44 protein-coding genes (2 of these 44 cut by a window edge) are annotated in these 57,671 nt (G+C 43.2%); 16 read left to right on the plus strand and 28 right to left on the minus strand.

Features of this window, described 5'->3' with window-relative positions; all coding sequences use genetic code 11:
* The 6 genes from ahpF to C825_RS25610 form a co-directional block, all read right to left on the minus strand.
* Nucleotides 1–982, minus strand: partial view of an alkyl hydroperoxide reductase subunit F gene (ahpF, locus tag C825_RS25585; protein ID WP_010800652.1) — the 5' portion only. 569 nt of this gene lie to the left of the window's left edge; 982 of the gene's 1,551 nt are visible here — the first part of the coding sequence; its start codon is at nucleotides 980–982; the stop codon falls past the left edge of the window.
* Between the two features lie 93 nt (nucleotides 983–1,075).
* Nucleotides 1,076–1,642, minus strand: a complete 567-nt coding sequence (ahpC, locus tag C825_RS25590; protein WP_009859723.1) for an alkyl hydroperoxide reductase subunit C — start codon at nucleotides 1,640–1,642, stop codon at nucleotides 1,076–1,078.
* A gap of 160 nt (nucleotides 1,643–1,802) precedes the next feature.
* On the minus strand, nucleotides 1,803–2,705 hold the full coding sequence (locus tag C825_RS25595) for a cation diffusion facilitator family transporter (RefSeq protein WP_010800653.1): 903 nt from the start codon (nucleotides 2,703–2,705) through the stop codon (nucleotides 1,803–1,805).
* A gap of 85 nt (nucleotides 2,706–2,790) precedes the next feature.
* A complete protein-coding gene (gene pflA / locus C825_RS25600; RefSeq protein WP_044215150.1) occupies nucleotides 2,791–3,516 on the minus strand; it encodes a pyruvate formate-lyase-activating protein in 726 nt (241 codons plus the stop codon).
* Between the two features lie 13 nt (nucleotides 3,517–3,529).
* Entirely contained in the window at nucleotides 3,530–5,770 is a 2,241-nt protein-coding gene (gene pflB / locus C825_RS25605; RefSeq protein WP_009859726.1) for a formate C-acetyltransferase, read from the minus strand.
* A gap of 774 nt (nucleotides 5,771–6,544) precedes the next feature.
* On the minus strand, nucleotides 6,545–7,174 hold the full coding sequence (locus C825_RS25610; protein ID WP_010800655.1) for an HU family DNA-binding protein: 630 nt from the start codon (nucleotides 7,172–7,174) through the stop codon (nucleotides 6,545–6,547).
* Nucleotides 7,175–7,557: 383 nt separating this feature from the next.
* Between C825_RS25610 and C825_RS25615 the strand changes: the two genes are divergently transcribed.
* The 15 genes from C825_RS25615 (at nucleotide 7,558) to C825_RS25685 (ending at nucleotide 21,641) form a co-directional block, all read left to right on the plus strand.
* A complete protein-coding gene (locus C825_RS25615; protein ID WP_010800656.1) occupies nucleotides 7,558–8,886 on the plus strand; it encodes a porin in 1,329 nt (442 codons plus the stop codon).
* A 37-nt stretch (nucleotides 8,887–8,923) separates the two neighbouring features.
* Nucleotides 8,924–10,111: an imelysin family protein gene (locus tag C825_RS25620; RefSeq protein ID WP_010800657.1), complete on the plus strand. Its 1,188-nt coding sequence runs from the start codon at nucleotides 8,924–8,926 to the stop codon at nucleotides 10,109–10,111.
* A 144-nt stretch (nucleotides 10,112–10,255) separates the two neighbouring features.
* Entirely contained in the window at nucleotides 10,256–11,683 is a 1,428-nt protein-coding gene (locus C825_RS25625; RefSeq protein ID WP_010800658.1) for a di-heme oxidoredictase family protein, read from the plus strand.
* Nucleotides 11,684–11,700: 17 nt separating this feature from the next.
* Nucleotides 11,701–12,915, plus strand: a complete 1,215-nt coding sequence (locus C825_RS25630) for a porin (protein WP_010800659.1) — start codon at nucleotides 11,701–11,703, stop codon at nucleotides 12,913–12,915.
* An 11-nt stretch (nucleotides 12,916–12,926) separates the two neighbouring features.
* Nucleotides 12,927–13,640, plus strand: coding sequence for a hypothetical protein (locus C825_RS25635; protein WP_010800660.1), 714 nt, complete (start codon nucleotides 12,927–12,929; stop codon nucleotides 13,638–13,640).
* A gap of 10 nt (nucleotides 13,641–13,650) precedes the next feature.
* Nucleotides 13,651–14,802: a Rid family hydrolase gene (locus tag C825_RS25640; RefSeq protein WP_044215099.1), complete on the plus strand. Its 1,152-nt coding sequence runs from the start codon at nucleotides 13,651–13,653 to the stop codon at nucleotides 14,800–14,802.
* Nucleotides 14,803–14,827: 25 nt separating this feature from the next.
* Nucleotides 14,828–15,520: a hemerythrin domain-containing protein gene (locus tag C825_RS25645; RefSeq protein WP_010800662.1), complete on the plus strand. Its 693-nt coding sequence runs from the start codon at nucleotides 14,828–14,830 to the stop codon at nucleotides 15,518–15,520.
* Between the two features lie 10 nt (nucleotides 15,521–15,530).
* The gene (locus C825_RS25650) at nucleotides 15,531–16,139 is read left to right on the plus strand and encodes a response regulator transcription factor (RefSeq protein ID WP_010800663.1); all 609 of its coding nucleotides are present in this window, start codon (nucleotides 15,531–15,533) and stop codon (nucleotides 16,137–16,139) included.
* Nucleotides 16,140–16,242: 103 nt separating this feature from the next.
* Complete coding sequence (locus tag C825_RS25655) at nucleotides 16,243–17,388, plus strand: Rid family hydrolase (RefSeq protein ID WP_010800664.1); 1,146 nt, start codon at nucleotides 16,243–16,245, stop codon at nucleotides 17,386–17,388.
* A 49-nt stretch (nucleotides 17,389–17,437) separates the two neighbouring features.
* On the plus strand, nucleotides 17,438–17,704 hold the full coding sequence (locus C825_RS25660) for a hypothetical protein (protein ID WP_009859737.1): 267 nt from the start codon (nucleotides 17,438–17,440) through the stop codon (nucleotides 17,702–17,704).
* Nucleotides 17,683–18,069, plus strand: a complete 387-nt coding sequence (locus C825_RS25665) for a type II toxin-antitoxin system RelE/ParE family toxin (RefSeq protein WP_010800665.1) — start codon at nucleotides 17,683–17,685, stop codon at nucleotides 18,067–18,069. Before C825_RS25660 ends, C825_RS25665 begins: the two co-directional genes overlap by 22 nt.
* A gap of 76 nt (nucleotides 18,070–18,145) precedes the next feature.
* Nucleotides 18,146–18,838 carry a hemerythrin domain-containing protein gene (locus C825_RS25670; RefSeq protein WP_010800666.1) on the plus strand — a complete coding sequence of 231 codons (693 nt, stop codon included), beginning with the start codon at nucleotides 18,146–18,148 and terminating at the stop codon, nucleotides 18,836–18,838.
* 6 nt (nucleotides 18,839–18,844) lie between these two features.
* Nucleotides 18,845–19,459 (plus strand): response regulator transcription factor, encoded by a 615-nt coding sequence (locus C825_RS25675; RefSeq protein ID WP_010800667.1) that lies wholly within the window; start codon nucleotides 18,845–18,847, stop codon nucleotides 19,457–19,459.
* Nucleotides 19,460–19,610: 151 nt separating this feature from the next.
* Nucleotides 19,611–20,177: a DUF3575 domain-containing protein gene (locus C825_RS25680; protein ID WP_009859741.1), complete on the plus strand. Its 567-nt coding sequence runs from the start codon at nucleotides 19,611–19,613 to the stop codon at nucleotides 20,175–20,177.
* Between the two features lie 15 nt (nucleotides 20,178–20,192).
* Complete coding sequence (locus C825_RS25685) at nucleotides 20,193–21,641, plus strand: DUF3868 domain-containing protein (RefSeq protein WP_010800668.1); 1,449 nt, start codon at nucleotides 20,193–20,195, stop codon at nucleotides 21,639–21,641.
* 78 nt (nucleotides 21,642–21,719) lie between these two features.
* On the opposite strand, the gene C825_RS25690 is transcribed toward C825_RS25685, so the two are convergent.
* The 19 genes from C825_RS25690 to C825_RS25780 form a co-directional block, all read right to left on the minus strand.
* The gene (locus C825_RS25690; RefSeq protein ID WP_009859743.1) at nucleotides 21,720–22,787 is read right to left on the minus strand and encodes an NAD(P)H-dependent flavin oxidoreductase; all 1,068 of its coding nucleotides are present in this window, start codon (nucleotides 22,785–22,787) and stop codon (nucleotides 21,720–21,722) included.
* Between the two features lie 138 nt (nucleotides 22,788–22,925).
* Nucleotides 22,926–23,744 (minus strand): phosphate ABC transporter substrate-binding protein, encoded by an 819-nt coding sequence (locus C825_RS25695; protein WP_009859744.1) that lies wholly within the window; start codon nucleotides 23,742–23,744, stop codon nucleotides 22,926–22,928.
* A 92-nt stretch (nucleotides 23,745–23,836) separates the two neighbouring features.
* Complete coding sequence (locus tag C825_RS25700; RefSeq protein WP_044215098.1) at nucleotides 23,837–25,123, minus strand: putative porin; 1,287 nt, start codon at nucleotides 25,121–25,123, stop codon at nucleotides 23,837–23,839.
* An 81-nt stretch (nucleotides 25,124–25,204) separates the two neighbouring features.
* Nucleotides 25,205–27,121 carry a beta-N-acetylhexosaminidase gene (locus tag C825_RS25705; protein WP_010800670.1) on the minus strand — a complete coding sequence of 639 codons (1,917 nt, stop codon included), beginning with the start codon at nucleotides 27,119–27,121 and terminating at the stop codon, nucleotides 25,205–25,207.
* A 76-nt stretch (nucleotides 27,122–27,197) separates the two neighbouring features.
* A complete protein-coding gene (locus C825_RS25710) occupies nucleotides 27,198–28,649 on the minus strand; it encodes an alpha-L-fucosidase (RefSeq protein ID WP_010800671.1) in 1,452 nt (483 codons plus the stop codon).
* Between the two features lie 24 nt (nucleotides 28,650–28,673).
* Nucleotides 28,674–30,164, minus strand: a complete 1,491-nt coding sequence (locus C825_RS25715; RefSeq protein ID WP_010800672.1) for a hypothetical protein — start codon at nucleotides 30,162–30,164, stop codon at nucleotides 28,674–28,676.
* 30 nt (nucleotides 30,165–30,194) lie between these two features.
* Nucleotides 30,195–31,364 carry a DUF4934 domain-containing protein gene (locus C825_RS25720; protein WP_010800673.1) on the minus strand — a complete coding sequence of 390 codons (1,170 nt, stop codon included), beginning with the start codon at nucleotides 31,362–31,364 and terminating at the stop codon, nucleotides 30,195–30,197.
* A 73-nt stretch (nucleotides 31,365–31,437) separates the two neighbouring features.
* The gene (locus C825_RS25725; RefSeq protein ID WP_010800674.1) at nucleotides 31,438–32,619 is read right to left on the minus strand and encodes a DUF4934 domain-containing protein; all 1,182 of its coding nucleotides are present in this window, start codon (nucleotides 32,617–32,619) and stop codon (nucleotides 31,438–31,440) included.
* Nucleotides 32,620–32,748: 129 nt separating this feature from the next.
* Nucleotides 32,749–33,546 (minus strand): DNA-binding domain-containing protein, encoded by a 798-nt coding sequence (locus tag C825_RS25730; RefSeq protein ID WP_010800675.1) that lies wholly within the window; start codon nucleotides 33,544–33,546, stop codon nucleotides 32,749–32,751.
* 38 nt (nucleotides 33,547–33,584) lie between these two features.
* On the minus strand, nucleotides 33,585–35,009 hold the full coding sequence (locus C825_RS25735; RefSeq protein ID WP_010800676.1) for a transglutaminase-like domain-containing protein: 1,425 nt from the start codon (nucleotides 35,007–35,009) through the stop codon (nucleotides 33,585–33,587).
* Nucleotides 35,010–35,020: 11 nt separating this feature from the next.
* On the minus strand, nucleotides 35,021–35,752 hold the full coding sequence (gene lepB, locus C825_RS25740) for a signal peptidase I (protein ID WP_228100157.1): 732 nt from the start codon (nucleotides 35,750–35,752) through the stop codon (nucleotides 35,021–35,023).
* Nucleotides 35,752–37,497: an O-antigen ligase family protein gene (locus C825_RS25745; RefSeq protein ID WP_010800678.1), complete on the minus strand. Its 1,746-nt coding sequence runs from the start codon at nucleotides 37,495–37,497 to the stop codon at nucleotides 35,752–35,754. The genes lepB and C825_RS25745 overlap by 1 nt, the downstream gene beginning before the upstream one ends.
* Nucleotides 37,498–37,508: 11 nt before the next feature.
* A complete protein-coding gene (locus C825_RS25750) occupies nucleotides 37,509–38,369 on the minus strand; it encodes a hypothetical protein (protein WP_009859755.1) in 861 nt (286 codons plus the stop codon).
* Nucleotides 38,366–39,556 (minus strand): DUF4934 domain-containing protein, encoded by a 1,191-nt coding sequence (locus tag C825_RS25755; protein WP_010800679.1) that lies wholly within the window; start codon nucleotides 39,554–39,556, stop codon nucleotides 38,366–38,368. The genes C825_RS25750 and C825_RS25755 overlap by 4 nt, the downstream gene beginning before the upstream one ends.
* Before the next feature lie 346 nt (nucleotides 39,557–39,902).
* Nucleotides 39,903–40,253, minus strand: a complete 351-nt coding sequence (locus C825_RS25760) for a hypothetical protein (RefSeq protein ID WP_010800680.1) — start codon at nucleotides 40,251–40,253, stop codon at nucleotides 39,903–39,905.
* A gap of 298 nt (nucleotides 40,254–40,551) precedes the next feature.
* Nucleotides 40,552–40,860, minus strand: a complete 309-nt coding sequence (locus C825_RS25765; protein WP_007657317.1) for a hypothetical protein — start codon at nucleotides 40,858–40,860, stop codon at nucleotides 40,552–40,554.
* Nucleotides 40,857–41,810: an IS110 family RNA-guided transposase gene (locus C825_RS25770; RefSeq protein ID WP_010800681.1), complete on the minus strand. Its 954-nt coding sequence runs from the start codon at nucleotides 41,808–41,810 to the stop codon at nucleotides 40,857–40,859. Before C825_RS25770 ends, C825_RS25765 begins: the two co-directional genes overlap by 4 nt.
* Nucleotides 41,811–41,986: 176 nt before the next feature.
* The gene (locus tag C825_RS25775) at nucleotides 41,987–43,669 is read right to left on the minus strand and encodes a RagB/SusD family nutrient uptake outer membrane protein (RefSeq protein WP_009859758.1); all 1,683 of its coding nucleotides are present in this window, start codon (nucleotides 43,667–43,669) and stop codon (nucleotides 41,987–41,989) included.
* A gap of 16 nt (nucleotides 43,670–43,685) precedes the next feature.
* Nucleotides 43,686–46,778 carry a SusC/RagA family TonB-linked outer membrane protein gene (locus C825_RS25780; RefSeq protein WP_010800682.1) on the minus strand — a complete coding sequence of 1,031 codons (3,093 nt, stop codon included), beginning with the start codon at nucleotides 46,776–46,778 and terminating at the stop codon, nucleotides 43,686–43,688.
* Between the two features lie 617 nt (nucleotides 46,779–47,395).
* Between C825_RS25780 and C825_RS25785 the strand changes: the two genes are divergently transcribed.
* On the plus strand, nucleotides 47,396–51,424 hold the full coding sequence (locus tag C825_RS25785; RefSeq protein ID WP_010800683.1) for a hybrid sensor histidine kinase/response regulator transcription factor: 4,029 nt from the start codon (nucleotides 47,396–47,398) through the stop codon (nucleotides 51,422–51,424).
* Between the two features lie 39 nt (nucleotides 51,425–51,463).
* Here C825_RS25785 and C825_RS25790 read toward each other — a convergent pair whose 3' ends face one another.
* The 3 genes from C825_RS25790 to C825_RS25800 form a co-directional block, all read right to left on the minus strand.
* Nucleotides 51,464–52,837, minus strand: coding sequence for a Gfo/Idh/MocA family protein (locus C825_RS25790; RefSeq protein WP_010800684.1), 1,374 nt, complete (start codon nucleotides 52,835–52,837; stop codon nucleotides 51,464–51,466).
* An 82-nt stretch (nucleotides 52,838–52,919) separates the two neighbouring features.
* Nucleotides 52,920–54,680 (minus strand): RagB/SusD family nutrient uptake outer membrane protein, encoded by a 1,761-nt coding sequence (locus tag C825_RS25795; RefSeq protein WP_010800685.1) that lies wholly within the window; start codon nucleotides 54,678–54,680, stop codon nucleotides 52,920–52,922.
* Between the two features lie 32 nt (nucleotides 54,681–54,712).
* Nucleotides 54,713–57,671: the 3' portion of a TonB-dependent receptor gene (locus C825_RS25800; RefSeq protein WP_010800686.1), read on the minus strand. The gene runs 482 nt beyond the window's last position; 2,959 of the gene's 3,441 nt are visible here — the last part of the coding sequence; the start codon falls outside the window, past its right edge; the stop codon is at nucleotides 54,713–54,715.

A 57,671-nucleotide genomic window follows, 5' to 3' on the forward strand; every position in this document is an offset into this window, starting at 1 on the left:
GGACATTCAACCTACGCCAGCTGGCTCCGGTTGCTACGATAACGGCCGGGGCTATCAGTTTTTCGCCGGTAGAGGTTGTCAGCAGCTTTTCGCGTCCTTCGACTTCCACCTTCTCGATACGGCGGTGTTCAAGGATATCGATCGGATAATCTTTCATATGCGACATCAGGTCGAGAGCCAGCTGCTGCCCCGTCGTCTGCGAAACAGAAATCATATTCTCGATACCGACAGTTTCCTTCACCTGTCCGCCGATACGGTCGGCCACAACAGCCACCGCCAAACCTTTACGGGCAGTATAGATAGCTGCCGCACTTCCGGCAGGACCTCCGCCGACGATGATAACATCGTAGTTCTTTTCTACCACCGACAGGTTCTCCTCTTTCACGCCATACTGCGCTTCGAGTTTGCCAAGCAGTTCGCCAAAGTCTCCACGACCTACATGGATCAGTTTACCGTCGGCAAATACGGAAGGTACTCCCTGCACTTTCATGGCAGCAACCTCTTCCTGGTTGATCGCACCGTCCACCATTTCGTGAGAGATTTCCGGGTTCAGTGTAGCCATGGCATTCAAAGCCTGTACAACGTCAGGACAGTTGGTACAGGTCAAAGAAACATATGTAGTCAGTTTGACCGGGCCATTCAGGGCCTTCACACGGTTACAAATACTTTCGTCGGGAATATTTTTGCCTTTGCCGTCACTGTTCAGGATAGCCAGCAGCAACGAAGTAAATTCGTGTCCGTTGGGAACGCCCCGGAATTTAATACCGGTTTTTTCCCCGTTTTTCAGCAGGGAGAACTCCAGGCCTTCGCCGTCTGCCACCTGTACGGTGATCTTATCGGAACAGGAAGCCACATCGTTCAGCAATTCCAATAGTTCCTTCCTGCTTTCATGTTCAGGAGAAACTTGTATATCAAATATATATTCGTTCGTCAATCCGCTAAAGATACCGGACAACTGATTTCTCATTGATGAATCTAACATAGTTGAATCCTTTATTTTAATTATGAATAGAACAACTGATATTTGTTTAGATAAAAAAGGCCGACAATATGTTGCCGGCCTCCAGTTTTACTATTAGATCTTACCGACCAGATCGATGCTCGGTTTCAATGTTTCGCCACCTTTTTTCCATTTGGCGGGGCAAACTTCGCTCGGATGTTCGGCGATGAACTGGGCAGCTTCTACTTTACGAAGCAGTTCGTCGGCGTTACGGCCGATACCGTTATCGTTGATTTCTGCCAGTTTGATCTTTCCTTCCGGATTTACCAGGAATGTACCGCGGTAAGCCATACCGTCTTCTTCGATCATTACACCGAATGCACGGCTCAATACGCCTGTCGGGTCTGCCAACATCGGGTATTTGATCTTACGAATCGTTTCAGATGCATCGTGCCATGCTTTGTGTACGAAGTGTGAATCTGTACTTACAGAATAAACTTCTACACCCATTGCCTGGAACTGGTCATATTTGTCAGCCATATCTACCAACTCGGTCGGACAAACAAATGTAAAGTCAGCCGGGTAGAAAAAGAAAATCGCCCATTTGCCTTTGATGTCGTCGCTGCTTACAGTTTTGAAACTACCGTTGTGGTATGCCTGAACTTTAAACTCGGGTGCTTGTGAATTGATAATAGGTTCCATAGAATTTTTATTTTAATCGTTATTACTATTTTGTTTTTGTTACTGGTGCAAAGATAAGTTGCCGATTCGAGGTAAGAACAAAAAATCCAATCGAAAGGTTTTATGCAGTCATAGACAAAATCTTTGAGTATCAGTAAATCAGGTTTATAATATACCTGTTTCAGTCTGAGCAACAGTGCCCATCGCACTTGAATCCCGACGTTTCAAATTCGAGCGTAGCATGCTGGATTCCCACATGCTGAAGGTCGTGTTTTATCTCCTGTTTGATACGTTCCATTTCTGAAATATCCGCAACGGAAACATGGGCGGTAAGTGCCGTTTCGGTCGTACTGATCGCCCAGATATGAAGATGGTGGACACCTTCGACGCCTTCAACCGAATGTATCGTCTTTTCCACCTTATCGATGTCCGTTCCCGCCGGCACACCGTCCAGAGAGAGACGGATACTGTCGCGCAGCAGTCCCCAGGTAGAAACAATGATAACGATCGCAATCAACAGGCCGATAATCGGGTCGATGATATACCATCCGGTATGGGCAATAACAATTCCGGAGACAACCACGCCGACCGATACCAGTGCATCGGCAGCCATATGTAAGTAAGCACCTTTCACATTCAAGTCTTTATCCTTATCCTTCATAAAAAGCCATGCCGTAAGTGCATTTATAACGACTCCGATACCTGCCACCCAAGCGATCGCATCACCCTCGACCGGACGCGGATGCAGCAGTTTTCCTATACTTTCAGCAATAATAATCCCGACGGCCACCAAGAGGATGACCGCATTCAGAAGGGATACGAGTACAGTGCTTTTCTTATATCCATAGGTATAGCTGCAAGTCGGGTGCACCTTAGCCAGCCGGAAAGCCAGCATAGCCAGTACCAGGCTGGCTACATCTCCCAGGTTATGCCCTGCGTCCGACAAAAGTCCTAATGAATTATACCAGAAGCCAGCCGTAAATTCGGCTACGACAAAAGCCAGGTTCAGGGAAATACCTATAATGAAAGCCTTGTTCAAAGAGGTTATTTCGTGGTGGTGATGATCGTGATGATGTTGTTCCATATTCATTCCTACTTTTATTTGAGTAACAATATGGGACAAAACTATGTTTTTTAGAGCAATAAAAATATACCTGATTATAGGTAAATTACCAGATGGTTATACCGTGCTTCTTAAATATTTCTTTGGCATTTGCCAGACGTTCGGCCGATAAAGGTTCTACCTCTTTCAGTTTGTAGTCGAGACCTTGTGCCTCGTATTTATAAGCGCCCATCGTGTGATAAGGCAAGAGTTCCGCCTTCTGTACAACCGTATAGTGGCTGATGTATTCGGCCAGTTTATCCAAGGCTTCGTCATTATCCGTCAGTCCGGGCACAATGACATGGCGTATCCAAACCGGGACACCGCGTTTTTCCAGTTCGTCCAGGAAACGTAACGTATTATCCAGTTTCACGGCCGTTAGACGGGGATGCAGGTCGGGATCGATGGTTTTTATATCCAATAAGACCAGGTCGGCATATTCCAGAACCGCCAGGGCTTTCGGTGTGCAGATATAGCCGGATGTATCGAGCGCCGTATGAATACCGGCTTCCCGGCAAAGACGGAAAAACTCCCTGAGAAATTCAGCTTGCAATAAGGGTTCTCCCCCGGTGACAGTCACGCCACCCTTGGCGATAAAGTTCTTATATCGTAAAACCTCAGCCAATAATTCTTCAGGCGTCATCTGATATTTGGCAAGCCCTTTGCTATCCCAGGTATCCGGATTGTGGCAATACAGGCAACGGAGCGGACACCCCTGCATAAAGACAACAAAACGAATTCCGGGACCATCAACGGTCCCGAAACTCTCTAGTGAATGTATGTTTCCTTTAATTTCCAACTTTCAATTACAAAGAATGATTGATTGTTCTTGAAATCACATCCAGCTGCTGTTCGCGTGTCAGTTTCACAAAGTTTACTGCATAACCCGATACACGGATTGTCAACTGCGGATAGTTTTCCGGATGCTCCATAGCATCGAGCAACAGCTCCTTGTCGAATACGTTCACATTCAGATGCTGTCCGCCGTCAGGAGTAAAGTAACCGTCCAGCAGGCCGACCATATTGGCGATCTGAATATCACGTTCTTTTCCTAACGTTGCAGGAGAAACAGCGAATGTATAAGAGATACCGTCGTGTGCATGCTGGAACGGCAGTTTAGCAACAGAAGCCAGTGCAGCAACAGCGCCTTTGGTATCACGTCCGTTCATCGGGTTCGCACCCGGAGCAAACGGCGTACCACCTTCGCGACCGTCGGGAGTTGCACCTGTCTTCTTTCCGTATACGACATTAGACGTAATAGTCAGGATAGACTGTGTCGGAGTTGCATTACGGTATGTCTGGTGCTGACGCAGATATTCCATGAACTTTTCAGTGATGTCGACAGCAATACTATCTGTACGATCGTCATTGTTACCGAAAGGAACATAATCGCCTTCACGTTCGAAACCGACAGCCAGGCCACGTTCGTCGCGGATCACTTTTACTTTCGTATCGCGGATAGCAGCCAATGAGTCGGCAACGATAGAAAGGCCGGCAATACCTGTTGCGCGGATACGTTCTACCGAACCGTCATGCAAAGCCATCTCGAATGCTTCATACGCATATTTATCGTGCATGTAATGGATGATCTTCAGTGCGTTCACATAAACTTTAGCCAGCCAGCGCATCATCTGTTCGTATTTCTCCATCACTTCGTTGTAATCCAGGTATTCGCTGGTGATCGGTTCAAACCTCGGAGCCACCTGTACACCTGATCTTTCATCGCGCCCGCCGTTGATGGCATACAGCAAACATTTAGCCAGGTTGGCACGTGCGCCGAAATACTGCATCTGCTTACCGATCTTCATCGGAGACACGCAGCAGGCAATACCATAATCATCTCCATAATCCGGACGCATCAGATCGTCGTTCTCATACTGGATAGCGGAAGTATCGATAGAAACCTTCGCACAGAAACGTTTCCAGTTTTCAGGAGCGTTGTTGAACCACAGTACCGTTAAGTTGGGTTCCGGTGCCGGGCCGAGGTTATATAATGTATGCAGATAACGGTAAGATGTCTTCGTCACCAATGAACGGCCGTCGACACCCTGTCCGCCCAAAGACTCGGTTACCCAAACAGGGTCACCGGAGAACAGGTCGTTATATTCCGGAGTACGAAGGAAACGGACGATACGCAGTTTGATAATAAACTGGTCGATCAGCTCCTGAGCTTCTTCTTCCGTCAGCTTGCCTTCGCGGATATCTTTTTCAATATAAATATCGAGGAAAGTAGAAGTACGTCCCAACGACATGGCAGCCCCATCCTGGTCCTTCACCGCAGCCAGATAACCCAGATAGACAAACTGAACCGCTTCGCGTGCATCCTTTGCAGGCTTGGTCACGTCGAAACCATAACCGGCACACATCTTTTCGAAAGCCTTCAGCGCCTTGATCTGTTCGGATATTTCCTCACGGCTCTGGATGATCTCTTCGGTCAGTTCCTGAATATCGAGTCTTTTCAGATAATGTTTCTTTTCAGCGATCAGGATTTCCGTACCGTAAAGTGCTACACGGCGGTAGTCACCGATAATACGTCCGCGTCCGTAAGCATCCGGCAGGCCGGTGATGATAGCGGAACGGCGCGCTGCAAGCATTTCATCTGTATAAGCGGAGAATACGCCTTCGTTATGCGTCTTTCTGTATTTCGTGAAGATTTCTTTTGTCATCGGGTCCAGTTTGTAGCCATATGCTTCCAGACTGTTTTCCACCATGCGGGTACCACATTTCGGGTAAATACCGCGTTTCAGGGGGGCATCGGTTTGCAGGCCGACAATTACTTCGTTTTCTTTGTCAATATAACCTGGTCCGTAAGTATCTATACCTTGAGGATATTTTGTTTCAGCGTCGTAAACACCCTTCTCCCTTTCAACCTTAAACATTTCGGTCAATTTATCCCAAACTTTCTTCGTCTTATCTGAGGAGTCTTTCAAGAAAGAGTCGTCCCCTTCGTAAGGTTTGTAGTTGTTCTGGATAAAATCCCTTACGTTAATCTCTCTTTTCCAAATTTCGCCTTTGAACTGCGCCCAGTTCTCGTTTTCAAACTTCATACCTTATTTTGTTTTCTTCGGTTTTAATTTCGGTGCAAAGGTACGTTATTTATATGGCATGCGAAACAATCAACAAAAACATCATGTATTCCCAACGGCCAAAATCCCTACAAATAGTTACTAAAACGGTAGATATAGTGCAGCGTATCGCCTGATATAGGTATCAAACAGGAAGGATTATAAATAATATCAAAAAAATAAAAAAGGAACCATCCTTCGCAGGAGAGTCCCTTTTTTATGCCGGAAACAACCAATAAAAAATTTCCGACACACGTTTAATCATCTTATATGCTTACATAATTAGCAAAAGGTTTTGATATAGCGATTATACTAATAGTGTTACTTTTTTCTATGTTGCAAAGATAGAGCCGTCAAGGGGAGTACACAATACCTATTATATAGTAAAAAAAGAGCTTCCTACTACCTATTCTGTGTTATAATCGGGAAAATTGATCATTGGAATAAACAATATTTGCAAAAATTGCTTTCTTTGATAAATAAAAAAGAGCCATTCTTCACAGGATGGCTCCCTTTTATATATGAAAGGGACAACCAATAAAAAAACTCCCTTCCATGGGTATTTACCTTAAATAATAGGTGTACATAAAAATCAACAAATCGGATTTTGGTCAGGACGATTTATACTAATAGTAAAACTTAATTGATACGGCAAAGGTAAAACCACGGAAAGGCACAGGCAATACCTATATATATGTAAAACGAGCTCATTTCTAACCATAAATAGGGATTACAGGGAAAATATTACCTATATAATTATTCTACCTTCAGATTTTCCCCCGCAACATATACCACAGACCTGCCCGCCCCGCGACGGCGAAGAAGCCCCTGGCTGATAAAATCGTTCAGTTCATTCATCGCCTCGTAAGGTGTCAATCCGACCAGTCCTATATATTCCTTTCGGGTAATACAAATGTTTATTTTGAGGAAAGAGACCATTTTTTTCATCCGCTCTTTCACGGTAGAATTGACAATTTTTGGTCTCCGCGTAAGGGAATGCACGCGTTGAAACTTCATCTCATGTTTGATTCTTTTTCGGAATTCACTGCTGATTCTCAGATGTACATTTTGAAAAGCGATCGATTTCGGTTTGATTTCATCCTCATCGTCATCCGTATCCTTCAGGCACTTCAATGAAGTAGAAAAAAATCCAAGATCACCTAATTCCACAATGTTTCCATCGGCAAGCAGATAACAAAGATCGTCGACAATGGCAGCAAGTGCCCCGCCAATCTGATTCTTCGGCAGATGTTCAAAGGCTGCCACATGTTCTACAAACTCTTGACTGGTGTAAGTCTTTTTCGGACAAACACGGGCATGCAGCGATTTTTTACCGTCTTCCCCTTTGGGTGAAGGTGTTTCATACAGGTCGTATTGTGTGATCATAGGTTATATTGATATTAATTGTTCAAATATAACTTGTTTCTCCCTGATAAATCGAAATACTTCTAAAAATAAATTTCGCTTCTAGAAAAAAAATCATTCGACAATCATTCTTTATTCGTTCGACAATTGTCGAATGATTATTCGATAGCTGTTAAATGCATGAAGAATGATTGTCGAACGATTTTTTATTTTAAACGAAGGGAACTCCCTGACTGGTTTTATTTTATACATATTATTACCTACGAACAAGAATCAGATAACAAATATCCATTCAGACACCCACAAATACCTACAAATAGGTAAGATCACCCATTTTTTACCTACTATACGCGATTGCGCAGACTTTTTAACCGCCCTAATTTTGCCAAAAATTACAAAAGGCAATGAGAAAATTAACAAATTTGTTGGCTATCACTCTACTTGGATCCTGCGCAACAGCCTTCGCGCAGAGCAATGACGAGCCAACTGCGGCTGAGAAATCGGCAGAGACTTATGCCGGGGGTTATGATAAATTCAGATTTGGCGGGTATGGTGAAATCCTTGCGAATTTTATGGATTATGGTATCAACCGCTTTTACGGGGGGAATAATGGAAATGCAAAAACAAACAGAAACTCAATCTCCATCCCTCGTTTCGTTGTAGCTTTCGACTATAAATTTAATCCTAAATGGATATTAGGAGCAGAAATTGAATTCGAAGCGGGTGGTACAGGTACTGCCTATGAACTTGAAAATACAGAAAACGGAGAATACGAAACTGAAGTCGAAAAAGGTGGCGAAGTTGCACTGGAACAGTTTCATATCACACGGTTAATCCATCCCGCATTCAATGTTCGGGTGGGACACATTATCGTTCCGGTCGGTTTAACGAACGCGCATCATGAACCTATCAACTTCTTCGGTACATCCCGCCCTGAAGGAGAAGCAACTCTTATCCCCTCCACATGGCACGAAAACGGTATCGAAGTGTTCGGTACGTTTGGTAGGGATTATACTCGCTTCAGTTATGAAGCGTTGGTTGTTGCCGGATTAAATGCCTGTGGATTTTCCCGCGACGAATGGGTTGCAGGAGGCAAACAGGGCATTTTCGAGACGGACAATTTCACTTCTCCCGCCTACGTAGGCCGTTTAAACTATGAAGGTGTTCCCGGATTAAGACTAGGCGCTTCCTTCTATTATTGTAACAACGTGGGTGCGAACTCCGACAAACCGCACACATTTGTCAGTATTGGGAAAAGTCCGCTACGTATTTGTACGGCAGATCTTCAGTACAAAAACAAGTATGTAACAGCCCGGGGAAATATGATTTACGGAAGCTTAAGCAATGCCGAAGCACTCTCCGGTAAAATTGGATCACAAAGTAATACATCTCCTTACAGCCGTCTTACCCCGGTTGCTAAAAATGCAGTCAGCTATGCCGGCGAAGTAGGCGTTAACCTTCGCTCTATCTTCAAAGACAATAAGAAAGTTCCGGTTATTTATCCGTTCGCGCGTTACGAATATTACAATCCGCAAGAAAAGGGTGAAGGCAGACAGACCATGGACCCGCGCACCAAAGTCAGCATGTGGACGGCCGGTTTAAACTGGTATGCACTTCCTAACCTGGTTGTCAAAGCAGATTATTCAACACGCAAAATCGGCGGAGGAAAATACAACAGTGAAAACGAGTTCAGCCTGGCCGTTGCCTACGTAGGCTGGTTTCTGAGTAAATAAGAAGAAAGAATATAAACCTATTTAATAACAAAAGAAAATGAAAAAGAATTTTTTATCATTTGCAACACTTATGTTAGGGATAGCATTGACTTTCAGTGCTTGTTCTGACGACGACAACAACGGACCGGATACAGAAACTCCGGCAGACCTTGACTATTCTGCAGAGAATGCAGACGCATGGGGAAATTACATGTATAACGTTGCCAGCTTGCTGAAAAACGATGCTGCCAATCTATACAAATATTGGAATGAAGACTACAAAGGTGCAGGCCCTTATGCTGAAGCTTTCAAGAAACATAACATCGGAGGCGAAACAAGCATCAAGACGGCACTGAACGGTATCGAACAAATCTTCGACAAATGTGCCGAAATCGCCAACGAAGTAGGTAGTGCCAAAATCGGTGACCCGCTCGACAAATACAATTCAGGTGACAAAGAAGGTGCACTTTATGCCGTAGAATCGTGGTATAGCTGGCACTCACGCGACGACTATACCAACAACATCTGGTCAATCCGTAACTCTTACTACGGAACAGTTTCAAGCAACGACACCAACGACCAGAACGACATTCAGACAAGCTCCATCTACAAATTGGTTGAAGCAATGGATGCCGATATGAACAAGCAATTGGACGATGCTATCCATGCAGCCGCCGACGCTATCCAAAATATCCCACAGCCTTTCCGTAACAACATCAACAGCGATGAGGCATTAGCCGCTCAAGATGCTTGTCTTTCATTGGAAAACACGCTGAAAGAGGTAAAAGCAGCCGTACGTGCCGCCTATGAAAACACACCGAACGACAGCAAACTGGAAGCCATCCTGGTTCAATATACCGACTATGTTGTATTGCCTACCTACAAATCATTGATGGAAAAAAATGCCGCCCTGTTCGAAGCTGCTAAACAGTTCAAAAACAGTCCTAGCAACAGTAATTTCGATGCTGCCAGCGAAGCATGGCTTGTGGCCCGCGAACCGTGGGAAAAGAGCGAAGGATTCCTGTTTGGTCCGGTTGACACAGAAAATCTTGACCCGAATATGGACAGCTGGCCTTTGGACCAGAACATAATTGTAAGTATCCTGAAATCCGGAAACTTCGACAAAATCGAATGGGATGAAGACGATGACAGCGCTGATATAGAAGCCGCACAGAATGTACGTGGTTATCACACGCTGGAATACCTGTTGTTCAAAGACGGCAAACCGCGTAAAGTAAACAACTAAAAAATAACCAGGTGAATCTTTTTCACCATTACTATAATGCCTTGAAGTAGCCCGGTTATGCGACCTGGTTGCTCCAAGGCTTTGGAATGTTTGACGATGGATTTCAAAACAATAAGATCTGATCAAAAATAAAGAAAAATCAATATGAAATTTCGACATCTGTTTTTTCCTCTGTTGTTCCTCGTGCCACTCTGTTCCTGCGACAAAGAAGGAATAGATATGGATGATGTAGAAGTTCCTAATAATTATGCGCTCTCTGCCGGGACTTCGACTATCTTCCTCAATTCATCCGTAGCGTACGACACAGAAGCAGACTGGGTTTCCGGTAAATATTCGACCCGGTTTAACAATGGAGATAGATTGTATGACGACGTACGTACTAGTAGTAACGGCACAGGTGGCGGCCTCGGTCCGGTGTATGCGGGTTATTCCTGCGGAAGCTGCCATCGCAATGCCGGACGAACCAAACCGACATTATGGAGCGAAGGAGGCTCCGGAAGCTACGGATTTTCTTCCATGCTGGTTTATATCGCCAAAAGAAACGGGGCACAATTCAAAAACTACGGCCGTGTATTGCACGACCAGGCCATATATGGCGTAAAGCCGGAAGGAAAACTTTCCGTTCAATATACTTACGAAACTTTCTCGTTTCCCGATGGCGAAACATACGAATTATGTAAACCTGAATATTCGATTTCAGAATGGTATGCCGACAGTATCGCTCCAAAGGATCTGTTCTGTACCGTACGTATTCCTTTACGCCATGTCGGCATGGGGCAGATGATGGCACTCGACCCGACGGAGATCGAAGCGCTTGCCGCCAAAAGTAATTATCCTGAATATGGCATTAGCGGCCGTTGCAACTACATTTCCGAACGAGGTGTCATGCGACTGGGATTATCCGGTAATAAAGCGCAACACGCAGACTTGACTATCGAATTGGGTTTCTCCAGCGATATGGGTGTAACAAACAGTCGTTATCCGGAAGAGATCTGCGAAGGACAGATACAAATGGATCAGGGAAGCATGATGGGCCTTTCGTATGATCAGCTGGATGTCTCGACAGAAGAGATGGAAAATGTAGACCTTTACCTGCATGCCCTGGGTGTTCCGGCCCGAAGAAACGTTAATGATTCGCAGGTGATTAAAGGAGAACAAAAATTCTATGAAGCCAAATGTCATTTATGCCACGTAACGACTCTGCACACCAAGACACGTGGTGCTGCTTTACTGAATGGGACACAATTACCCTGGCTGGGAGGACAAACCATCCATCCGTATTCCGACTTTCTGTTGCATGACATGGGATCTGAGATTATGGGAGTTGGACTGAACGACAACTATGTCAGTGGTCTGGCACGTGGCAATGAATGGCGTACCACTCCTTTATGGGGAATCGGCCTTCAAGAGACAGTCAACGGACATACCTACTATCTGCATGACGGACGTGCACGCAATCTGGTAGAAGCCATCATGTGGCACGGAGGTGAAGGAGAAGCATCCAAGAATTTATTCAAGAAAATGAGTAAAGAAGATCGCGATGCGTTAATCACATTTATCAATTCATTATAATTAGCAAAACAACAAAGATGAAACAACTAATAACTACAATCATTGCATTACTGTTCTTACCATTAACAGTACTGGCCCAGCACGAAGAAGATACGGAAAACGGGGTGGTATCTTTGTCCGGCAAAGAAGGCTTCACTATCGGCACTAAAAAAGGCGATTTTGTTTTTAAACCTTATATGCTCGTTCAAACCAGTGCAAATATCAGTTATTACGATGATGAAGGTTTGGATCTTGCTTACAATCAAGACAATATTGCAAATTCCGGTTTTTCCATTCCATACGCCATTCTCGGTTTTACAGGAAAAGCGTTCAATATGGTTACATTCAACCTGTCTATCAATGCAGCCTCAAGCGGAGGTGGTATTCTGCAACAGGCTTGGTTTGACGTAAAACTCAAAGAAAGCTTTGCCATACGCGTAGGTAAGTTCAAAACACCGTTCGCACATGCTTACCTGACAACATTAGGAGAGACACTGATGCCTACTCTTCCTGTTTCACTGACAGCACCTGTCATTCTGCCATATTCACTGAATGCCGTAACTCCCAATATCGGCACAGGCTTTGACCTGGGTGTAGAAGTCCACGGATTAATCAAAGAAAAATTCGGCTATGAAGTAGGTATATTTAATGGTACAGGTAGCTCCGTAAACGTGGCTTCAAAAACATTCAGTGATGATTGGCATATCCCTTCTTTATTATATGCCGGACGTATTACTTACATGCCAAAAGGTGTTATGCCGTCTAATCAAGGAAATCCCAATCGTCTGAAAGAAGATAAAATATTATTCGGCCTATCAACGTCTTTAAATGTAGAAAGCGAAAATGAAAGTACAAACGATTACCGTGCCGGTGCAGAATTTGCCATGTTGAAAAACCGTCTTTATCTGGGAGCGGAGCTCTATTATATGAACGTTGGTTTCACCAAACGACAGAAAATAGATGAAAGTTATAACTATCTGGGCGGATATGTACAAGGCGGTTATTTTGTAACCAATCGCCTGCAAGCGACGGCCCGCTACGATTTCTTTAACCGCAACGGAGTAGACACAAACGGTTTCCTGAATATGCCCGCAGTCGGATTCAACTATTTCTTTACTGGATGTAATCTGAAATTACAGGCAATGTATCAGTTCATCGGACGTACGGGACATGACACACAGCTTGATCGTGATAACGATGATCTAGGGTTAGCTATGCATTCAGGAACAGTTTTGCTTCAATATACATTCTAAATTGTCACACCATGAATAGAATGTTTTTTTCATTCATAATAAATGCGCTACTATTCTCTTGTTTTTTCGTTTCCTGCGATGACGGCAAAATTTACGACGAGGGCAAACACGTAGAGATAGAGGGAGGCATAGCCAGGGTTACAGCAACTATCCAGGGCGTTCAAACCTGGCCCAGCGATTATACGATTGTTGTCGCCGGATTTAAAAAGGATGATGAATATGCTGCGGTTGCCAAAACAGTGACAACCGCAGACGATGGTTCGATGGACCTTATTTTAAAAGGTATTTCAAATGAGGTCAGCCAGATAGAAGTTTGTGTTATCAATAAACTGAGAAAACGTATTGTCAGTTTCTATCAAACGGATTTTACGGATTCATCCGATACGCTAAAGCTGGATATAGGTACGGTCAACGCGAGTTTATTCAATGGCATACAAAAAAGCATTTTTGATGCTAGCTGTACCGGCTGTCATGGGGCCGGGGCCAGTGCTGCAGATGGTCTATATCTGACTGAAGGAAAAAGTTACAGTGCTTTGGTCAATGTAAAAGCGAACTCTTCGAATGAAGGGAAAATACTTGTAAAGCCTGGGGATGCGGATAACAGCTTCATCATGGATGTACTGACAGTAGGGGCGAGCAACCATTATCATAATGATTTGTTATCCGGTTCACCCGAAAAGATTTCTCTTTTGAAGAATTGGATCGAAGGGGGAGCCCAAGAATGAATTTATAATTATGACATTCACAACAAAAACATACGAACAAAACACCATATACGCTCAAATTTGTTCTTTTGAAAGCAAGGGAGGGGTAACGGAATATCATATTATGTTTTCCGTTACCGACCCTTCACTTTCTTTCGGGGAACAGTTGGATTCTTTACAAAGAGCATACGACGCAGTGACTAAAAAAGAGGCTGGTAATGCCGTAGCCGTTTTCCGTCGCTACTTTCTGAGCGATGCGGCCAACCAGGCGGATATATTGATGGAACGGGAATGTGAAAACCCGTTCTGCGCCTTATCCATCGTGCAACAGGCACCCCTCAACGGCACAAAAATAGCCTTATGGACCTGGCTGCAAACCGGGATGGCGACAGAAACCTGCAACTCAGGAATGTTTGAAGCATCCCACAACGGGTATCGCCACCTATGGAACGGAGGTGCACACAACAAGGCAGCGACTTCCGAATACCAGACCCGGTTGCTGCTCAACGACTATGTGATGCAACTGACCGAACAACATTGTACCCTGGCTGCCGATTGTATCCGGACCTGGTTCTTCGTACAGAATGTAGACGTCAATTATGCCGGCGTAGTAAAAGCCCGCAAGGACGTTTTCATCACGCAGAACCTGACGGAAAAGACACATTATATATCCAGCACCGGTATAGAAGGACGCCATGCCGATCCGGATGTATTGGTACAAATGGATGCCTATACCGTCGACGGCCTGCAACCGGAACAGATACAGTTCCTGTATGCTCCCACCCATCTCAATCCGACCTATGAATATGGCGTCACTTTTGAACGGGGTACCGCCGTCTCCTACGGCGACCGTAAACATATCTTCCTGTCCGGCACAGCCAGTATCGACAATAAAGGCGAGATTGTCTATCCCGGCGACATATTGAAACAAACCGGGCGGATGATGGAAAACATCAGCGCCCTACTGGAAGAGGCCGGGGCTTCCATCGGCGACATCATGCAGGCCATCGTTTACCTGCGCGACCCGGCAGACTATGAGAATGTACAGAAATATATCAGTACCCATTATCCGGAATTGCCGCACCTTATCGTACTGGCACCGGTATGCCGTCCGGGATGGCTGATTGAAACGGAATGCGTGGCTATTATACCAGCCGACCTTCCGCAATACCCCTGTCTATAAACATAACATCCTAAAAATAACAACTATGTATAAACAAGGAAAATACACAGAGACAGATAAAATGAGCGACCTGATTTGCGAGAACTACCCGATGGTTCTCGTTATGAGCCGCTTCGGCATCGACCTGGGATTCGGAGAGAAAAATATCGGCGACGTATGCCGGCAGAACGAAGTGGACAGCTGTACCTTCCTGACCGTTGTCAATTTCCTGACGGAAGAGACTCCCGCCGTGATAAACGGTATCGACAACTGCCTCTCTGTCGGTTCACTGATTACCTATCTGCACAATGCGCACGATTATTTCCTGAACTTTCGCCTCCCGCATATCCGCCGCAAACTGACGGAAGCGATTATCGGCTGCCCGGGTGATATTGCCTTCGCCATCACCAAATTCTTCGACGATTATGTTTATGAAGTACATAAGCACATGTCGTACGAAGAAAAGATTGTCTTTCCTTATGTCCGCAATCTACAGGACGGCGTGAAGGACTCCAAATACAATATCAGTATTTTCCGCAAACGGCACGACCAGATAGAGATGAAAATCGTAGAGCTTAAAAATATCCTGCTCAAATACTATCCCGGGCCTGACAATTACCTGCTGAACAGTGTCCTGTTCGACATCTTTGCCACCGAACAGGATTTGGCTTCTCATAACCGGGTAGAAGATTACCTCTTCGTTCCCGCTGTACTGGCAATTGAAAAAACAATAAAATGACTGCTGCTTTATGAACCCTAACATCAAAATAGCTATTGCCGAACCGTCTGCCATTATCCGTTGCGGACTGGTTACTTTACTGAAACGACTGCCCGGACTTCGCATCCAGCTCACAGAAATAGCGACTGCCGAATGTCTCATAGAAAGCCTCCGCATGCATCGCCCGGAGGTCTTGATGATTAACCCGGCATTACCCGGTTATTCCGGCATACAACGTTTAAAGGAGGAATGCGGATGTCCCGAAATGAAATGCCTGGCCCTTACGTATATGGCGGCCGACCATACCCAGCTCCGGTCGTACGATGACCAGATTAACATCTACGACAGTCCGGATGAGTTAAAGCATAAACTGGAACGGCTAAACGCAGAAGAAGCCTGCCCGGATACAGGAGAAGAGGAACAGCAGACACTCAGTTCGCGCGAAAAGGAGATTGTTATATGTGTTGTGAAAGGAATGACTAATCGCGAAATAGCTGACCGCCTCTATCTATCTACCCATACGGTAATCACACACCGCCGCAATATAGCCCGCAAACTACAAGTACATAGTGCCAGCGGTTTAACCGTATACGCAATTGTAAATAAACTGATTGAATTGAACGACATAAAAAAAGCCTGATATATTTTTCTCACAGCTTTTGTTTTCTTTTCACACTCCAAAATTTGGGTTCATACTGATATGCTGTATCTTTGGGAAAAGAAACAAAACATATCAGGATACCATGAATCTAATTTCCAAACAATACGATAAGACAGAGGTGCAAATCACCTCATTCGAGACTAAAAAGGGTATTACAGAATATCATCTTCTCTTCCAGCAAACGGATTGCCTGGAAGATTACCCTACCCAACTACAGAATCTTCTGCAAGCCTATACGCAATGTGTAGAAGAACTTCCCGGAAACCCGACAGCCGTATTCCGCCGCTACTTCCTGAGCGATGTCACCAACCAGACAGCATCGCTGATGGAACAGGACCGCAGTAACCCGTATTGCGCTTTGTCCATCGTACAACAGGCACCGATGAACGGTACTAAAATAGCTCTTTGGGCATGGCTTCAAACCGGAGTACAGACGCAGGTTCTTCCCAGTAACCTGTTTGAAGCACGTCATGGCAACTACCGCCAACTATTCGGGGCTAACCTGTGCAACCGTGCTGCCAATTCGGAGTATCAGACACGGCTTATCTTCCGCGATTATATCATGCAGCTGACGGCCGCCAACTGCACGTTGGCAAACAACTGTATCCGTACCTGGATATTTGTTCAGAACGTAGACGTGAATTATCCGGGAGTCGTCAAAGCCCGCAAAGATGTATTTGCTACACAGAACCTGACAGAAAACACTCATTTTATTGCCAGTACCGGCATTGAGGGACGCTATCAGGATACCAATGTTTTCGTGACAATGGACACGTATGCCGTATCGGGTATCGGACAGGAACAGATTCAATATCTCTATGCCCCCGACCACCTGAGCCGGACGTATGAATATGGCGTGACTTTTGAAAGGGGAACGGCCATCACGTATGGCGACCGCCGCCATGTGTTCGTTTCCGGTACCGCCAGCATCGACCGGTATGGTGAGATCGTACATCCGGGAGATGTCATCAAGCAATCGGAACGTATGATTGAAAACATCACCGCCTTGCTGAATGAAGCCGGAGCCAATCTGAACGACATCATGCAGGCCATCGTCTATATCCGCGACACAGGTGATTTCGCCCGCATCGAACAATACATGAAAGCTAATCATCCGAATATGCCTTACCTGATTGTCCGCGCCCCGGTATGCCGTTCCGGCTGGTTGGTCGAAATCGAATGCCTGGCCGTCGTTGCCGTAGACGAACCGGAGTATCCGCCGCTATAATTGATTTATAATTGCTACATTTGCAGCAGAACCAATAAACTAAAGCGATATGACATTTATTAAGCGAAGACAAAGACTAATAGACCGTTTAGGAAACATCTATGATGAAGACCTTCTGGATAAAATTGAAGAAATAATCGATGAAAAAGAAGGGCCGGATACCAAGGGTGTATATGACGAAGACGACGTTCTCCACTTCTCTCCCGAGCTAAAGGGAAGAATCGATGCTGCTTTGGAACAGATGCAGAATGGACAAACGTATACAGAAGAGGAAATGGATAAATTCTTTGACGAATGGCTAGGAAAAGAAGAATAAAATGGACGCAAAATTCTAAATTAGAAGTTAATATTATTATAAACTTCTTCAATAAGCGCAACGGTAGCAACAGATACAGCCACTATCTAAAAGGTGAAATAAAAGACACTTTGAAGTTAGTTGCCGCCCAGCCAATGATTGGTTATTCAACAGAATATCCACATATTCGTCAGGCACTTGTTATTGATGACTACTCTATATTTTATCATCACAGCGATGAACTAATTACTGTTCTTGTCTTCTGGGATAACCGGCGCGACCCGGCACGTTTGGCTTATACATTACGTAATCAGGACCCGCAATATCTGAACGAACCAACGGTTCCTTATGAAAAGCAAACGTCCTCAACAAACGTGAAAGATTAATAACGTTCAAAGTCATTAAGAGAAAAAGGAGTACCTTTGGAGAATTAATAACACCAAAACAAGAAAGAAACAGCCTATGTATAAAAATGGGAAATACCGGGAAACCGACAAAATGAGCGACCTTATCTGCGAGAACTATCCGATGGTTCTTGTGATGAGCCGCTTTGGTATTGCCTTGGGATTCGGAGAAAAGAATATCGGAGAAGTATGCCGCCAGAATGGAGTAGATGCCTGTACTTTCCTGACAGTCGTCAATTTCCTGACGGAAGAGATTTCCGCTCCCGTCACCAACGTAAGCAATTGCCTCTCCATTGAAGCATTAATTACCTATCTGCATAACGCACACGATTATTTCCTGAATTTCCGTCTACCGCATCTGAGAAGAAAACTTCTGGAAGCCATCGCAGAATGCCCGCAGGACGTAGCATTCGTCATCCAGCGCTTCTTCGACGAATATGCCGATGAGGTCAATAAACACATGTCATACGAAGAAAAAGTCGTTTTCCCGTATGTCCGCGGCTTGCTGGAAGGGAAAAAAGACCCGAAATACAATATCTCAATTTTCCGCAAACGGCACGACCAGATAGAGATGAAGATTATCGAACTGAAGAATATCCTCATCAAATATTATCCGGGCCCCGGAAGCAACCTGTTGAACAGCGTGCTGTTCGACATCTTCGCGACAGAACAGGACCTTGCCTCCCACAACCATGTGGAAGACTACCTTTTCATGCCTGCTATACTTGCTTTAGAAAAAACAATAAAATGATGCCCTATGAGCACCAATCTGAAAATCGTTATTGCTGAGCCTTCCGCCATTGTCCGCTACGGGCTGGAGACCATGTTGAAACGTCTCCCCGGCCTGCGTATCCAGGTATCAGAAATAGCGACTATCGAATCGCTTACGGAGGACCTCCGGACACACCATCCGGATGTCCTCATCATCAATCCTTCCATCCCGGGTTACTTCACTATCCCTCACCTGAAGGAGATGACGGGTTGCCCGGATATGAAATGCCTGGCCCTGCTCTATTCCGTAGCCGAACATGCCGTTATCCGGTATTATGACGACCAAATCAGCATATTCGACAGTGCAGACGAAATGAAGCTCAAACTGGAGCGCCTGCATGCCAAAAGCGAAGACGGCGAAGGGGATGGCGATGAACAACAGACATTGAGTACCCGCGAAAAGGAAATCGTTGTCTGTGTCGTCAAAGGAATGACCAACCGCGAAATAGCCGACCGTCTCTTCCTTTCCACCCATACAGTCATTACGCACCGGAGAAATATCGCCCGCAAATTGCAGGTACATAGTGCAAGTGCATTGACAGTATATGCCATTGTCAATAAGCTGGTAGAGCTGAGCGATATTCAAAAGCCACGGGAATAATCCGGTTCATACCGTATTAACATAACAAATACAAAAACCATCGTTTTTCTTATAATTAATCATAACCTTTCACCCTTTTTATCAAACAAACCAAACAATCGCCGGAACCACTCTGTTAAGAAGGAAGAGTATAACTAATATTGAATATCACATGAAGAAATTCTTTTTAATAGGGGCAACGCTATTATTATCCCTCTATGCAAGTGCACAGCATGTAGCATTAAAGAATAATATCGTCTATGATGCCACCGCCACTCCAAACTTAGGTCTGGAAGTGGGATTAGGGAAAAAGGTTACAATGGACCTTTCTGCAGGTTATAACCCATTCGAGTTCAACAACGACAAACAAGCCAAACACTGGCTGGCCCATGCAGGCGTACGCTTCTGGACCTGCGAGAAGTTCAACGGTACATTTATCGGTGTACACGCCTTGGGCGGACAGTACGACGTGGCCGGTTTCAAGCTGCCGTTCGACATGTTCAAGAAACTGCGCGACCATCGCTACGACGGTTATATGTATGGCGGCGGTATCAGTATCGGACATCAATGGATTCTGAGCAAACGCTGGGGTATTGAAGGCGAGATAGGTGCCGGTTATGCCCGTATGCACTACGACGAATATGCCAAAGGCAAAGACATGCCCAAACTCCGTACCGGCAACCACAACTATTGGGGTGTAACAAAAGCCTCCATCTCATTTATCTATTTTATCCACTAAAAACGAACAAACAAAATGAAGAAGTTATTCTATATAGCAACCGTTTTATTATGCTCCGCCTATGGGAGCATGCAGGCGCAGGTTGTCAGTCCCGACGGCATAGCATACAGCGACCTGCAAGTAAAAAAAGAGGGAAGCCAGGTGAGCCTGTCTACAACCGCCAACCTCAACAACATGCAACTGAAATCGCAGAACATGGTCATCATAACCCCGGTACTCCAATCGGCGGACAAGGCGCATAGCATCAAATTCGACCCGTTCGTGATTACCGGAAAGAAACGTATGAAAGCGCTCGACCGTGAGATGGGCTTCGGCGCAGAACCGTTCGAACAGACTCCGACAGTCATCTTCCGCCATAAAAAGAACGAGGCAGAATCTATCCCGATGACGCTGACCGTACCGTACGAAAGCTGGATGCGTAACGCCTCACTGGTCATGCAGGCCAATACGACCGGATGCGCTTCATGCGACGTGGCAAGCAATATCACTCCGCTGTCATCCCGTATCCTGCCGCCGGTTGTCGCACCGACCTACGAACTGAGTTATGTGACACCTCCCGCAGAGCCGGTAAAACAACGTAGCGAAACGCACTCGGCCTACCTTAACTTCGAAGTGGGTAAATCTGTCCTGCTGCATGACTTTAAGAACAATGCCGCCGAACTGAAAGAGGTTAACAAAATCGTGAGCGAGGTTCGTAACGACAAGAACCTGAAATTTACAGAATTCAACATCACCGGTTACGCTTCACCCGAAGGCGGTTACGAATACAACATGAAACTGTCTGAAAACCGTGCCAAAGCGTTTGCCGCTTATATGAAGGATAAAGAAGATATGCCTGCTTCATTGATGAAAGTCAACTGGGAAGGTGAAGACTGGATAGGCTTGCGCCAGGCAGTCAAGGCATCCAACCTGTCCAACCGCGATGAAATCCTTAAAGTATTGGAAGTGTCCGATATCAATAAACGTAAAGCGCAACTGAAAGCACTGAACGGTGGTAAGACCTATCGCATGTTGCTGGACGACTATTATCCTGCCCTGCGCCGCATTGACTACACACTGGCGTATATCGCCCGTCCGTTCGATGTGAACGAAGCCAAACAGGTTATCAAGACGAAACCGCAGTATCTGAGCCTGAACGAAATGTTCCTCGTAGCCAACACGTATCCGAAAGAAAGTGCCGAATTTAAGGAAGTATTCGATATCGCCGTACGCCTCTACCCGACCGACCCGGTGGCACAACAGAACACAGCCGCCCTCGAGATAGAACGCGGAGCCGACGATGCAGGTATCGCCCGTCTGCAAAAAATCAATACACCGGAAGCATGGAACAACCTCGGTGTAGCTTACGCCAAGAAGAAAGAGTATCAGCAGGCACTCGACTATTTCGGCAAAGCTGCCAACGCAGGCGTTAAGGCTGCCGCCCAGAACCGGGATGAACTGAGCAAATGGCTGGATGAACAATAAACATCAAAGATAACAAAGAAAGCCCCGATAGGCATCATGCTTACCGGGGCTTTTTGTATTCATATAAGTAGACAAAATTTATTCTTTTGCTTTCCACTCATTAATGAGTTCGTTGATTGTCTCTTTCACCGACATGATACGGCTGGTCTTCCAGGCATTGCTTCCGGCAAAGGCATATCCGTTTTCAAAGTTTCCTTTGAAAGCATTATACAGCGCCGTAACGATGCAGTATGGACTCTTCGAAATATCACACGTCTTGATGCAGTTGAACGGACACGCTTTCGGTTGCTTGATGCCGGCCTTCACCTTCTCGAGGAAGTTGCAATGGATGGCACGCCCCGGCATTCCGACAGGACTCTTGATTATCTCGATGTCCTTTTCTTCCGCCTTGATATAGCTTTCTTTGAAAGCATCGCTGGCGTCGCACTCGGTAGTAGTGACGAAACGGGTTCCTAATTGAACGCCCGATGCTCCAAGGTCCATCACGCGTTTGATATCTTCACCCGTATAAATGCCTCCTGCTGCAATTACCGGGATTCTCTTGTTGTATTTCTGTTCGAAAACAGATACTTCCTGCACAACCTGCGGAAGCAATTCTTCCAGTGAGAAATGTTCGTCTTCCAACTGGTTTTCCTTATAACCGAGGTGACCGCCGGCCTTAGGACCTTCCAGTACAACGGCATCGGGAAGATAGTCGTAGTTGTTCTTCCATTTCTCGCAGATGATACGTACGGCACGGGCGCTCGATACGATGGGCACCAGCTTCGTCACGCTGTCTTTCTTGAGGAACGACGGCAGGTCGAGCGGCAGTCCGGCACCGCTGAAGATGATATCTACCTTCTCGGCGATACTCGTCTTCACCAGTTCTGCAAAATCGGAAAGAGCCACCATTACGTTTACACCGATGATACCTTTTGCCTTTTCACGGGCTTTACGGATTTCTTCGGCCAGGCCCAGATTGCCTGCTTCTGTGTAATTGGGAGATAGCTTTTTATATAAAAGTCCGAGACCGGCGGCGGAGATAACGCCAATCCCACCTTCATTTGCTACGGCTGAGGCTAAGCCGGATAGAGAAATGCCTACGCCCATCCCACCTTGGATAATTGGGAAGCGAGGTTTCAAATCTCCGATTGTTAATGTCTTCATGAAAAATATTGTTATTAAATACGCGGCAAAGGTAGCACAATAAACCAAATGATGTGCAAAAAGGACCAATAATATTGCACAGGTATAATACTTTTGTGCAATATTATCGGTCCGTGGGGAAAAACGGGAGTTATTATCTTATTTTACGGGGATATATCCTACTTTTTTAACAGTCTCCTGGCCTTCGGCAGAGAGTACATAGTCGATGAAAGGTTTTACCCTGCCTTCGGTCTTTGCTTCATAGTAGTAGAACAAAGGACGGACAATCGGATAAGTCTTATTTTTCGCATTGGCGAATGAAGGTTCAACGAAACTTTTGCCGGCATCATAAGAAACATGCAGAGCCTTGACATCTTTGTTTACATAGGCCAGGCCAACATAACCGATAGCACCTTTGGTCTGGCTGACCGACTGGATAATGGCTCCGGTTGCAGGCATACTCAGGATACCGTTCATATAGTTCTTATTTTTCAATACGCTTTCCTTGAAAAACTCGTATGTACCGGATGAAGTCTCGCGCGAATAGGCTACAATCTTCATATCGGCTCCGCCTACTTCCTTCCAGTTCTTGATTTTTCCGGTGAAGATACCTTCCAGTTGTTCGCGGGTCAGGTTATCCACCTTATTGGAAGGGTGAACCACTACAGCCAGAGCGTCGTAGGCAATAACCACTTCCTTTGCATTCTTCTTTGCTTCCTGCAAACGGACTTTCTCGTCGAATTTCATTTTACGGGAAGACATGGCGATATCGGTCGTACCTTCCATCAGGGCGGAGATGCCGACACCGGAACCACCGCCTGTTACAGTCACTTTGGTTCCTTTATTCTTATTCATAAAGTTTTCAGCTTCTGTCTGGCTGACCGGCAAACAGGTATCACTTCCTTTAATTTTCTGTGCAAATACATTCGTTGCAAACAAACAGGCTGCCATAGCTGCCAAAAGAATCGTCTTTTTCATTACTCTTATTTGAATTAATTTCCTGATGCAAAGGAACAACACACGTATTTCAACTACATGAAACAGGTGTTACATTTGTGTGAATAAAAAGGTCAGAATTTGTATTGCAAACGAACCGTCAACACATTATCCTTACGGTCTTTCTCATATCCTTTTACGAAGTCGCTCTTTTCATTGAAGTTGAATTCGTAGTAAGCCTGGACACGGATATGTTTGTTGAAGCGGTATAAGCCGCCGATGCCTAATGTACTTTGGGCCAAATCTGTTTTAGATGTAAATGAGTTATCCGTACCTATTTCATTTCCTTTCAGCTTCGTATTCGGATCGTATACATCATATTTGAGTACGGCAGAGAATGGAGAAGTCCCGATGTCCTGTACCAGGTAGAAGAAATAACCGATAAAGGGGCGTTTGAATAACGCATTTTCGGGAAGATTCTCCGGACGTGTTCCGGTATTCGGGCTTTTGCTGCTGGAGGCAATTCCCGGCTGTGTGCCTAAAAGACCTTCGGCACGTAAAGAGGTTGTTCCCCATGAACTCAAGAAACAGAACTGGGCATCCATACCGATATATTCACGTTTCATATACGTACCGGTTTCACCTTTATCAACTTCGATAAAACGCTTGCCGTCCATCTCATAGGCAGTTGTAGTCGGGTTGTAGACGCCTCCGTTGTAATAAGAAATACCTGCACCCCATTTACCCCAGTTGCCGATTTCCTTGTCAGCACCTAGACGGCCGATAAAGTCTTTGCGGTTATCGGTTTCGCGGTTGATACTGTTTCCGGCAAACAGACCGGCATCCAAACGGAGGAAAGCGAGAGGACTTTCTTTTTTGGTACGCAGCGTCAGCATAGCACCCAGGTCACGTTCGTCCGGGAAGAAATACTGGATAATCGTTGCACGTTCAGGCGATTCCAGGCCACTGGTAGAGTAACCTATCTCATGTCCGAATGGACGGTTGAAGACACCGGCCATCAACTGGCTGCGTTTCGTCCAGGGGTCTTTAATGCCGATATAAAGGTCACGGAAACTGACGCCTTTGTCGTTAGCCTCAATCTGTACCGCTCCGGTTCCGATACCGTCGTTATATTCAAACTTCAGTCGTCCGCGGCGGATACCGATACGGTTAAAACCTTTATCCTCATGTTCATTCTTATCGCCGACTTTCAGGGTTGCATCCTCCTGTCCGTACTGAAATTGACCCTGGATATAGGCAGAAACTTTAAATTTACTTAGTTTCTGCACTATTTTATCCAGCGTTGCTGTCTCTTCCGCAAGCGAATCGATGCGGGCATCTATTTGTTCCGTGTTCTGAGCTTCCGTGAAAAAGGGAAGCAGCGCCAACAGGACAAGCGCCATTAATTTTGTTATCTTCATTCCTAACTTTGTTGGTTGCGTAGAGAGCACAAAGATAAAACCAAGTTGTTACATAGATGTTACAACCTGGTTAAAATCCTGTTAGTCAACAGTCAGGTTCCCGTGACCGGTTCTTTTGTCGGACTCGGCACGTTTTGCCAGTTCCTTTGTTGTCAGGGTGATTACCTTGCCGACCGGTTTACCGTCGCGATAGGTCACGATACGCAACCAGGTTGCATTTTTCGGTATGCTCAACGGGTCGGTATATTTCGGAGTATGGCTATCCGGGTCTGTATTATCGAATGTATAGTAAATATCCGTACCGGCAATCTCACTGCCCAGTTCCACCTGCAAAACGCCATCCTGCAAGTACGGGCTCACAATTGCATTGTACATACTGCGGGCATAGTTTATATCTGCCTGGTCGGCACGGACAAAATGTTTTTCGACCCGCGGCCAGAATTTCTCCCAATCCGTTTTAGACGGCCCGCTCCATAATACTTCCGACAAGGCCCATCCGCGCGGCCAGGTCATGTATTCGACATGACGGAAAGTAGGAAGCGATTCAGCCCACAGATTTCCCTGTCCACCCAGCACCATTTCGGCCGGAACGCCTTCCGGTATGGGATTGAAACTGTATGAATCTTTCAGACGGCACATAGAGTAGGTATCCGGTTCAACAGAAGGTTCCCCCTGCCATAAATCCAGGTAACAATGTTCCGTCGGAGTCATAATCACATGATGGCCGGCTTTAGCCGCTTTGATACCGCCTTCCATACCACGCCAACTCATTACGTTCGCATCGGGAGCCAGACCACCTTCCAGGATTTCATCCCAGCCGACCAGTTTCTTTCCTTTCGACTTCAGCAAATCGCCCATCCGGTGGATGAAATAACTTTGCAGCTCTTCTTCATTCTTCAGGTTCTCAGCCTTCATGCGGGCCTGGCAACGGGGACATTTATGCCAGAAACCTTTAAAACATTCGTCACCGCCGATATGTACATATTCATCCGGGAAAAGGGCGGCAACTTCCGTCAGTACCTTATCCATGAACTCGAATGTATAATCCTTTCCGATACAAAGCGTATTTTCATCTTCCCCATAGAACTTATTTCCGACATTCACGGCATCCGGGGCTTTCATACAGGCCAGTTCCGGGTAAGCGACCAACGCTGCGACGCTATGTCCGGGCACGTCTATTTCAGGAATAACACGTACATAACGTTTGGCTGCATAGGCCAGCACTTCTTTCACATCCTCCTGGGTGTAGAAACCGCCGTAGGTAGTCTCCTCTCCCGGTTGCTGACGTTCACGCTGCCACCATTGGCCCACACGGGGAGCACGCCAGGCACCAACTTCCGTCAGCTTCGGCAAGGACTTTATTTCCAGCCGCCATCCCTGATCGTCCGTCAGGTGCCAGTGGAAGACATTCATCTTGTATTCGGCCAGTTCATCAATATACTTCAAAACTTCTTCCTTGGTAAACCAGTGGCGGCTAACATCGAGCATCAGCCCGCGCCAGGGGAACTGGGGTTTGTCAGTGATTTCAGCACAAGGAATAGTCCATTTCTTATCTTCAGGCTGCACAGTCTTGCTTTTAATCTCTGCCGGAAACATCTGTAACAGTGTTTGCACACCATAAAAGATACCCGCAGGCTTATTGGCAGTAATAAGGATATCTGAATGTTTCACTTTCAACTGATAGCCTTCATCTCCTAAAGACGCATCCTCCACCAGCTTGAATTCTATTTTCCCATGCTTTTCTACCGGAAGCTCAAAACCTGTAGCAGGTGAAATTTTCTCATTCAAATATTCGGCAATTCCCACCAATGCCTGATTCGACTGATCGAGCGTAATCGCAGCATTACGGGTAAGCGTAAAAGAATCAGAGTTTACTTTCATTTCCTGCGGGACAGGAATCAAGGCAAGCGTATCACGCTCACTTACAGACTGACGGGAACAAGAAATACTTATACAGACTATTCCCGTCATTAAAAATGCATGTAATGACTTCTTCATTCTATTTCAAACATATTTACAATTAGTGCCCGAAGATAAGAATAGTTATTCAATTACCACATCTAATTCCGCACATTCAATCGTAAGAGCAACAATTACATTCGATGTTCGATAATAACGGGCAAGCCTTTGCTTCATTAATCGTGAAACGAAGTTTTTGTGTCTCCACTGTTGGGAAACGCAAGATTCGCTTATATCCGATTGTCGAACCCGTAGCCACAACCTGCCATTCATCACCGACAAAGGCTTCCAAAGTAAACGCTTTTACACGCTGTCCCAAGCAAATATATTCCTGTACCAGGAATTGATTGATCGCGGTAGGAACTTTAAAATCAAACTCCACAGAAGCAGAAGTCACCTCGTCATCCGTTGCCCAATAAGAATCTTTATTTCCATCGATTAAATGAGCAGCAGCAAAATCTTTCCCCCTCACATTCGAAGCCCTGACCTCTGCTTGTTGTGCTAAGTTTTCTTTGAAGTTATTCTGTAAGATCTTTGCAACTTCCATTAGGACAGCAGAATCGGTCGGGTGAACCAACCCACGTTTGTCGATCGGAATATTCAAATTCCAGGTAGCATTACGACCGACCGAATGATAATACACATCGAGTAACTGATCGACAGTCTTCACCTGATCATCTTGCTCTTCATGATAGAACCAACCCGGACGAATAGAAACATTCACTTCTGCCGGCACCCAATACGAACCATCTTCATGTCCATTCTGTAACTGCTGATAATGAGGCCATCCCGGCCAAACTTCTTCTCTTCGAAGCGTGCTCCAATTTGTCTCGCCTACCCATCCGGCCTCGTTTCCACACCAACGGACATCAGGACCTGCATCACTAAAAATTACGGCATCCGGCTGTAATTTTTTTACCAATTGATTGGTACCGGGCCAGTCATAATAGGTCTTACGATCTACGCTACGCGTCTCATCCGCCCCGCCATAATAACCGGAACCACCATTTGCACCATCAAACCAGACTTCAAAAATATCTCCGTAATTCGTCAACAGCTCATTCAGTTGATTTCTGAAATAAGTGATATAAGCTTCCGTTCCATATTCTTTATGATTTCTATCCCAGGGAGAAAGGTAAATACCCAACTTCAATCCATATTCTTTACAGGCGTCAGCCAGTTCACGCACTAAATCCCCATTACCATTCCTCCACGGAGATTGTTTCACGCTATAATCCGTATAAGCCGAAGGCCACAAACAAAAACCATCATGATGTTTTGCCGTCAGAATAACCCCTTTCATTCCAGCGTCCTTAAATAACCGACACCACTGCCTGCAATCCAGTTCCGACGGATTAAATAATTGGGGATCTTTATCGCCATATCCCCATTCCATATCGGTAAACGTATTCATACTGAAATGAATAAAAGCATAACGTTCCAGTTCCTGCCATTTAAGTTGGGCTTCCGTCGGAACAGGTCCGCATGCCTCCGGCGCTTTCGGACGTTCACAACCTGTTAAATTAAACAATGCGATCAAAACCAATAATAAACAATCTTTTTTCATCTTCTATTTATTTTATCAATCTGTTCATTCTACCATAAATAAAGCTCCGCTCCCTCCCTGCAAATCCACTTGAAAATAGGTCGTATCATCTTCTTTGCCTATAGCCTCCAGTGGTTCTTTTTTACCTGTCTCCGGATTTATCCAACAACAGCCTGTGGCACCGGCTTCAGCTAAGTCTATACCCAACCGGACACGCTGAGTCAAAGGAGCAGCCTCTTCCTCCAACTTCGAAGCATACCCGTTGGTGACCATGAAAAACGTCTTTTCGCCTTCCTTGAAGAAGCCCGGGTCGCCCTGCTCTTCCTTCGGTATGACATCAAAGAAACCTACATACAAATCGGCACCTTCCTCCGGCTCCGACACGATCCTGCCCTCAGCCTTTTTTAAGAACGAAGCCTCCGGATTAAGAACGGAAATCATCCCCGGTTTGCCTTCCGTATATTTGGTGGTACCCGGCACATAACGGACATCGGTTGTTTTCAAACGCACCAAATAATCGCCAATATGCAGACTCTCGCGATTGCAACGGTTCACCCAATCCATGTGTTTGGTCGGATGCCCGGGCATCCCCTGTTCCAGCAACAGTGACCAGTCGGTCGGTGCCGTTTGTCCGCCATAACCATCCCCTTGTAAAAAGCGGAACCAGTTCAGCCACTTCCCGCCAAACGTCCAGGTCATATAATAATACAGGCGCAATTGCGACTCGGTCAGTTTATAGGTTCCTTCGTTGACATACCCTTGCGAATATTGCCCGAACGCCATATAATCTTTCTTGTTGCCTTCCCATCCCCCTAACGCCAAATCACGGTATTCGGCCAGATGCCCGGCCATGTCTTTGGCTCCGATATAATTATCCTTATCCCATGTATGGAAATAATACCAATCGTAGGTCAACAAATCCGGCTTGGCAAGTTTGATGTAAGTCAACAGATTTTCCCGAGTCCACTGATTGGGATATTGATTATTATGAACCAAGACATCCGGATACAAACGACGTGCCACATCATACCACTCTTTCAAAAACTTCGCCACCTCAAACGAGTAGTGTTCTTCGTCCCCGAAACAGATCGTAGTCAGGTTATTCAAATACTTTAACTGGTCTTCCGAAAGGAATCCGTTCTTCTTTTCATAATCTGTCGGCCCTTTCTTCAACTGATCGGCATGAGGCGCTTTCGCTATTGCCCACTGGCTATCGGGAAATTCCTTGAAATAAGAGGTATTAATCAAGGGCGGTCCATAGAAAGTAGGCCCGGTAAACCCCGTCAGCTTCCAATCCGGAATCGACAGGTTATAGGCAGGTTGCCCGGCCTTTCTACCCAATTCATAATTATCGGTAGCCACCCAACACTGCAACTGTAACCCATGTTTGATCAACATACGGTTTGCACGATATGGTTCCGGTTCAACCACTTCTATTCCCGGTTCGTCCGTTCCCGGTTCCTCTTTTATCGGATCGTTATCGTCCGAACAAGACAGCATGAACAATGCTGCCAGTAACATCCAATGTTTCTTCATACACTTTCTATTTGATTACTGAATATATTTTTATTTTAAATAATGAATCAACAAAAAAGGATTACCCTCTTCATCTACCGAATCAAACTTTTCCCGTAACCGCTTGACCTGTTCCGGATACTTCGCCTCAAAATCATTATATTCATTCCGCCCCACCCAAAGATCTTTCAAATACCAGGCAGGCACCAACGAATAAATAGCTGTAGCGTCCATCCCGATCACCTCACCGAAACTGATCAAATACTCATCCGTATAAGTATCCAAAGAAACGACACGGCTTTTACCCTCCTTTTTGTCGTAAACGCCCATGACCTGTTGCCCGTCAAGGATGAAAGGAGCCAACAAGTAATGTTCCGTTTCCTGAAACCCTCTGAAACCAACCACATATTTACAGACCGGATTACTCCTCCGCAGTTCTTCGTATGGTTGAGCATCTTTGGCATCTTCGGGCCAACTCCTGTCGCCCAAATCAAACCGATATTTAGGGAAGAAACTGCCATCCGCTTCATCCATTTGATAAACCGTATAGTCCAATGCTTTCGTATAATAAAAATCCGATTGAAAGGAAGAAAACGGATATCGGCTGCCCAAGTCGAAACTATTCCATGAGGCGGGAATCATGAAAGTCTTCTGCTTCGTCTCCATCTTTTCAGACAGAACCCACACGTTATACGGATTTTCACAATCCTGGATATAATTTCCCATATACCCGACATAACGATCTTTGAACTGTGTAAGCCGAGTAAAAGCCTTAGGGGTACCGATCACTTTCCGAAGCTGTTTACCATCCAAATCAAACTTCATGATTTTCCGGTCGATCCGTGTAGCCACATTCAAACTGGCATCTGTCGGATCGATATATAAATCAGCCAATTGCAAATACTCATCCGGTCCTTGCCCATACTTTGAAATCTTATTGATATACTTTCCGGAAAGATCATAAATATAGACAGTGCGTGTCTTATTCGCATCCATCAAATAAATCCGGTCTTTATATCTGACAATCCTGTCTATATCCCCGAAAAGAGCCTCCTCACTATCCAGCCGGACAATCTCCAACCGATCCAATACGCCCCAGTCATGAATACTGGAAAGCTGGTTGCAATCGAGAGCTATAACAGGCAGGTCGGCCTTTTCTTTTTTATGGCTGCAACCACCCAGTATGCAGAACACCAAACCTAATACAAGACTTTTTCTCATGACAAACTACTGAAATGCTCTATATGTTGAAAAAACTTCATCCCTATATTCCTCCTATTTTTATAATTCTCGTTCACTTAAAAAGTTTCCCATAATCCAACACCCCTATCACCGGATTACTATCCTCTGTCAACCGACCATATAATTCATGGAACTCTGGATGGTTGTTGTCTTTTAAATCCTCTTTGATAAATTCCATATCCCCCACTGAAAGACAACGGGTCAAAGATGTATTAGTCGTTGAGGTAGCTCCAAAAGAGAACGTAGATAAAATAGTAGCTTTCTCCGGCCGTAGCATGCGTTTTTCACCTTGTTCCCAATCTACAAACAAGGTCATATCTTTACTTGGATATTCCAAACACCAATAACGGTCGGTTGCATATAATTCTTGTACCCCCATAGAATATCCATCCTCACGTGCCAAACGAATCCCGACAGCTGTCGCACAATCGTGTGGCGTTTTCTCCATCAATGCCTCTGCCGTAATATGTTTTAGGCCCCCTTCAACAAGGAAAGCCGGTTGCAAACGGTTTTCTTTCCATTGATATATCGTGTCAGAATTCATTGCCAACGCAAGAGAACTTGTTCCCGCATTATGTGCCAACAACATGGAATTGCTGCACCCATCCTCGCCTAATATCCGGAACGGAATCTGATAAGAGATTAAAGAAAAATCCGACTCGTCATAAGCGGCATAATTGTATTTTTCTTGTTTTGAATTAGAAGATAATAACAGGACAGTCTCGCCATTATTCACCGTAACGACTCCCGTACAAACCAAATCGAACTCAAAACGGATCTGGTCTATAAACTTATTATCCAATGTATACCGGAACACTCTGCTACTAGTCAAATCCAATATACCAATATGCCCTTTCGACTCATTCACATAAAACTTGCTCGCATGTGAATATTCTTCCGGTCCCGGTCCTTGTGTTCCTATTCTTCCTACATATTTTCCGTCTGTGTCAAATACCCACAATTTATCTTTATCATCCAGTATAAATATTCTTTCTTCTGTCACTTCTACTCCTAACACATTACCGACCAGACAACTGTCAGTTGTCTCTAACGGTACAAAATGATAAGCATATACAAAATCTTTATAAGCGATTGCATGCTCATCAAAATCGTTTACATGGATCTCTTCTATTGATACATCCGTATCCAAATCCTTATTTTTCTGTTGACAAGCTCCCAACCCCAACAAGAAAAACAAGAAAAACACACGCTGACTAATTATAAATGTGTTCATGGCATTCAATTATTATAAAAAAACATAAGTCACACTCCACGTTGCTGTCAACCGAACAGACGTACGCCTGTCGATCAAACAGAAGCGCCTCTGTCAGTCGAACAGGTGTACGTCTGTCGATCGAACAAATTATTCGATCTCCGGACGGTCGCTACCTCCACCGTTGCCAATGCGCAAAGCATGCTCGTATTCAATCACACGCGGAGACTTCAATAAGGTATTGCTATTGGAATACTGCGTAACAATACGGAGCGTATATGTACCTTCGGCTAATTCTGCCGGCACACGGGCAATCACCGTCTTCGGATCATTCTGTGTCAAGCGACGGGTCACAGCCGTTTCCACGCCTTTCGAATCGATAAAGAATACACCGACACCTTCAGCTTCTCCGGCAACCCGGATCTTTTCGCCGGAGATCAAGATATCGTCACCCGGTGTCATCGAACCGTCGGTCAAGCCGGTAGCCGTATCAGTCACCAAACCGATACGCGCGGTACTGTCTTTCACGCCCAGCACTTCCAAGCCAACTACCGAAAGGGCTTTCCGCAACTCGGCTGAAGGGCTTATACTGACTGAAACCTTATGTTTCTCGGGATTATACTTCTCAGTAGAACTATTCCATACTCCCCCCACACTCGGAGTATATTGGGCAACCCCGGTCAATACGCTGGTACCGTTTTGCAACAATTCACGGATAATGCGGTCGTGCTGGTTGATGACAGACAATAAAGTATCATACTTTATCTCAGAACCTTCCTCGATAATCTGTTTCGCGATGTCTTCGTTGCGTGATGTTTTCCCTACAGTAGATACTTCTGCTGTGTAATCGTTCTCTACGTCTTTGGTAAGCAGGTTCAAGTTCAACCATACTTTCCAGAATTTTGTGAATGCACTCATGATATTATAATTTAAATTAAACGCAACCATAAAGTTACGCTGGTTATATTTTCATTTGAATTTTCTTATTACCACCAAATCATTTCGCCTTTATTCAAGGTAAAACATCGCCCTACGAATTTCTTGTCTTTGTCTGCCAAATACAGCAAGGCATTTTGAGGAACTTCCGGGAAAATAATATGATTATTAGTTGCAATTTCAGTGCCGATATATTGCCATTGGTTAGCATTCCAATAAAAAAGAGAATAAGCAGCGCCATTAACAGGCCTTTTACGTGCTTCGCCGGAATACAAGCGGTCGAAAATATCTTTCGGTAATCGATCTTTGTTGGCCACAGCAGTTGACATTTCGGTCATTAAAGGTAATAGATAAGATACTACACATCTTTCCGTCGAATCATCCGCAGTCAAAAATCTTTTTTCACCTACCCTATCCACTATGAAAGGGTGATCAATCGGATATATATTTCCTTTTCGATAGACAACCGGCATGTAGAGCATTTCATTCTTCACATCTTTAAAAGTCGCTATCCTATTTTGATACGTATCAGTATAGGCTGTGGCCGTCCAATCATCCGAATAGACAGCAAGATAAACTGATTCTTCCACAGGAACCGTGTCTGCAACCTCTATCTCCACATCCGATACAGGCAGATATTCAGTCGTCACATCCATCATTCGACAGTCTGATAAAAAAGGTGGCAAATCATCCATTGAAATATGCCCTATCAACTGTTTTAACTTTTTATTAGCAGAGAATGTTTTTCTATACACTTTTCCCGGATAACGGGCAGGATTCATCCTTTCGGGGTTTTCAAAGTTATAAATCCGGAAAGGGTCGTATGCATATACCCCTTTTTCACGTCCCATAAACGGAATCATCTTCCCTTCTATATAAACCACATTCCATGAATGCCCACCGGTCGTATTTCCCCAACAAGGACTAAAATCAATCGTACAAGGATAACCTAACGTCCTTAACGGATACAACACGGACTTTGCCATGTGGTAGCAATCGCCTTTCGTCAATGTGTCCAAATAACTCCACGACAAATAGCGGGCTGGTATCTCTCCGTAATTAAAAGAAAAATCCTTACTCAGTAACGAGTTAATCGTATCACACACTTCCACTACATCCAAAGTGTTCAGAAACGAAAATTTATCCAAACATCTCTCCCTCCAATTTTCCAACGGTTCGTCTTCTATGACAGGTGGAAGCAAATATTCTTCAAACAAGCTAAATGGAATATAAGAAGTTTCCAGCCGTTTCTTATAAGTACTTACTGCCCTTTCAATGTCTTGAATTAAAAAAGATTTATCGATTGTCAAACATTCCAATTTTTCAGGAGGCAACTGTTCCTGCAAATGCAAATAGGCATAAAGACACAAAGAATTTCCGGAACTACGAAAATAAGCTTCGATTTCCTTATCATTTGTCTTCACGCATCCGGCGAAAACAAATGCTAGCACCCAAAACAAATATTTTATTTGCATATCTCCAAGCTTTATAGTTTTTTACCTATTCGACCATATCGAAGCCGTTTTGTTTCAGAATCAACCGAATAGCAAACAAACAACGACTTACCCACAATGAAATCTTCGGGCAATAATCCCCAATGGCGAGAGTCATTCGAATTCATCCAATTATCACCCAGCATAAAATAGTAGTTCTTCTTGAACACATAATAATCCAATTTTCTTCCATTGAGAAAAAAGGTCGAATCCTTATATTCCAAATCCATCCTCGTTTCATAATCCATACACCGCCAATACAACATATAATTATCTTTATTTAAAGGTATGGTATCTCCTTGCTTAGGTATATAAACTGTCTTTCGCGAACCAAGTTTACTATCCACATCCCATTTTCCATCCTCCATCGAAAGAGCATCTCCTGGAAGTCCCACACATCGTTTTATATAATAATTGCCTGTATTGTATATCATCCTCCAACCATTATCTACAAAAGGGAAATTGAACACAACCAAATCATTTCGCCGGATAGCCGACAACGAGAAAATCCGTTTTACCGAAACCGTATCCCGATCGGTATGCGCCAATCTCCAACCGGGGATGAACTGGCACGAAACGACATAGTCGCCTTTCAACACCGTCGGCATCATCGATTCCGACACGACATGCGAGAAAACAAACACCGAAGAACCTGCAAACAAAAAGACATTTGCCAACAAGAATACGATTCCTCCTATCATATATAAAGTCCTACGCTTCATCATTATAAGGATTTATGTTCTTTTATCAATTTCTCCATCTCCTGTTGTATATTGAAAGCCAACTCCGACTGGATGCGAACTTCTTTATTCACTATATGTTCTGCCCATTGAAGAGCTTGCTCTTTTTTTTCATATTGAAGGTATAAACGGGCTAGAAAATAACAAGGCAGAAGACGTTCGGGTACCAAATAATGGCCATTCAAAAAACTATCTTCCGCTCGTTTGAAATCATCCAAGCTTTGATAATTCATTCCGGCTAATATATAGGGGCGTAAATCACAACAATACGATTGCAGCTGATGGATCGCACAATTAGCTTCAAAGTATCTTTTTTCAACAATCAAGGCATCTATATAATTGGTCAAATACAAACGCTGATCGCGCAAATAACGATAACCTTGTTTAAATTCGTTTGTATAAACAGCTTTATTCCATACTTTCAATGCTTCATAATGCGCTAACCTGTTTCCAAACAAAAGGATAGACAGGCAGAAAAGCAACAACATAGTCGTTTTAGCCACCCAAAGATTCGGGCATCTCAGCGTTATCCCCGCCTTCTCGGATTGTACTGATAATAAAAAAGCAAATACGATCAAAAAAGGTAACAACCTGAGCGGATAAGAAAACAAAGAAAATATAAACAATACGATCAATGAACCGGTAACTCCTTTATGGGTATAGCGACTGTTCCGCAAAGCCATATAAAAAATAGCGATAAGGAATAAAATCCCTCCAATGCCTAACTCCACCCCTATATGGATAAATTCATTGAACGCATATTCCGGACAATCTGCCAACTTTTCATCCAAGGGGAATATGCCCGGTGTGGTAAAACAGGCAATCTGTTTCAATCCGTATGCTGCCGAAAAATTCCCCAAACCGACACCGGTAAAAAAGTGTTCTGCCAATACCTGGAGAGATACGAACCAAACCTGAAAACGCCCGAACACCGAGTTACTTTTCAATATAAACAAGAAATAAATAACAATAGCAAAAGTGATAAAACATAGAATAACCCAAACAATCTTTTGCCAGTTTTTTATCTGCTTCATTTTTTCAAGCCATCCATAATGCGATACAACGACATAAAGAGTTCCACAAAAAGAAGCAATCCATGCCGTCCTACTCATAGAAGCAGGCAAAGCGGCAACAAACAGCAAAAGCAAAAAAACCAATAAGCCTTTAATCCTTTGTTTCTCCTCATTCAAAAAAGCATATACTGCCAACGGAACACAAATGGCCAAAAAACCACCAAAAGGCCCCGGATTCAAAAAACTTCCAGTGATTAAAAAGTTAGCATGATAAGAAGGCAAAAGCCTATATATTTGAAGTATTCCCCAAACGGCCTCTATGCCGCCCACTCCCAATAAGGTAAACAAGACCGGACGTGCCGACAATCTTTTCACAGCAAAAACATATCGGAAACAGATATAATAAACATATAGCAAAATCGACAAGCACAAATACGTTTCAGAGATGGATGTCGATAAATAATAATTGACAGCCAAATAAGAGATAAAAAAGAAAAGGATTATATCCAATACAGATACACGAAACAGTTTGACTTCACCTTTCCGGAACAAAAAGTCCAAAACGGTAAACAACAAAATCACAAATACAGTCAAATAAAACCAACCGTACCGGTAATAGATTGCACCATACGCCCACTGGTTGTTGACAACAACTACAGCCAACAAAGGAGCAATAAGGGCTATCGTATATAAGTATTTCCAAATAATACCTTTCATATTTTTACATTTTAAGGAAATCGATACTCCTGTTTCAAAAAGTCTTTATCGCAACAATTTCCCTTTGAATATTCATAATGCGGGTAACGAAGCGAAGCCCCCTTAGGAATGGTGGAACGTATCACCACCATCCGACCGTTCGGAAGCAATAAGGAATCCCCCTTTTCCAATTGCACATCCGTTTTATAGTCCGCCCATATTTCTACAGCATCACGAATAAAAAAAGTTGTATCGCACAACTCCACATCGCTTTCAAACGTGGCTGTATTACGTATATAGCTGACAAAATTGTCCCAATACATTTCATTCATACCAATGATGTCGTCCGGATACATTGCAAACAAGAAAGGATATTTTTCGCCTTTCTTATAGACTAATGTATATGGAGTTTCTGTCTGCGGATATTCTTCAGAATAAAGTTCGTCCGCTTTAATCGGGACAATCCTGCATCTCTTCGGCATAGCCGCAGCGATATCCGGATGGTCGCTTTCACCTATCTGAAACAAGATGACATTATCACTTCCGGCTCTTTTTATCAATTCGTTCAACCAATTAAAGAACTTCACTAAACAAGTCGAACATATATTCACGTCGTACCTCACCAAAATATAGCTGTCTTTGGGTTGAGAAGCAAGAAAGGACGAAATTCGTTGATTCATAACTAGCGGCTTATAGGTTGCCTCCTGATTCTTCCGCAGGATATAACCGAGATAATGGTTGATTTCTTCATAATTGGCATTCGAAACCACCAGATCAGAATTTTTCCTTTCCAAGCGAGTAAGGCGAATCTGCTGATAAACAGTTTTGTACAACAAATAACCGTTTAACAGGACAAACAGAACGAGCAAGGCTGATATAACTGTATTTTTCATTTGAATCGACTCAAAAGTTTATCGTAATCGTACAACACCAATACCGGGTTGTCTTCCTCTTTCAGATTTTTATATAACTCTGGTACTTCCGGATGGTTGGTGGAACGAATTTCTTTCTCTGCCACAAAAAACATTTCTGTTGAGAGACAACGGATTAAATATTTCTCATCAGTACAACGCAATTCATTGTAAATATGCAACAATGGATTATTGCTTTCCAACAGCCTATATAAATATCCCTTATTCTTATGCCTGTTCCAAAATATGTAATCGCAATAGCCTAGTCCGAAATATTCCAAACAAAGATGATTATCAGTAGAAAACCCACGTCCTACCCCCATGGAATAACCATTCTTGTTCAACTTCTTCTGAGCTTCATCTATAAATTTGTACGGAGCATATTCTTTTACAATTTCAGATGTAGGATGTTTTAAACCGCTTTCTAATACAAATCGAGGGGAAATTGTTCCGTTTTCATATTTATAAATCGTGTCATTGCAATACGATATAATGTAATGTTCCTTTCCTGCATTATTATTTTTAGGGAAAGGAAAACTTTCATTCTTTTCACCTAAAGCAGGCCAAGGGAATAGAGTTACTTTTTCAGTCAATGTTTCCTCATCCACACACAAATATTGATATGGAGCAAATTTCTGACCATTACTACATTCTAACAATAAAGTATTTTTATCCATAAGATAACAGTTTCCTGAGAACAATGATCTTGACCTCAACTCTAACGACAAGCGATCCAAATAATTTCCTTCCAAATCATAACGGACCACTTTTCTCGTTGCCAAAGAAATCATAGAAATATATTGTTTTTTCGGATGGATATAAAACATATGTGCTCCTATATACTCTTCGGGACCAGGTCCTTTTTGTCCGATCTTTCTTACAAATTTACCATACTCATCAAACACAAACAGGTTTTCTTTTGCATCCAAAATGTAAGTACATCCCTTATGCCTTTGTATTTGTTCTATTTTATCAATCAAACAATCTTCTGTCGTTTCCAATCGCACAAAATGAATGGAGTTAACCACATCCTCCTCCGTTATTTTTTCAATATCACCCTCTTTGATACTGATGTATTGCAAATCACCAATATCTACCCCGGTTTTCATTTTTCCTGTACAGGAAACCAAGAAAGAAAAAACAACAAATAATAACAATGTCATTTTCATTTGCATTTCTATTAAAAAAGATTATACCTATAGCATAATCAATTTAGTGGAATAGAGTTTATATAGAATACGACACAAGTACACTGATTTACATACATTTAAATCTTATTCCATATAATATCTAAATTTACCTCTAAGAGCCTGTTTTAATTTTCCAGAAATAATTTTATATAGGCTTTATCGACCTGTTTTAATTTTCTTTTCGGCCTATTTTCCCGTTTTTATTCGTCACATAGCCCGCTATGCTTCTCATAAAAACTGAGAAATATCCTCGAAAACAAATCTCAAAACAGTGTCGAGCAAAATTTAAACAGGCTCTAAAACTTTCTACATTTATATTAAATTGTCATGGGAATAGAACATCACTTTGCATATGAGCTTTCTCACAACAATTATATTGATCCGGATTACATACAGGTACACGCACTGTCACTTCACCTTCTACAGAACCACCTATATTCACACTAAACTTAACTTCCCCATTTATAGTGATCTGTCCTTTAACAGTTGTTACATAATCATAGTCTTCTACAGCATACCTTCGATATTTATAAATATCACAATTAGCTACATCATCTCCAGACATACTTGCTTGCGTCTTTTCAACATTCAATAGATCTTTTCTACCATCCTGTACCACAAAAAACACATTAACACCAGCCAAAACAACAGCCGCCATCAAACCTATCGAATACATTACATTTTCATATGTAAATAAATTGCGCTCCCTATCTCAAGAGAGCCGTTTAAACCATTAATAAATTGATTTTTTTAGAGTTCAGACAAAACAAAAGAGAGCACTTGTATAGATACAAATGCGGTTGGCTATTATCTTTGGGCATTTTATAATTTTACAACAGCTAAGAAAAAAAATTTCATACACGCGTTAAAGGACTCGCAGTCTTGACCGCTTAGCAGTTGAGATCAGTTTCATGAGCGACCTCTTGCTGTTTCTTACGACAACAAGCCAGTAAAAATCGACCTTCTCTATGTTTTTAACCTACTTCTGGGATTGGACCATCATCACGGCTGATTTTAACTTTATAGCCAAGTGCTTCCAGCTCTTTCTTCAAGTAATTTTTCCGTTTCTGCTCCATCCTTTGGTTGAGATATTCCGCACCGAGTTCCTTATACTCACAAGCCTCTTTCAGTACATGCCATACCGATTTCAGGATCGAGTGTCCTACTGCTACTAAAGCCCTCTTTTTCCCTCGACGGGCGGCTAAACGGTGATAACGTGCACTGTAAAAGGTGTTCTTGGTACGGGTGGCTGCCCACGCAGCCTCCGTGATTACGGCTTTCAACTGTTTGTTGCCATGGGTGGTTCTACCACTTTTTTTTTACCTGCGCTCTCGTTATTGCCTGGACAGACACCGGCCCACGAAGCCAGGTGCTTTTCGGTTGGAAAGGCTTCCATATCCACACCTATCTCTGCTATCAGGTCTTCAACCGTTTTCCGGCTAAGTCCGGGGATCTTCTGCAAGAGTTCCATCACATTCTCATAAGGAGATAAAACCTCTTTTATACGGCAGGTAAGGTCAGCTATGATGGCTTTCGTCTGTTCCATATCTTTACGGATGGTCTGCAACATATAGATGTGATGCGGTTCTATAAAGCCTTCACAAGCCTGATAAAGAAGTTCCGGACTGGCTTCAAGTTTTTTATGATAGATGCAAGTTATGTCATCCATTGTTACATGACCCTTATCGATCAACATATCTATCAGCTTGTTCGCCACGACTCCGTCCAGGCTGCACACCACGCTGGAAAGTTTGATGTTACAATCTTCCAGGATACGAACAATACGGTTTTTCTCAGAAGATACATGCTGGATCAACTTGTTACGGTAACGGGTTAAATCACGAAGCTCACGTTGTTCACGCTCCGGGATATAACTCGGTTTCAACAAACCTGCTAAAAGCAGTTTGCAAATCCAGGCACTATCCTTTTTATCCGTTTTGTGCCCGGGAACATACTTGATGTGCCGTGCGTTCACGATCCAGACTTTCATATCTGGACATTCAAGAATCTTATAAACCGGCTTCCAGTAAACACCGGTACTTTCCATGGCTACATGCGTAATGCCACTGGATAATAACCATTCTTTTAATTCTGTCAAAGAACTACTGAAGGTCTTGTAACTGCGGGTTTCAGTTTTGAGACCTTCGCCACTTATCGTAGCAACTACCATGTCCTTGTGGACATCTATTCCACAACCCCGGAGGATGACTTGTTCAAAAGGTACTGTTTTCATTGCATTCGTTTTTTCGAGTGAATGACACTAAAGTAAACAATACCCCCCTATTTACATTCTCTTGGACGAAATTTATTTCATGGATGTTTCATGATTACACCATTTTTAAATTTAACAATTTATTATTGATAAGAGACAGGAGGATAATTTTCCTCCTGCCATCCTTTTGAATTTATTTACCAACCCGAAGTCTGTTCAATATTCGGATTTGAGTTCAATTCATCTTGCGGGAGAGGCCATGCATCGTATTTCGGGAATGTACATGTACGGTTTTCCAATCTCACATAATTGTTTGTCTTTGGGTTATAAGCGCCTAAAGCCGGACCATTCATGGTTTCGTTGCCAATACCCCAACGACGAATATCCCAATAACGCTTACCCTCAAATGTAAATTCGACACGGCGTTCACGACGATACAGTTCACGCACTTTTTCCTGCGTATTGTAAACCGCCTTGTTCATATTCGGCATACCGGCACGGTTACGAATCATATTGATGTATTTTTCAACATCTGCATTCTGCCATTCACCGGTTTCAACCAAACATTCTACATAGTCGAGCAATACTTCGGCATAACGATAGTAAGGATAGATCAAAGAACCACCGGAAGGGTGGGAACGATCTTCTTCATCCAAGAATTTCTTTAAAATATATCCTGTTTTTACTGCACCAACTGTACCCACATTGTTTGCTCCACCATCTTCAAACGGCTTATATTCGAAACCAGAGATAGAAGTATTATCATTCGGCACGATAACAGTTGCATACAAACGTGGGTCACGAGGTTTGCATAACGGGTCGTGTTCAAACTTCGTGCGTTCGTCTGCAGGCAGATCTTTCAAAGCGACGCCTTCGGCTGTTTCATACTCGTCAACCAACGATTTCAACACGCCGGCAGCTCCCTGACCACTCAAACTCTGAGGAGCGTTACGGAACCAGGCTTCTGAAGCACCACTACCTTTGTAGATGATGAATTCCTTATTCTTATGACCGACATAAGTAAACATACCACTATAATGTCTTCCGACATCATCCTTACTCATATCCGGATCATAATACAATTCATATCCCATACCTCCACTTTTGGCTTCCTCATTAAGTGTAAAGAACTTTTTACAAGCCTCTTTCGCCACATCATATCTTTTAAACTGAAGATTCGCATCAATCTTCAACATCAAAGCATATGAGCGGCACATACGAGAACGTCGACTGTCATCAAATACCCAAGGGAATACATCTTTGTCAGTGATAGCGATAACCTCATCCAAATCTTTATTGATGAAATCGAGTACCTCGTCCACGCTGTTTCTTCCCTTATAGATCTCAGTACCGTTCAACGATTTGTCTACAATTGGAATACCATCGTGATACCCATAATACATCAACAGACGCATGTGATGCCAAGCCCGCCATGTCTTAGCTTCCGCTATCATACGTTCGCGCTCTTTTTCATCAATGAAATATGCGCTATTTACATGCTCCAAAAAGCGGTTACAACGACGGATACGCTTATAGAAATCAGACCAAAAATCACTCATATAACCACCGGTTGTAGCTGTAGCAGTACCATTTCCTATTTGAGCGATCTCTCCTTTGAAGTTTCCTGCCCAATGCATATTGTCCGTCATACCTTCCATGTGCATCAAAGCCATATAAGGAGGATCGTAATAATAAGAACCACCGGGCCAGACACTACACGCACCTAAAGCACTGTTACATTCATCTTGCGTTTTCCAGAAATCCTCATCCGTGATTCCTGTCGGGTGGTCGTTTGTCAGAAAGTCTTCACAACCACAAAGTAAAAAAGAGGAGGCTAACACAGCCAACATCTTTTTATTTAATACATTATTTAATTTCATGACGTATATTCCTGTTTTAGAAGTTCAAATTAAGACCAAAAGAATACGTTTTCACCATTGGGTAAGAACTCATCTGCCCCTTTCCTTCCGGGTCGATCAAATCGTCCTCTGCAAAAGTGAACGGGTTTTGCGCATTGACATACACACGGATACTCTGGATACCCATCTTCTTCAAAGCCAACTGGTCGAATGTATAACCCAATTGGATATACTTGATACGACAATAGCTTGAATTGAAACGCCAGAAATCGGATTGGTGGTGGTTGTTGCCGTAGGAAGCATTCGGAGCCAAACGCGGATAACGTGCACCGGTATTGGTCGGTGTCCAATAATCCGTCTGGGCAGTGATTGGTGTCAAACCATCCCCTGTAATATCCAATCCATATGAGAACGGAGCTGTATAATAAGATTCCGAGCCGCTTACGCCCTGGAACAAGGTTTCAAAACTCCACTTCTTCCAATTCAACGAAATGTTGGCAAAATAGTTCAACTTCGGTTGGTCGTCACCACGGATTACACGGTCATCTGCTGTAATAGATCCATCCTTGTTGGTATCGATATAATGGATATCACCCGGCTGTTGCCCGTCATAGATAACCACTCCATCCTTCGGAATCCAATTTCCGCTGGCATCTTTCGTGAAGTCACTTTCCTGCAACAATCCATCGGAAGGATAAACATAATAGCTGTTCAAAGCATATCCTTCTGTATGGATACGGGTACCGTTGTCATACGGGCCACCAAACAAATCTTCGATTTCATTTTCATTATGGCTCAGACCGCCATGGATGTTAAATGAGAAATCTTTCGTCAATTGCTTTCCGTAATTTACATCCAACTCCCAACCACGGTTTCTCAGTTTACCGGAGTTTAGTAGAACTCTCTTGTCACTACCCAAAAACGTACCACCAATAAAAGATGTTGGCGGTGCAAGAATCAAATCGGTAGTCAACTTGTTGTAATAGTCGAACGTGATGTCCAAATCTTTAAACAAAGTCATATCGAAACCGACATCCAACATACGAACCGTTTCCCAAGTCAGATCCGGATTACCGAATACCGTTTCAGTACCGTCACCTGAACTAATCAAGTTCTGGTATTTGTACAAGCCTATGTTTTCATTACCCAACATACCATAAGATCCCCTAATCTTCATGTGGTTGACAAATGACAAATTCTTCATGAAGTTTTCCTCCGACACGTTCCAACCGGCACCGATAAAGGGGAACACACCATATTTATGCCCTTTTCCGAAACGAGAAGATCCATCACGACGAACCGTACCTTCCAACAAATAACGGTCGTTGAATGTATAGTTGGCCTTGGCAAACAAAGAAACCATTGACCACTGGTCCCAGTCTCCACTATTGGTTAGCTCTTGGTTATAACCACCCAATACGAATAAACGATGTTTATCCTTTTCAAACGTGTATTCAGCCGTACCACCTAAATAGTAATAAGAACTACGGTCTTTAGAAGCATTGTTGATAGCACCCCATGTTTGCAAGAACACATCCGTCTCGTAATCGAAGAAGTTATAAGCACGGCGTTTTTCTGTTTTGGCCGTACTGCTGACACGATAAGAATATTGTCCACGGACGATCAACTTCGGAATGATTTCCCAACGAGGAGCGATATTGATGCTTACGTTGTCCTCCAGGGCTTTGAATTCACCACCCTGTTCAATCATAGCCGCCGGGTTACGCTGCTCCGGTCGGTTACCATAAAAGACAACATCGCGCCCCTCTTTCATCGGATAAACTGACATGACATTAGACGGCGTGCGATAAATAAACTCCAGAATCTTGCTGGCATGTTCATCACCACGGTACATCGGTTCATACCGATTCGTACGGTACGCATTGAAGTCCATGTTTACCGACAGATTATCCAACAAGTTGACCGACGTATTGGCACGAATATTCAAACGGTCTGATTTTGCTTTTTCTATCAAACCTTGGTTCTTCAACCAGTTAACATTCAAAGCAAAACGGGCTAAGTTACTACCGCCGGATATACCGACAGAGTGGTTTTGGATGAAACCGTTCTTAAACATATAATCCGCCCAGTCCATATTCGGATACTTGATCGGATCTGTTTGGTTACGAGTAGCATCGATAGCCTCTTGTGAATAAGTCGGGTCGCCACCAATATTTTGCTGTGCAATATTGGTCATTTCCATAAAAGTAGCGCCATCTACAAATTTGGGCAAATAAGTAGCTTTTTGAACACCGACATATCCATTATAGCTAACATTTACCTTACCCGGCATACCACGTTTGGTCTTTACCACGATGACACCATTGGCTGCACGAGCACCATACATGGCGGCAGCAGCAGCGTCCTTCAAGACGGTCATACTCTCAATGGTATTCGGGTCAAGATTATTCATATCCATCGGGATACCATCCACCAACACCAACGGGTCGTTGTTTGTGTTAAGAGAAGAGATACCACGAATCTTGATCACGGCATTGTCGGCACCCGGAAGACCTGTGCTTTGCGATACATTTAAACCGGTGATACCTCCCTGTAAGGATTGGGAAATAGAAGTAATGGGCTTCGTTGTCAGATTAGCCGCTACGTTCAATGTAGATACAGCGGAAACGGAATTCAAACGTTTTTCTTCTGACATACCAGTTACGATTACTTCATCCAGTTCTTCTGAGTCGGCCACCATAGCGACAGACAAGTTACTGATTTGACGGGATACAACGTATTCGTAATCTTTAAAGCCAATGTATTTAAACACCAATATATCTCCTCTTTTGGCTTTGATACTGAAATAACCGTTTCCATCGGTAATCGTACCCAATGTTGTACCTTTAATGATTACATTCACACCAGGCAATGACATAGGCGGTTCCACGTTTTCCATGACCTGCCCCTGGATAGTCCATTCACGGTCGTCAGTAATCTCATCAACCCCTAGTTGATTACCCGAGAATGTATTCTCTACTGTAATATCGCCCCCAGCAAATCCAACAGGTGAACCGGCAGCCCATAAACTAGGTCCTCCTCCTATCAAAGCACTGCTTAACGAAACAAATAAAAGCGAACGCTTTAAAACTTTTTGATTAGATAACAGATAAAAACCTGTGTTCTTCATAATGTTATTATTAATAGTTGATTAAATTCATTTTCTGTTTGTAGCAAAGGGTCATAATTTATCCGTAGATTAACAACTGTTCTTATAACCCTGTTTGAACTGTGATAATTTTTACTTTCTCCTAATAGCCCTCCTTTCTTTAATTTAGATTAACATTACTGAGGGCGAAATTACAGTTACCACAAAATTCAATAGGAACAAATCAGATTTAACAGAAGATAATATTGTACTTGAAGGGATAAAAATTGTTTTTTATAGGGATAAGATTGTACCAATCCAATCACAAACAAATGATTAACAACACATTAATAAAATACACAATAATACTATAGTCCTAGGAGAACTATGTTAATATGGGCAAATATAACGTATTTTTATTCATTTTTCTAATAATACCCTATAGTTCTATCTAAAAGACGTGATATAAACATGTTATAGATTGTATATATTATATAACATATATGTACAAATAAACTTTAGGTTATATCTGGAGTAGTTATAAAGAAAAACAAGCCTTTTCCAAGACGACTATCCATAGGAATAAACTTATTGACTGGTCTGAAAAATGAATTTTGATAACATAGTTCTCCTAGTACTAAGGCTCAAAAATTATAAAGATGATACGAATTACAAATTTGATAATATTATCAATCCTTTTCTTTGTTTTCCAGGTAAGCGGAATAAACTTTCCAGACTTTTGGTTTGAACACATAACAATAGCCGATGGATTATCCCAAAACTATATTACAGATATTAAACAGGATAAGGACAGACTCATTTGGATCGGCACTAAAAACGGACTCAATAAATACGATGGCTACAAAATGACCATATACAATCATATACAAAATGATTCGACATCAATTCCTAATAATTACATCTCCTACATATATCAGGACTCTAAAGACAATCTTTGGATCGGAACAAATACAGGCCTATGCAAATACATTTCGGAAAAAAACTGTTTCGAACAATTCAACTTCGAAACCACGGATAGCCCACATTCCAACTACAACATCTCCTCTCTTTTTGAGGACAGAAATAATACTTTATGGATCGGAACAGAAGAAGGGTGTCTGATTTCATTCGACCTAAACACAGAAGGACTCAAAATATATAGAGCTTCTCAGGGAATCAAGGCTATTGAGCAGGACAAAAGTTCTTTACTGATAAGAGGAAGAAATAAGGGTATCATACACTTCGATCCTATCGAAGAAACCTTTTATCAAACTGCAATCGACTCAACATTCAATTCTGAGACAGTCACAACCATTGCTACTGATCCAAAAGGAAATTTTTGGATAGGTACACAAAGTCACGGCTTTTATCTATACGGGAAAAACCTTAACAAACTATCCGGACAGACCATTCTGGACATTCATTTTTATAAAGATACTTTTGCCTTGTTAGGAACCGAAGAAGATGGTCTTGCTTGCTACAATATATATACTGACGAATTTCAATATATAAACAATACACACAAAAATGTAAATCTCAATTCGGAAGGAATCACTTCATTATATGTAGATTCCACACAAACAATATGGATAGGAACGATCAATGGTGGAATAAATAAATTTGATCCGAACCGGAACAGGTTTGTACACTTGTCGCTTTCACCCAAGTATAATACGCCTTCTACTATCCATTGTGTTTTTGCATTGGAGACATTGGATAATCAATCAATATTAGCCGGATTAAATACAAAAGGAGTCTATTCGCTGGATAGCAGAACTTATAAAATTGACAATACTGCTATAAACCAAATAGCCCCTCAACTAAGCGAAACAACAATCAATACCATTCTGAAAGATAGCCGGGGTTTATTGTGGCTGGGCACTTACAAAAAATCGCTAATCATATCCGGTCCCAGAAACTTAACCGAACCAATAAACAAACTAATAGAAAAGAGTTTACCCCCGTCAAGCTCAATCAAATATTTGTATGAAGATTCTCAACACAGAATATGGATAGGAACAGATAACAGCGGACTGTTCTGCTACGATCCCAAATTGCACACTCTTCCCGGGAATACGAAAGAACTAAAAAAATACATTTATCCCAATCTGATAACCTCTGTTATTGAAGACGACAATCACCAGCTCTGGGTAGCAACAAACTGTGGACTATATTTATACGATCCGGAAGAGGATTCTTTTACAAGAAATTTTCTCGCCAACCAAGAACAACCCTATTCACTGGCAAACACTATTATCCCGATCTGCCCAATCCAGGATACGCTTTGGCTTGGAACACGGCAAGGGCTCATCAAATATTCACACAAAGAACAAAAACATCGAATATTTCAGGTGGAAGACGGACTGCCAAGCGAAAGTATCAAAGGCTTATTGCATGACGAACCGAATAATAAACTCTGGATATCGACCGATCGCGGACTCAGTTGCCTGAATCTGTCTTCTTACCAATTCATAAACTTCGGACTAAAAGATGGAATTGTCGGAACTGAATTCAATGATATGAGTTTCGAAAAAGGTACCGACGGAACTTTCTTCTTTGGTTGTGTAGACGGAATATACTGTTTCCGTCCGGATCAAATAAAAATGAATCCTTATGCCCCTGGGGTTATCATTACTCACTACCGGTTATATGATGATTCCCCCCAAAATAAAACAAATGGGGATATATCACGTATCCCTGTCCCTTCAAACAAAGAGATAACAATCCCATTTAAACAGTCTATTTTCAGTATAGACTTCGTTGCACTCAATTATACAAACACACCTAAAAACCAATACGCCTATAAATTAGAAAATTACGACAATAACTGGCACTATGTCGGGACACAACACATGGCAACCTATACGAATTTAAATCCCGGCACTTATCTGTTCCGGGTTAAAGCCTCCAACAACGACGGTGTCTGGAACGAAAAAGGAGCCTCTCTGAAAATAACGATACTTCCTCCCTGGTGGCGAACAACATGGGCTTATTTTATCTATACAATAATAATCGGAGGTATTATTTTTATTTCAATCAGAATTTATACCAATCGGTTGAAAATGCAAAATCAGCTTAACAGGGAACAGTTCGAACGGGCACAACTCGAAAAACTAAACCGATTAAAATCGCAGTTTTTTTCCAATATCACCCACGAATTCAGAACGCCATTAACGCTTATTATCAGCCCTCTGGAAGCCATAAGTAATACTAAAGGCAGAGTTTCCCTCCGGGAGAATTATCTCACTACGATAAAAAATAATGCTTATAAACTATTGGATCTGGTGAACAGGCTTCTGGATTTTTCAAAAGTAGAGTCCGGTTGCTTCACCTTTAATCCGATTAATATAGACATTATATCTTCCATTAAACACGGTGTTGCATACTTCCAGCCTTTAGCCGGAGAGAAAAATATTACACTCATCTTTCATGCCGACAAAGATGATTTTGTCTGCTCTATCGATCCCAATATTATAGAAAAAATACTATACAATTTAATTTCAAACGCCATAAAATATACTCCTGAAAATGGGACAGTAGAAGTTTGTGTTACACTGGAAAAAGGTAATTTATTAAGCCTCTCGGTAAAAGACACAGGGAAAGGAATTCCCGTTAATAAGCAAAAGGTTATATTCGATCGCTTCTACCAGTTAGACAGAGATATACCTAATGGTACCGGTATCGGCCTGTCATTAGTGAAGAGTCTGGTAGAGTTACATCATGGAAGTATCGATATGGAAAGCGAAGTGAATAAAGGTACAATGTTCACCATTCACATCCCTTATAAAAATGCAACAACAAATGAAGTAATAATTATCCCGACAGGTGAGAAGAACAATCGGCCTAATAAAGAAAAAGACCGGGCATATCTAACGAAAATGCTGAACGAACAGGATATTCAGGAAACCAATTCAAGTTTCCCAACCATATTGATAGCAGAAGACAACCATGATCTCCGGGAATTTATTAAGAGTATTCTGAATAATAAGTATAACGTAATAGAAGCGGAAAATGGAGCCATAGCACTGGATATAGCGCGAAAAGACAGTCCGGATATTATTATTTCCGATATTCTGATGCCAGAAATGGATGGAAAGCAACTTTGTGTACAAATCAAACAGGACATACAAACTTGCCACATCCCTTTCATTATGATAACAGCTTTGAGTTCGGAAACCGACCAGATAGAAGGCTTAACAGTCGGTGCTGATGATTATATCACCAAACCGTTCAATCCGGAAATTTTAAAAACAAAAATCAAGAACGTATTAAAAAGTAGGGAGCTTATATCCCGCCGCTATGCAACATTGTCCGCTCTAGAACCGGAAGAATTTGTAACAGAAGATAAAGATGCAACCTTTCTACTGGAAATCATCGAATTCATAAAAGCAAATGTATCCAATCCGGATTTAAAAGTAGATGACCTATCTAAAAATGCAGGCATGAGCCGAAGTCCATTTTTCAAAAAGCTAAAAAATCTTACCGGAAAAACTCCAAACGATTTCATTCGTGACATCCGTTTAAACCAAGCAGCCAAACTTTTATTGAAAAGTGATTTAAACATCACTGAAATTGCTTATCAAACAGGATTCACTTCTCCGAAGTATTTCAGGGAATGTTTCAAAAAACAATTTGGAGAATCCCCCAGCCAATATATTGAAAACAAAAAAAGCCTCCCCGGGAAATAACCTGGGAGACTTTTTCTGATATTGATTTTAAGCTCGTAACTATTCAGCGAACCGTAACCCTTTCAGCTTATCCCATGCACCACGGGTAAAGTCCGGGATTTCGACCGGGGCGCCTCCATTCTTCACGGATGTTTCCGTCAGTTCGGTCAGGCAGGACCATTCGGCTGCATCATATACATCCTGATCCAGCGGCAAACCGTTACGCAGACAGTAAATAAGGCGATAATCCATAATAAAGTCCATACCGCCATGGCCTCCTACTTTCCGGGCTTTTTCTCCGACCTCTTTAGTTATCGGATGTTCATACAAAGCCATGATAGAATCCATTTGCACCTTACTCAGGAATTCGTGTGCTTCAGGCTCCAGCGCAATACCTTCTACGGGATATTTCTGGGCAAAACCTTTCGTTCCGCTAACAACATGATGGCGGTCGTACGGACGTGGACTGGTTACATCATGCTGAATCAGAATAGTCTTTCCTTTCTCCGTCTGAATCAATGTGGTATTCATGTCACCTACTTTATAGGTCTGTTTGGCTTCTTTCGAATCGGCTCCGAAAGTTTCTTTGGCATATTCAGTCATCCCGACCTGTTTAGTGGACATGGATACCAGATAATTCATTTTATCCCCTCTGTGAATATTCATAATCTGACAGATCGGCCCCAATCCATGGGTCGGATACGGATTTCCGGTATGTTCCTCGTTATATTTCAAACGCCACATTCCCTGATAACCGCCCTTTTCACTCGGATAGAAATTCAATGAACGCAAGTCATGGATGTAAGCCCCCTCCCCATGGATCACCTCACCGAATACACCCTGTTGAGCCATATTCAAGGTAGCCATTTCAAAGAAGTCATAACAACAGTTTTCAAGCATCATACAGTGCTTACGAGTCTTTTCTGCCGTATTAACCAACTGCCAGCATTCATCGATCGACATGGCAGCAGGAACTTCTACAGCCACATGTTTGCCATGCTCCATCGCATAAACAGCCATAGGAGTATGTTTCAACCAGTCTGTGCAAATATAAACCAGGTCGATGTCATCCCGTTCACAGATCTTTTTCCAGTCTTCCGAACCGGTATATTCATCGGCAGCGGGTAGTTTTTTATCCGTCAACGTTTTTTGCGCACTTTTCACGTAATCACTATTCAGGTCACAAAGAGCTTTCACCTCTACCCCTTCCAGGAAAGTAGAACGATAAACGGCTCCGCTTCCACGCATACCCAGACCAATATACGCAATACGTACTGTCGGGATAGGATAGCAAGACAAGTTCAAAACATCTACCTGCCCGGCAGGACGTTCTGGAGCTGGTGTCGGAATCATTTTAACCTGCGCCACCGACTGATTACAGGTAAAACCGGCTAATACAGCCAGTAAAAACAATGAATAAACAATTCTTCTCATAAGTATTTTAAATATATAAAGTGCGAATAAGTTAAGAAAAGCGGGCCATCCTTCATACCGGATGGCCCGGAACTAAGGTTAATTAATACCCTGGATTCTGATCGTCTTTCAGAAGCGGGTTCAAGTCCATTGCATTTTGAGGTATAGGCATCAGAAGGATACGGTCGTTCCATCTCTTTTCGATCAGTTTATATCCGTTCGGAGCATATGTAATTCCATTCATAGCCTTCTGCCCATAGGCCGAACCATAACGGCGGATATCATCATAACGATGTCCTTCGCCGGCCAGTTCTATACGGCGTTCATTACGTACAAATTCCAATGCTGCATCTTTTGAAGGCATGGTAGCCGGCACATTCGGCATTCCGCAACGGTCACGCAGATCATTCAATGCAGCTTGCACTTCACCATCCCAACCAGAATTGACAATACGGGCTTCAGCGAAAGTGAGTAACACTTCGGCATAACGGATGACAGGATAATCATCAGAACTGTTATAATCGTTATATGGACTCAATGCCACCATTTTACGATAGCTATATCCGCTCCATGACTCATTTCCGTCCAGTCCGGCTTTAGTCGGATCCCATCTGTAATAGAACGTGCCGCCTTTAAAGTCAGTTTCGTGCCAACCCTTGAACGGGAACTGGATAGAAGCATACAAACGGCTGTCACGGTTACGGAACTCCTGCATATAAGCAAATTTTGTAAGATCCATAGTCGGAACCTTTGCTATATAGGCTGCCTGGTCCAAACCATCCACCTCAGCATTAATCACCTCGAAATTTGTTTTACGAGTTTCCATCGGGATCAACGAACGGACTGTCTTGCCATCAATATCCCAATAGGCATCCACCAGGTCCTGCATCGGTTCGAATGAAGAGTATCCTGATCCCATCTGGCTGGGACGGATATACGTATAACGCGCCCAGTCATTGTTATTATCGTCATTCATGTATTCGCGGGTCTGGATATACTCAGGATTGGAAGGAGAAGCATTGTCATGATGCCAAAGCGCTTCATAGCTGAACAGTCCTTTTGCAAATTTGTCCTTATCGATACCCTTTGCTTCAAAATCAATGAACTGACCTAATTCTTCCGCTTCTTTTCGCTGTGCTTCATTCAAAGACGTCACACGGAACAATGAATGGTGTCCCTCTTTAATAATGGTGTTAGCCGAAGCCTCGGCCTCCGTGTAATTACCGAAATACAGTGCGGCACGTGCACGCAAAGCCAAAGCGGCGGCACGTGTGATACGCCCGGTTTCCTCTGTATAACCACCGTTGTATTTGTCCGGCAGGACAGCAGCGATAGCAGCCAGTTCATCCAGGATAAAAGACTGCACTTTATCGACCGGGTCACGCGGAACGTTCGGAGCATCATATTCCATCACCGTTGTTACGACCGGCACTTTTCCGAATTTAGTTGTCAGATCCAGATAAGCTTGGGCACGGAAAAAACGAGCTTCCGCCTTCATCCTTTCTTTCAGGGTTTCGTCCATTTCACAGTTATCCACCTTCTCCAGGAAGTTGTTTACAATACGAACCGTACTGAAATTATATCCACGGTCTTCCGCCGTACTCAGTTCACTTTGCTGGATAGATTCGTACGGGCCTTCCCAGGGTTTATGGCTATGGGCATTATCCGTACACATCTCATCCCAGATATCAAAACCGTTACCTTGTGCATAACAAGCATTCAAACCGTACCATGCATCTTTCTCCGATGTCCAGAAACTTTCTGCCGATATATCGGATGGCGGAATCACGTCCAAATCACAAGCTGTAAAAGAGGCAGTTATCAAGCCAAACACTGCCCATTTCTTTATATTTAGATTTACCATTACTCTTACTTAATTTTAAATTATTGAATCGATTAAAAAGATACGTTCACGCCGAAAGCAACCGACTTGGTTCCTAACGAACCGATACCACGTCCGGAAGAGGCTTCAGGATCGAAATCTTTCATCACATGATCGGCACGCAATGTAAACAGGTTTTCACCGGTCAGGAAAAATTTCAAAGAAGACATTCCCCATTTGGAAATGAGATTAGACGGAACACGATAGCCCAGAGAAATAGTCTTGATACGGAAATAGTCTGCATCAAACAATTGGTAATCTGAGAAATACTGATTATAATCATCCAGACTGTGTCCGCCATAAATACGGGGATAAACAGCACGCGGATTCGGATTCTCCTCCGTCCAGCGTCCCAGATGGAACTTACGCGGGTTTGAGTTCAACATAAAAGCAGAAACCTGTTCAGATTCAAAACCAGCCATTGTTCCGGATACACCTTGTCCAAAAATAGAAAGCTCGAAGTCTTTATATTGCAGATTCAAATTAATACCATATGTAAAGTCAGGCACATCTTTACCAATAATCGTACGATCTTCTCCGTTAATGGCACTACCCCATTCTACATTCTCGCGTTGCGGAACATACTTGATATCACCGGCTTTCGGTTTACGACCGTAAGTATAATAATGACCGGCATCGATCTCCTCCTGTGTATACAACCCGTCTGTTTTCAATCCGAAGAAAGAACCGATCGACTCGCCTTCACGCAGGATATAACGTATCTTGTCACCTCCATTCTGGATAATATCATCAGATTCACCCATGTCTTTGATCTCATTATGGTTGGTTGCAATATTGGCACTTACCATATAAGAGAAATCACCGAACGATTTGCGATGCGTCAAAGCCAACTCAAAACCACTGTTACGCACCTTGGCAATATTTTGCGAAGGGTTAGACCAGATACCCGTTTCTAACGGCACATTGTAACTCAGTAAGATATCACTGGTATTCTTCACATAGTAATCAGCAGTTAAACTCAGTAGTCCGTTGAAGATATCGAAGTCGACACCTATATCGGTCAAGGCAACCGTTTCCCAACCTAATTTCTCGTTTGCCGGTTTCGATTCCAATACTCCCTTTACCGCTTCATTATCGAAGTTATAATCTGCACCATTATTATACAGCTGGAAATAATCGTAATTACCTACGTTATTAATATTACCCAACGTACCCCATGATGCACGGATTTTCAGGTTATTGATCCAATCGATCTGCTGCATGAAATTTTCCTGGTTGATACGCCATCCGGCAGAGAAAGACGGGAAAATTCCCCAACGGTTATCTTTATGGAAACGGGAGGAAGCATCCGCACGCAGATTTGCTTCAAACAGATAACGATCCAGCAGGCTATAATTCAAACGACCGAAATAAGAAAGGATCTTATATTCTCTCAGCGGCGTACCATACGAATTCTGGTCCGGTTGATCTTTGCTGATCTCTCCACCGGTCGTCATATCTTCCAGATCATCCGTTACAAAATCTTTCCATTTTGCATAAAGACGTTCATATTTATAATGTTCGTACGAGGTACCGGCCAGTATACCGATATTATGTACTTTATTCGACCAGTCGTAGCGGGCTGTCAATGTATACATGGTTCGGTTTTCACTCTGCCAGAACATATTCATTTCATTTGTATACACACCGGTTCCAGGGATTTCAGCACCTGTTTCAAAATTCTTTACATTATCCTGCAAAGCGGTATACCCTCTTGATTTACTTTCCCATCCTTTGAATGCACCTTGTCCGGAGATCACCAAGCCTTTAACAGGTTTAAGATCGAATCCCAGATCGATCATTGTATTATCGGTCTTACCGTCCGACCAATTATTCTTGCTCAGGGCACGCAACGGATTACCGTTCATAAACGACTGGGTAGCCGCTTTTCCTCCGGCAATGGAACCCCATTCACCGTTCGACTGCTGCGCAACCATCGTAGAAGGTACCATCAGGAAATTTCCGATCGAAGCAACTCCATGTTCCGTTTTATTAGTACTACGGATAAACTTCACGCCCGATTTCAATGTCAGCCATTTTGTTACATCGGCAGCCACATTGATATCCAGATTATAACGCTGTGAGCTTTGTCCCGGCATGAACTTATCATCATACAGATACCCCAATCCGGAGAAGAAACGTACTTTATCGCTACCACCGCTAAAGTTCAACGAATGCTGTGTGGTAACCACCGGATTATCGAGCACCAGGTCCGCCCATTTCGTATTCGGATAATAATCCGGTTTCGAACCGTCCCGGAACCATTTGATCTCATCTTCCGAATAAGCGGCATTTTTACCATTGCTTGCATCACGATTATAGAATGCTTCGTTCAACAAGGTTGCATAATCCCATGAATCGAGTACGTCCGGCAGATAAGTCGGCATCTTCATTCCGACATAGCCGCTGTAAGAAACATTCATCTTTTCTTTCTGACCGCGTTTAGTTGTAACCAATACTACACCATAAGCGGCACGTGAACCGTAAATTGCAGAAGAAGAGGCATCTTTCAGGAAAGAGATAGTCTCAATACTGTTCGGATCCAGGTTTGAAAACAAGTCGGCATCAGCAATCGCACCATCGATCACATATAAGGGAGAAGAAGTACCCAGGTTACCGCGACCACGGAAATTGATTGAAGGTGTCGAACCCGGACGGGAAATAACCGTTACACCGGGAACCGTACCCTGGACAGCGGCCAACACATTTGTCTGTACACGGTCTTTGATTTCTTCAGAACTGATCGCAGCTACCGAGCCGGTCAGGTTCACTTTCTTTTGTGTACCATAACCTACAACCACTACTTCATCCAGTAATTCAGAATCTTCTTCTAAAATAACATTAACCGAAGTCTGACCATCTTTCAATGTAATATTTTTTGTTGTATAGCCAATATAAGAGATAAGCACGTGCTTATCTCTTCCTGACACTGTCAGGACAAAATTACCATCAAAATCGGTTACAGTTCCGTTT

It is taken from the genome of Parabacteroides sp. ASF519 (assembly GCF_000364265.2).
Classification (GTDB): Bacteria; Bacteroidota; Bacteroidia; order Bacteroidales; family Tannerellaceae; genus Parabacteroides; species Parabacteroides goldsteinii.

Bases quoted from the DNA above. Each gene is read 5' to 3' on its own strand.
- C825_RS25610 (WP_010800655.1), bottom strand. From the start codon at position 7,174: ATGATCACACAATACGACCTGTATGAAACACCTTCACCCAAAGGGGAA.
- C825_RS25745 (WP_010800678.1), bottom strand. From the start codon at position 37,497: ATGAAAGGTATTATTTGGAAATACTTATATACGATAGCCCTTATTGCT.
- C825_RS25700 (WP_044215098.1), bottom strand. From the start codon at position 25,123: ATGAAGATAACAAAATTAATGGCGCTTGTCCTGTTGGCGCTGCTTCCC.
- C825_RS25780 (WP_010800682.1), bottom strand. From the start codon at position 46,778: ATGAAGAACACAGGTTTTTATCTGTTATCTAATCAAAAAGTTTTAAAG.
- C825_RS25625 (WP_010800658.1), top strand. From the start codon at position 10,256: ATGAAATTTCGACATCTGTTTTTTCCTCTGTTGTTCCTCGTGCCACTC.
- C825_RS25705 (WP_010800670.1), bottom strand. From the start codon at position 27,121: ATGAAGAAGTCATTACATGCATTTTTAATGACGGGAATAGTCTGTATA.
- C825_RS25635 (WP_010800660.1), top strand. From the start codon at position 12,927: ATGAATAGAATGTTTTTTTCATTCATAATAAATGCGCTACTATTCTCT.
- C825_RS25760 (WP_010800680.1), bottom strand. From the start codon at position 40,253: ATGTATTCGATAGGTTTGATGGCGGCTGTTGTTTTGGCTGGTGTTAAT.
- C825_RS25655 (WP_010800664.1), top strand. From the start codon at position 16,243: ATGAATCTAATTTCCAAACAATACGATAAGACAGAGGTGCAAATCACC.
- C825_RS25660 (WP_009859737.1), top strand. From the start codon at position 17,438: ATGACATTTATTAAGCGAAGACAAAGACTAATAGACCGTTTAGGAAAC.
- C825_RS25615 (WP_010800656.1), top strand. From the start codon at position 7,558: ATGAGAAAATTAACAAATTTGTTGGCTATCACTCTACTTGGATCCTGC.
- C825_RS25675 (WP_010800667.1), top strand. From the start codon at position 18,845: ATGAGCACCAATCTGAAAATCGTTATTGCTGAGCCTTCCGCCATTGTC.
- C825_RS25795 (WP_010800685.1), bottom strand. From the start codon at position 54,680: ATGGTAAATCTAAATATAAAGAAATGGGCAGTGTTTGGCTTGATAACT.
- C825_RS25710 (WP_010800671.1), bottom strand. From the start codon at position 28,649: ATGAAAAAAGATTGTTTATTATTGGTTTTGATCGCATTGTTTAATTTA.
- pflB (WP_009859726.1), bottom strand. From the start codon at position 5,770: ATGAAGTTTGAAAACGAGAACTGGGCGCAGTTCAAAGGCGAAATTTGG.
- C825_RS25755 (WP_010800679.1), bottom strand. From the start codon at position 39,556: ATGAAAATGACATTGTTATTATTTGTTGTTTTTTCTTTCTTGGTTTCC.
- C825_RS25715 (WP_010800672.1), bottom strand. From the start codon at position 30,164: ATGAAGAAACATTGGATGTTACTGGCAGCATTGTTCATGCTGTCTTGT.
- C825_RS25770 (WP_010800681.1), bottom strand. From the start codon at position 41,810: ATGAAAACAGTACCTTTTGAACAAGTCATCCTCCGGGGTTGTGGAATA.
- C825_RS25640 (WP_044215099.1), top strand. From the start codon at position 13,651: ATGACATTCACAACAAAAACATACGAACAAAACACCATATACGCTCAA.
- C825_RS25630 (WP_010800659.1), top strand. From the start codon at position 11,701: ATGAAACAACTAATAACTACAATCATTGCATTACTGTTCTTACCATTA.
- C825_RS25595 (WP_010800653.1), bottom strand. From the start codon at position 2,705: ATGGAACAACATCATCACGATCATCACCACCACGAAATAACCTCTTTG.
- C825_RS25735 (WP_010800676.1), bottom strand. From the start codon at position 35,009: ATGCAAATAAAATATTTGTTTTGGGTGCTAGCATTTGTTTTCGCCGGA.
- C825_RS25730 (WP_010800675.1), bottom strand. From the start codon at position 33,546: ATGGTTGCGTTTAATTTAAATTATAATATCATGAGTGCATTCACAAAA.
- ahpC (WP_009859723.1), bottom strand. From the start codon at position 1,642: ATGGAACCTATTATCAATTCACAAGCACCCGAGTTTAAAGTTCAGGCA.
- C825_RS25680 (WP_009859741.1), top strand. From the start codon at position 19,611: ATGAAGAAATTCTTTTTAATAGGGGCAACGCTATTATTATCCCTCTAT.
- C825_RS25650 (WP_010800663.1), top strand. From the start codon at position 15,531: ATGAACCCTAACATCAAAATAGCTATTGCCGAACCGTCTGCCATTATC.
- C825_RS25620 (WP_010800657.1), top strand. From the start codon at position 8,924: ATGAAAAAGAATTTTTTATCATTTGCAACACTTATGTTAGGGATAGCA.
- C825_RS25645 (WP_010800662.1), top strand. From the start codon at position 14,828: ATGTATAAACAAGGAAAATACACAGAGACAGATAAAATGAGCGACCTG.
- C825_RS25690 (WP_009859743.1), bottom strand. From the start codon at position 22,787: ATGAAGACATTAACAATCGGAGATTTGAAACCTCGCTTCCCAATTATC.
- C825_RS25720 (WP_010800673.1), bottom strand. From the start codon at position 31,364: ATGAGAAAAAGTCTTGTATTAGGTTTGGTGTTCTGCATACTGGGTGGT.
- C825_RS25725 (WP_010800674.1), bottom strand. From the start codon at position 32,619: ATGAACACATTTATAATTAGTCAGCGTGTGTTTTTCTTGTTTTTCTTG.
- C825_RS25790 (WP_010800684.1), bottom strand. From the start codon at position 52,837: ATGAGAAGAATTGTTTATTCATTGTTTTTACTGGCTGTATTAGCCGGT.
- C825_RS25785 (WP_010800683.1), top strand. From the start codon at position 47,396: ATGATACGAATTACAAATTTGATAATATTATCAATCCTTTTCTTTGTT.
- lepB (WP_228100157.1), bottom strand. From the start codon at position 35,752: ATGATGAAGCGTAGGACTTTATATATGATAGGAGGAATCGTATTCTTG.
- C825_RS25750 (WP_009859755.1), bottom strand. From the start codon at position 38,369: ATGAAAAATACAGTTATATCAGCCTTGCTCGTTCTGTTTGTCCTGTTA.
- C825_RS25695 (WP_009859744.1), bottom strand. From the start codon at position 23,744: ATGAAAAAGACGATTCTTTTGGCAGCTATGGCAGCCTGTTTGTTTGCA.
- C825_RS25685 (WP_010800668.1), top strand. From the start codon at position 20,193: ATGAAGAAGTTATTCTATATAGCAACCGTTTTATTATGCTCCGCCTAT.
- C825_RS25670 (WP_010800666.1), top strand. From the start codon at position 18,146: ATGTATAAAAATGGGAAATACCGGGAAACCGACAAAATGAGCGACCTT.
- C825_RS25665 (WP_010800665.1), top strand. From the start codon at position 17,683: ATGGCTAGGAAAAGAAGAATAAAATGGACGCAAAATTCTAAATTAGAA.
- C825_RS25775 (WP_009859758.1), bottom strand. From the start codon at position 43,669: ATGAAATTAAATAATGTATTAAATAAAAAGATGTTGGCTGTGTTAGCC.